We start from the raw sequence: 55,791 nt of genomic DNA, 5'->3' as shown, positions 1-55,791 counted from the left end.
GCTTCGACGGGTGGCGGGCTCATGCCGTCACCCCTTTCCGGTACGCCTCGCGCCTGCCCGGCCAGGGCCGTACACTTGGCGACTCCCGTCCGTACGGCTGCTGCTGCCTGGACGAAGGCTGTCCGTGCGGCGATTGTCCGTACGGTGGCGCGGCCATCGCGGCCGGTCGCGCGTGGCGTCCCCTGCCTGCGGGAGAACCGGCGAAGGGCCGGCTCGCCGGGCGCGTGACCACGGCGGCGGATGGATTCGGCGCGGCGGGCACCGGGTGTGCGGCCGGTACGGCCGAGGGCAGCCGACCGCAGAGCCCGAGGCGGCGCCGGGCCATCATGCGGGTGCGGACCTGGGCCGGAGTGGGCTGCTCCCACAGATGGCCGGGCCGATGCGGCAGGCTGGCGGCGTCGTGCGCGTACGGGGGATGGCCGCACCAGCGGCAGCCCAGGGGCGAGGGTGGCTGCTCGGCATGCCAGCGGACCCTGATGATCTTTGAGGTTCTATTAGGGTTGGACACAGGTCGCACCTCCAGTGTGCGGTTGAGGTTCTGCCAGACGACGCCATTCGTCTGGCAGAACCGTTTTCTGCAACGTCCTCGGCCCGGTGATGGCACCGAACGAGCCGAGCTCTCTCCTGGCCCGCATCGGGCCGCCATCTTTGAGTGGCTGCTTTCTGAGAGTTTCAAAAGGTGCGTTAGGTGAGAGTCACACCTAGATCACTCTGCGTGATGGATACTCTTCACATAGTGAGGGCAGGCCGCAGAATTTTCAAGGCCAAAATTTCATCGCCGGTATTGTCTAGTTTCGGCGGGCAGATTGCGTGATTCGCTTACTTAACACGTGAGAAGAGGGCAGATGACCGGTAGTCCGACCATCAAGCGGCGGCGTCTGAGCGCCGAGCTCATCCGACTACGCGAGCAGGCGGGTCTCACCCATGATGAGGTGGCCAGGCGCTTGGAATGGTCGCGCGGTCGCCTCACCCACATGGAGCAAAATAAGTGGGTTCTGCCGGATATCGGTAACGTTCGGCTCCTGCTCGACCTCTACAACGTCGTTGACCCCGCCGTACGTGAGGCAATACTTGATCTTGCTCGGCAGTCCCGAGAAAGAGGCTGGTGGGCCAAATACAAGGACGTGTTCGGTGGCAGTCTTCCCGGCTTCGAGGCAGAGGCCACCCAGATCCGTACCATCGAGCTCGTAACCATCCCTGGCCTGCTGCAAACGGCTGACTACGCCACGGCGATCTTCCAAGCGGGACAGGTCCTTGATCAAACTGCCGTCCAGCGTCGTGTTGAGGCGCGTCTGGCCAGGCAAGCAATCCTCAGTCGTGACAACCCGCCGCAGATCTGGGCCGTCATCGACGAGGCGGCGCTACGGAAGATGGTCGGTGGTCCCAAGGTCATGGCGGAACAACTCGGCCATCTTGCTCACATGGCGATGCGACCGAACATCGCTGTTCAGGTGCTACCTGACTCGATCGGTGCGCACGCGGCGATGGGAAGCGGGTTCGTCATCTTGGACTTCGCGGGCGATCTGGATCCGTCGATCGTCTACTTGGAGACACCGACAGACAATCTCTTCCTGGAGCGGCCGGAGGAGATTCAGGCGTATACGCTCACGTTTAACCGTGTAGTGGCGGCAGCCCTGACCGTCGAGGAGTCTGTACGTTATGTGGCTGCCCTGGCCGATCGGCTGCAGCAGGAATAGAGGCGACGACTGTGGACCAAATCCTCTCGGGGCTCATCTGGCGCAAGAGTAGTCAGAGTGCTCAGCAGGACAATTGTGTCGAAGTAGCGGATCTTCCGAACGGAGGGCGTGCTGTGCGAGACAGCAAGAAACCTAGCGGGCCGAAGCTGCTTTTTGCTGGTGGCGAGTGGAAAAAATTTATCGATAGTGTTAAAAGTGGCGCATTCGAGGATTTGAAATACTGAAGGATCAAGTTCAAGCTTGCTTCATGGATCAAGTTTGCTTGATGGATACTGTTAACAACCCTACAAAGCCAGCTGAGTGCTCAAAATTCGATCGAAGTAGTACAAGGCTCCAGGTTACCTACTACTGGAGTGAGGTTAAATTCATCTCTAATGCTTAGCTGGAACAGAATGCTTACGAAGGCTGTCCAGAATTAGAGGCTATGCGGGTAAATCCTGATCCCAATTCTTCGTATACGCAAGAAACTCCTACGCTGTGAAGGAAGTTGATTAGGTCATCGCTCGGGCGGTGAGGCAACAGAAGTGCCAGGCTGGGCTTAGGGGTGATGTGGCGTTGATAGTCGAGGAGCTGACCAACACTCCGCCGTATGGCATCGCGTGTTGCAGTCCCCTTGGCCTCGTATAGCTCGTTTCCCTCCTGGTCGTATAGATCCGTAAAAAGGGGGCGAGTCTCGCCGGCAGGCGTAATTTTCCAACGCTGAAAATCGCGGTCAAGGTAAGAAATATATCGAGCGCAGAGTTCGCTTTCTCGGCGAACGGCTGTTGTTGCTTCTGTTCCAGGGTTCTTGAAGGTCTGTGTCACGTGTGCTTCTAGCGGAATAAGCACAGCTTCAGTTATAACTTTGATGTCGCCGGTACTGCTTTGATCGGTTTCGCGATGAAAAGCTTCGCCCAGTAGGTGGAGGCGAAATACGAAGACTGTGCGCAGCTCATTTGCTTCGTCGGGAGCCTCTTCTAAAAAGAATGGCCGCTCTTCATCTATTTTAAATTCTCCGATATAGCGATGATTCTTCTGGCTCGTTCCCGGGATGAATCCCTCGGCCACGAATACGCGGAGAGCACGGCCTTTCGTTTGATGCTCAAGGATGGCTCGATTGCCGTCCCGCATTTGCTGGTCGCCGACACGTCCTTCGCCCGTGTAAAGGAAGACGGTGCGGTCTTCATTCCAGCCGTCAAAGTTATAGCCAAATGCTTCACCGCGGTCGGGGTCTGAGTAGATGAACACATTTGGAGTTGTTCCGGAGGGTTCGATACCTCCGTACTTGGCGCCCCCGTACTTCGCCATACGCTCCTCGCGCCCCAAAAGCGCGCCTACAGGGGTGTCCCATCCCACATCGATCATCTAGCTAAGATAGGGCATTGTGACTACAAAGTAGAGCTTGTCCGCTTACGTCCTAGCCAATCGTTCAGGGCAGGATCTGGCGATCACCGTGAGGACTGTCCTTGGCTAGGGATCTTTCGGTCACCACACGCACCTGAGCTGAAACCAGCCGGGGACGCCGGGCACTCAAACGGGGGTGCACTAGCCCTACGCTAGAAGGCGCTGATCAGCTCACTACGATGGTCAAGGCATGATCACGGGCCTACAGACTGTCATGCTCTGCTGGATGGCTTCATCTTCGGCTTAGCTTCTCTCGAACTGCTCCGGTTCCAACTTTCTAGATTCAGTTGATGGATCACATAGATGTGTGGCTGGCTGCTACATGCTCAACGTGGCGACAGCCGAGATGATCAGCGTCCGAAGTGCTGCGCCATGCACTGCTGGGTCATCGGCGCGATTCATGGCCCCACGGCCGCGACAGGGTCTACCGTCGAGGCGATGCGAGCCGCTGGTCTGCCCCTCGTCCCCAAGCTGTGGACACCTGCCAGCCAATGCAGCCAGTGCTACGCGGTCTGCGCCGACGACCGAAGGGAGAGCTGACCGTGAAACCTCAGTGGGACGACCTCCCCGACAACGTGCGTCGCACCGTTGAGCAGCGGATCGGCCAAGTCCTCAAGGCCGAACCGGTGACCAAGGGGCTCATGCCCGGCCTCGCTGCCCGGCTGCACACCGAGGACGGCGGGACTGTCTTCCTCAAGGCCGTCTCCACCGCCAGCCCGGCCGCGTCCCTGTACGAGCGGGAACGACGAGCCGGCACCGTGCTGCCGCCCGGCCTGCCCACTCCCCGCCTGCGGTGGAGCGGCGAGGTGGAGGGGTGGATCGTGCTGCTGCACGAGTACGTCGACGGGCGCGATGCCGATCTGTCGCCCGGCTCACCGGACGTTCCGCTCGTGCTGGACACCCTGGCCGTCCTGAACGAAGCGCTCACCCCATGTCCAGGCGATGTTCCGGATGTCGCCGCGAACATCGCGATGCTCCAGGCCAAGGCCGCGCGACTGCTCGCTCTTCCTCCCGAGGAGTTGCCGCACCGGGCCATGTACGAGACGGCGCTCGACAAGCTCAAACCCGACGCCCTGGACGGCGACACCCTTCTTCACTACGACCTGCACTCCGGGAACTTCCGGATCGACGATGGTCAGCCGTACGTCATCGACTGGGCGTTCGCGGCGCGCGGTGCGGCCTGGATAGATGCCGTCATGCTCGCTCCACGCTTCATCGAGGCGGGCCACACCCCCGAGCAGACCGAGGCACTCTTCGCCCAGGTGCCCGCCTGGCGGTCCGCACCCGCAGACGCCGTAACCGCTCTGGCCGCGCTGTGGACGCTGTTTCGCCTGTACAAGGGGCGGTTTGGCCCGGTGGAAGGACGCGATTTCCGTGCGCGGGCCGCCGAGGCAGGACGAGCCTGGGTGCGGCATCGCTCCCGCTGACCTGCTTCGGGGGACCGGCTTTTGGGGAAGTCGAGGGTGACCGCCTGTCCGCTGATCAGCCGGTGTTCTATCGTGAAACGGTGCTCACGGTTGGTGTTGACCTGGCGACAGCAGCGAGTGAGACGGTGCAGGCTGGGAGCTCGAAGTTCCGTGCCTCATTGTGTTCAGGTAAAAGCAGGGCGTGATGAGACTTCGACTCATAGCATCAACGCTATGAGCTGGGGTACCGTAGAGCTGGAACCAGAGGTTCGGAAGTGACTCGAAGATCTATCTGCGGCATCGTTCGCGAGAGTGGCCTTCTACGTCGATCTGCTTGCGGAAGAGGGAACTCTCCTGGGAGAGCCGTATACGAAGCAGCTCGACGGCAAGCTCCGTGAGCTCCGGTTTCATCTCGACGAATTCGCTGTACGCATCACTTACTGGATCGCACCTGGTCGCCGGATCGTGCTCTTGACCGTGTTCCACAAGACGCGGACGCGTGATGATCGTGAGGTTGAGCGGGCTCGCCGGGCCATGCGTCGCTGTGTCGAACTGGCGCACATCGTCGACGAGGAGGAAGAGGCGATATGAGTGAGCAGGAGAGTTGGCGGGGGCTCAGGGATCGTCGGATGGCCGAGCCGGGTGCGGCTGAGGCCTACGAAGCTACCCGCATCGCGTACGAGCTAGGCAGGACGGTCCGCGGTATGCGCGAGGAACGAGGGTGGAGTCAGAACGAGCTGGCTCGCGCGGCCGGCATGACCCAGTCGGCGGTGGCCCGGTTCGAGGCCGGAGGAACCGTCCCCACGCTGCCGGTTCTGGAGCGCCTGGCGGGTGCGCTGGACGCGGACGTCGAGGTTCGCCTGACGCCCAGGGCTCCTGCCGCCTGAATCCTGGATGGCCTCGTGGTCATGGCGCGTGAACACCTGTGGAGATGCCCTCTGTGTCAAGCTCACCTGCGAGGACCGGTGGCGTCAAGATTTCGGTGTGGGCAGGTAGAGATCCGGTCCGCGGCTCCGACTCCCTACCGAGCGGGTCCCATTCGGGGGGTCGCCGGAACAGGAGCGAAGCGACATGACAAAGGTGACGGCACAGATGTCGGTATCACTCGACGGCCACTACGCCGGCCCGCGACACAGCGGTGAGGCGAGGGACTGGCTGCAGTCGGCGGAGGCCGCGGGCTTCTTCCGGGTCACCCGGTGGGTGATCGACGCCGCGGCCTGGCGCGAGCGGCAGGGCTTCGCGGGCGGCGAACGGGACGTCAACTCCGACATCATGGCCGAGACGTTCGAGGCCGCCGGGGCCTACGTCATGGGTCGGAACATGGCGGACGGAGGCGAGGTCCCCTGGGGTGACGAGCCGCCGTTTCGCGCGCCGGTGTTCGTCGTGACCCACCGCCCCCGCGAGACCCTGGTGCGCAAGGGCGGGACGAGCTTCACGTACGTGACCGACGGCATCGCCAGTGCCGTGGAGCAGGCGCGCGCCGTCGCGGGGGGCAAGAACGTGGCGATCGCCGGAGGGGGCACCCTGCTGCGCCAGGTCATCCAGGCCGGTCTGCTGGACGAGCTGGAACTGCACATCGTCCCGACCGTGCTCGGCAGGGGGATGCGCCTGCTCGACGCCGACCTCGGCGCGGGCCTCGGCCTCGACCTCGCGGAGAAGGAGGCGATCGAGCTCACGCCCACCAGGGTGATCCACACCCCCGAGGTCACGCACATCCGCTACACCGTCAACGGGCGGGCCGCCCTCGTCCTCGACGACCGCGGCAGCGGAACGGACGCCTTCGGAACCGGCACCCCGTAGTCCTCCGAGATCGTCGCGAACGCCGGGATCCCGATGTGCTGACAGCGACACCTATTGGCGCCGGCGCGGGCTGTTCGGGCACCCGCGCCGGCGTCAGACTGTCGCGCGGGACAGAGGGAGACGCACAGCGAACAGACCGGCCACTCGAAAGCAGCTCAAGCTCATCTCTGAGCAGCTCATCCAGCAGCTCATCGTCATCCCCGAGCAGCAGCTCAAGCTCGTCCCGCAGCAGCGGTTCATCCGGCGGCTCAGGGCCATCTTCGAGCAGCGGCTCATCGTCCGAGGGGCCGGCTGGTCTACTCACTGGCTGCCGGCAGCCCGACGAACTACCTCAGCCGCAGCGTCCGAACACCTGTACGTAGGTCGCGGCCGGGGTGGTGGACCCGGCGGCCGGATCCGCGCTTCCCCAGGCAACAGCGGTGTACAGCTCGGTGAAAGCCGGGTTGAGGATGGTGTCGCGGTGTGGCTTGCTGTTCATCCACCAGGTGACGGCCGCCCGGGGCGTGACGGAGGAGGTCCCCCACCCCGCGTAGGTGTTCTCGCCGATGGAGAACGAGGCGCAGCGGCGACCGTAGCCCACGGCCTGGGCGCGGCTCAGCGGGGTCGAGCCGGTCTGCGGGTTGATGTGCGGGTCGCACCGGCCGGGGTCGCCCTGTACGGGGCGGCAGTTCTTACCCGGCTCCGCCTTTCCCCACCAGCGCAGTCTGACGGCGTCCGCGGCGTGCCTGGCGGCGGCGGCCCCGAGCGTGGGGCCACCTTTCTTGCCCAGCGAGAGGTATCTCTTCAGCGGTTTCAGACCGGTCCGTTCGGCGTTGACGAGACACAGAACCGCTTTCTGGACGGTGGTCGACTGCGCCCTGAAGTCGTAACGTCCCCGGCTGGTGTCGGGGAACGCGGACTGGGGCCGGATGACGAAGTCGATGTTCGCGCAGGTTCCGGCGCCTTTCAGCGGTGCGGCCGCGGCGGCTGCCGGCTGTGCCGCCGCGGCGATGCCGGTCAGGCTCAGCAGGAGGGTTCCGGTCACGGCGACGGCCGCCCGCCGGGGGCGTGATGAGGGGCTGCCGGGCACGGGTCGCCGCGGCTTGCGGGAGAGCTGTGGGAGGCTGCTCATGGGGGGACTCCTCGGCGTCGGTGTCCTTCAGTGATAAGCCGAGGGTCTTACAAATGTCTTGCGGTGCACTTAAAGACCTTTAGTGCTCCTATTGGGTAGATAAATGCCGATGGTGATGAGGCTGCCCTGGGGCGCGGTCACGCCGGTACGTTCGGGTCAATGGTGTACGTCTGGCGGAGTCGCCGCTGGAGCGCGAAGAAGTGGATCTGCCGGACCGCCGCACATCCCTCCCGGGCTCCGGCGAGCGGGCGCTGCGCCTGCCGGAACCGGTTGATCTCGCACGCCGTCTGGCGGGGTGAACGACCGGCGACGACCGTCAGTGACTTTCCCGGCCACCGGTTTCCGCCCGTACGCCGAAGGGGTTGTCGATGGCGTACCTCCAGTACCCGTCCTGCCCGCGTCGGGCGACGTCGGTGGCGGTGCCCTGGATGTGCACGGGCCGGCCGTCGCGGGCCGTGCCGTCGATGACCCAGTCGACGATCAGCAGGGCGAGGTCGCCTGTGGTGTAGACGTGCCGTGGCCGGACGGTGATCGGCAGGCCCAGGGCCAGGAACCGGCCGTTGGCGGCGTCGATCTGCTGCCCGGTCAGCGGTGAGCCCGGCTCCGGGACGAACACGGCTCCGCTTTCGTAGACCTCCGCCACCGCCTCCGCGTCACCGTGGTTGAAGCGCTCGGCGAAGACCGCGGGCACGTCCTCGGCGCGTTCGGCCAGCTGTCGCATCATCGACCCATTTCCTTCCGGTCGGGTAGAAATCGCGGTCAGGGAGAAATCAGTCAGACACGGCAACGCTAGGAGGCGCCTTCGTGGCTCACCAAACGGTTGGTCATCCGGGCCTGCCCGACGACCCTCGCGCGAACGTCACCGAACCCACCCCGTCATGCCCGGTGGAGATCACTCTGGCGGCCCTGCACGGGCGCTGGACGACCCTGCTCGTCCGTGAGCTGCTGCGGGGCGACCGTACGTTCAGCGAGCTTCGCCGGGCGCTGCCCGCGCTGTCGGACAAGGTGCTGTCCGATCGGCTGGCGCACCTGACCGCGGCAGGCGTGCTCGACCGCCACCGCCGGCCCGACTGGCCGCCCCGGGTGCGCTACAGCCTCACCTCCCGCGGGCGTGACCTCGGCCCCGTCCTCCAGGCGTTGTGGGACTGGGGTGCGGGGCGGCGACCGTGAGATACGTGAATCGCCAGGCTTCGGCCGGACGTCTTCGGCGGGGTCGGCCCGGGCTTGTGTCAATGGTGGTCGTTACGGTCGCCGAGCATCGTCGATCTTTTGCAGGGGGCTGCCGTGGCAGCAGGTCGGTCGCCCCTGCGGAACGGTGCGGCAGGCGTCAGGTGCGCGTCCCCGCCTCGGTGGTGTCGAGGAGGGCGAACCGCTGGGCGAACGCGGACAGCTCCTCGCGTTGCCGTTCCGGTTCGGTGGCGGTGGCACCCACGACGATGCGGGTCACGCCTTGCGCGGCGAACGCCTCGACCTGGTCGACGGTCATGTCGATCGCCCCCGATCGCGTGTACTCCAGCGTTTCCGGGCTGCGGCCGGCCTCGACGGCGGCGGCCCGGGCGAGGTCCATCTGGAGGGCGCGCTCGTCCGGGGTGAGCGCGCCACCCGGGAAGTAGCCGTCGCCGCGTCGTCCGGCGCGGCGTGCGGCCGCCCGGCTCGATCCGCCGACGTGGATCGGCAGGTGGGCGACCCCGTGGGGCTTCGGGAACTGGCACAGCTCGTCGAAGGCGAAGAACTCCCCGTCGAAGCTGACACCCTCCTCGCCACCGGCCCAGAGCAGCCGCATCACGTCGATCGCCTCGTCGGCGCGACGCCCACGGGTGCCGAAGTCGACCCCCACCGCCCTGGCCTCACCGGGCAGGGCGCCGAGCCCCACGGTCAGCAGCCGCATCCGCCCCTTGGACAGCACGTCGATGGTCGCCAGGCGCTTGGCGAGGATCACCGGATGGTGGTACGGCAACAGCAGCACACCCGTCCCGAGCAGGATCCGTCGCGTGGCCGCGGCGACGAAGCTCAGGCAGTCGAGCGGATCGAAGTACGGCAGCGACGGCGGGAGCTCGAAGCGCCCGACCGTCGCACCGGGATACAGCACGATGTGCTCGGGCAGATACAGCGCCTCGAAGCCGCATTCCTCGGCGTGCCGGGCGTAGGCCATGATCTTGTCGGGGTCGACGCCGTGGTAGGGCGTGCTGTAGCTGACTGCGAACTTCATCGTCGTTCCTCCGGTCGGCCGGCCGATGCGACGGATGGGCGGTCGCCGATCACCATGGCCGGTACCGCGGCGGCATCGTGGCCTCGCCATGTGTCGACGACCTCCCCACCCGTCTGTCGCGGCCACGCTAGAACCTTGTCACCGGCGTCAAGGCAACTCGCGCCCGGTCACGGCCGCGGAAAGCGGCCGATCCAGCCGCGCGACGCCGACCTTTCGCCCGGCTCATCGGGCTCCCGCCGCCTGAACCGGCACCATGCCCCCAGGGTTGCGATGGCGACCACGCCCTTTCTGGCACGACCTCTCAGAGAGATCATTCATAGGTTCGGAGAGGCCAAGGGCATCGGCCCGTCTGGCTGGGCGACCTGGACGGGCCGAGCCGGAACCCGCCGGTCCGAGTCGACGGCCGACGAGGAAGAAGGGTGATGTGAGTGAGCGGGAAGGGCGACGACGTGTTGGTGAAGGTGAACACCGAGAAGGTGCTGTGCTACGTCGTACGCGACGGGCGGCTGCTGGTGTTCCGGCATGTCGACGAGAGCTACGAGGAGGTCGGGATCCAGGTTCCCGCCGGGACCGTCAAACCCGGTGAGACGCCCGAGGCGGCGGCACTGCGCGAGGCGCGGGAGGAGACGGGCCTGCCCGGGTTCGGGATCGTGCGGAAACTCGGCACGACCGAGTACGACATCACCCCGTACCGGTTCGAGGTCCAGCGTCGCCATTTCTTCCACCTGGAGCTGACCGGGGACGCTCCGGAGCGGTGGAACAGCCAGGAGGACCACGATGGGGAGGGAGAACCGACCCGTTTCGAGTGCTTCTGGATCCCGCTGGAGACCGCCCACGTCCTCCAGGCCGGTCAGGGCGCCCTGGTGGGTCGCCTGTTCGACGTCGACCCACCGGCGAGGGAAACGGCGGAAGCCCAGGGATCGCCGGGTGGCCTGACCGGGGGCGGCTGAGGCTCGCGCGCCGGCACAGATGTCGGCACGGTCGGCGCGGTTTTGTGTCGGTGGTGGTCGTTACAGTCGCCGAGCACTGTTGATCTTTTGCTGAGGATTGTCGAGGAGACCGGATGACCGAGCCCGATGTGACGATGGCCAGGATCGGCCAAGGTGTCGAGCTGGGCCGACGAGGTGAGCGAGAGGCCGCTCGGAAGCTGTTCTCCGAGCTGTGGGAGGAGATCGGTGTGACGGGCGACCCCCTGCACCGCTGCGCTCTCGCCCACTCGATGGCCGATGTCCAGGACGAGGTGAAGGAGGAGCTGCTCTGGGACCTGCGCGCCCTGGAGGCGGCCGACCTGGTCACCGACGAGCGGGCTCGGCAGGCGGGGGTCGCCGGTCCCGTGAGCGGTTTCTACCCTTCCCTGCACCTCAACCTGGGCGACGCCTACCGCAGGCTCGGCGACCTCGACCGGGCGCGCGACCACCTCGAACGCGGGCGTGCCGCCGTTGGCGCGCTCGGTGACGACGGGTACGGGCAGATGATCAGGCAGGGCCTGGCGCGGCTCGCCGGGCGCCTGCCGACAGCCTGAGGACGTGATCTCCCGCTACATGTCTTTTCCATCCTGATCCAGGGACGCCCGGTCCGGACTCCGCGCTCCCCGGTAGGCCCACTCCGCGATGCGGCGCAGCAGGGTGGTGGCGACGGGAGGCGGGGAGGGGAGGAGGACGGTCGCGTGGAAGGCGTGGGGCATGCCCTCGTAGACGTCGAGCCGGACGTCTCCTCCGGCGGCGGAGACCGCTTCGGCGAAGCGCCGCGCGTCGTCGAGCATCACCTCTTTCGAGCCCACCGCCAGCAGCAGCGGGGGCAGCCCGCGAAGGTCGCCGTGCAGAGGAGACTGGGGCGCCCGATCCGGTCGCTCCCCGGCCAGATACTGGGTGCGGACGTGGTCGAGTACGGCCCGGTTGACGACGTCTTGGCCGTCGTTGGCGTCGATGGACGGGCTGGACAGGGTGAGATCGGTCTGCGGGGAGACGGCCAGCGCCGCCTCGGGGAGGGGATCGCCCGCCCGCTTGAGCACGAGCAGCGCCGACAGCACCAGCGTGCCCCCGGCGGACTCGCCCGCCAGGATGATCCGCGACGCGGGCACGCCCTGGCCGAGCAGGCTTCGGTAGACGGCCACCGCGTCGTCGAGGGCGGCCGGATACCGGTGGGCGGGCGCGAGCCGGTAGTCCACCGCCAGGACGGGGCGACCGGTCGCCTGAGACAGGCGGTGGGCCATGAGCTGCTCAAGGTGGGGGTTCTTGTACTCGAATCCGCCTCCGTGGAGATAGATCGTCACCCCCCTCTCGACCGTGGTCCGGCCCGCGGTGACCCAGGTGCCGGGAACGCCGCCGGTGTGCGGCAGGACGGGGGTGAGGTCGGCGTCGGCGGGCAGGGCGGGGGGATGGGAGTGCAGGGTCATGAGCTGCGACAGCGCCTCGGCGCTGTCGCCGGGCGTGCTGGGAATGCGTGTGACGTTCACGATGTGGTCCTAATCAGTTCTTTCACGGCAGAGCGGGCGGGCAGCCGACATCGGCGTGTTCGGCCTGCTCCGGGTATGGGTGAGGGCACCTGATGCGCGCGGCGATGGCGTCGGTGAGGGCGCCGGACGCGCGCGCGGTGGTGGCCGGTGGCTTGTGGCGCGGGCAGCGCGGAGCCGTCGCGCGCCGAGTTGGTCGCAGGCACGAAGGGCGTGATGGGCGTGGGTCTCGATGAGCACATGGGGACAGCGAGACGTCAGCCGGTCATCGACCCGTCGGATTCGAGCCCGTCAGGTTCGAGAAGGGCTCGCGGGCGCGGTGGTGCTCAGCACCACCGGGCGTGGGAACGGCGCGCGGGCGCTGTGCGGTCAGGCGCTGCCTGTGAAGTGTGAAGACACGACGTCATCCCTTGCTACGGCGCCTCCATGCCACCGCCGTCCTCCCGGCCGGTGGCACGCGACATGCATGTCATTACAGGACCTCGCGACGAACGCTGTCAAGGCGTGACGTTCTTCGTTGTTCCGTTCTCCTCGCCGGAGGAGGCCCGGCCGGGCCTCGATGATCGTACGGTCGGGCGTATGAGCGTCGAAGATCGGAAGACCGGCGGCGAGGGGAGGAGCGCCCGTCGTGCCGGGCGCCGGGCGCCGGGACGGGACGCGCCGGACGGAAGGTCCGGCGAGCCTTCGAAGCCACGGCCGCGCGGGTGGGTTCTCGCGTCGGCCGCCGTGCTGGTGGCGGGAGTTCTGGCGTTCCCCGCCGTGGTGCCCAACGCCGTGGGCAATCTCGGCAGCCTGCTGGAGACCTTCCTGCCCTGGGCGGGCCTGGCCGTTCCGGTGCTGCTGGGTCTGGCGCTGCTGCGCCGTTCGGCCCTCGCGGCGCTGTCCGTGGTGCTGCCCGCGGTGGTCTGGGTCGTGGTGTTCGGCGGGCGGGTGCTGCCCGCCGACCGGGCGGCGGGGGGCGACCTGACCGTGCTCCAGCACAACGTCGGCGAGGAGAACCCCGACCACGAGGGGACCGCGCTGGCCCTGGTACGGGCCGGGGCCGACCTCGTCGCCCTGGAGGAGCTGACGCCCGCCGTCCGGCCCGTCTACGAGAACGCCCTCGCGTCCGGCCACCCCCACCGCGCGGTCGCGGGCACCGTCGGCCTCTGGTCCAGGTATCCCCTGACGGACCCGAGGCCGGTGGACATCAGGCCCGCGGGCGTCGGGCCCGACTGGAACCGCGGGCTGCGGGTCACCGCGCGGACGCCGCACGGGGACGTGGCCGTGTACGTCGCCCACCTTCCCTCGATCCGCATCCGGCCGCCGGACGGTTTCGGGTCAGGCCGCAGGGACGAGAGCGCCGCCAAGCTGGGGGCGGCCGTCGCCTCGGAGACGCTGGACAGGGTCGTCCTGCTGGGCGACCTCAACGGCACCCTCGACGACCGCGGCCTGGCCCCGCTCACCTCCCGGATGGCCTCGACGCGGAGGGGGTTCGGTTTCAGCTGGCCCGCCGCCTTCCCTCTCGCCCGGATCGACCACGTCATGACCCGTGCGGCGGTCCCCGTCGCCGCCTGGACCCTGCCCGCCACCGGCAGCGACCACCTGCCGCTCATAGCCCGGGTCGACCTCTGACGCCCGCGTCGACCTCTGGCGGCCGTGGGCGGCCGTGTCGATGTCGTTCGCGCCGTTCATGCCGTTCGCTCCGTTCGCCTCGGGCTCCGGCCCCGCCGGTGACGGGATCCGCGCCCTTCCGGGAGGCCGGGCCGTCAAGCCCCGGCGATCCGGGCTTGGTTATGCTCGGGCGGTGAGCTCCCCGAGAACGCTCGTGCTGTGGGACATCGACCACACGCTGATCGACGCCGGCGGTGTCACCGCCGACACCTACGACCACGCGTTGCACGCCACCACCGGCCGCCGGATGGAGTACTCGGTGCAGGTGGCCGGGCGGACCGAGCGGGCGATCATCACCGAGATCCTCCAAACGCACGACGTCGAGGTGTCGGACCGGCTCCTCGACTCCTTCTACGTCGCCCTCGCCGAGGCGTTCGTCGTGCGCGAGGCCGTCATGCGGGAGCGCGGCCGGGCCCTGTCCGGAGCGCGCGAGGTGCTCGCGGCGCTGGCGGAACGCCGGGACGTGGTGCAGTCGGTGCTCACCGGCAACACCGAACCGGTCTCGATCGGCAAGCTCACCGTGTTCGGGCTGGAGGGCTTCGTGGACTTCGAGGTGGGCGCGTACGGCACCGACCACGAGGACCGCGCCGCGCTGGTGGCCCTCGCGCAGCGGCGCGCCGCCGGCAAGTACGGGGAGCCCTTCACCGCGCGCAACACCGTGCTGATCGGTGACACGCCGAACGACGTCCGCGCCGGTCATGAGGGCGGAGCGAGGGTGATCGCGGTGGCCACCGGCTTCAACGACGCGAGCGTCCTGGGCGAGGCCGGTCCGGAGCTGGTGCTGGAGGACCTCGCCGACACCGACGCCGTCGTACGGTCCGTGCTGGGCGTGCCGGACCGGGCGAGCGGCGACCGTTAGTCCGAGACTGCCGTAACGGCCCGCACCACCGACCACCGGCCTGCCTCCGAGGGGCCTGCGCGGCTCGGTTCCCCGGCCGGGGAACCGGTGGGGGAACCGGTCAGTCCTGTACGGGACGAGCCGGAGCTACGCAAGGTCGAGCCGGGGTCACGCGGGGATGAGCCGGGCGAGCCGCCCGCGCAGCACCGCCAGGGCGCTCTCCGCGTCGCGCTGCCCGGCCAGCACGGCGATGCCCAGTCCGGCGGCGGTGGCCAGCAGCACGATCGCCTCCGTACGGGGGTCGAGGTCCGCCGCCATGTCGCCGTCGTCCCGTGCCTGGGCGAGCCGACCGGCCACGAACGACTCCATCGCGTCCGGTGCGGCCAGGAAGGGGTGCGCGGCCAGCGCCTCGTCGGTGACGGCCAGCACCGCGTAGGACGTGTAGGCGAGGTGGAAGATCCGGCTGCGTTCGTCGGTCGGGATCGACTCGGTGAGGATGGCCTCCAGCACCTCGCGCGGCCGGCGCGTCCCGGCCAGCCTCGCCTTCAGCCGCTCCGCCATCTGCTCCGCGAGCCGCCGCAGCGCGAAGAGCGTGAGCTGCTCCTTGGTGTCGAAGTAGTGCTGCACCAGGTGGAGCGAGACGCCCGCCTCGGCGGCGACGGCGCGCATCGTGACGGCGTGCAGCCCGCGCGTGCCCATCACCCGCAGGAGCGCCTCGGCGATGTCGTTGCGTCGGCTCTCCCGGTTGTCGGCGCGGCTCATGCGACCTCTCCATGGACAGGGCCTCGATTAGTTGGTACAACCGTACCCTATACAGATGTACCAACTTAATAAGGGGACAGATCATGGACGGCGGCACCCGCGCTCAGGTCGGGCGCTTCACCAGCGAGGCGGCGGAACGGGAGTTCCGGGCCGCCTACGACACCGCGATGACACTGTGGCCGCCCCACGACACGATCGACGTGGAGACCGGGTTCGGAACCACCAGGGTCTACCGCCGCGGGCCGGTGTCGGGGGAGCCGATCGTGCTGCTCCACGGGCACGGTGCCAACGCCTCCACCTGGTACCACCAGGTGGCCGAGCTCGGACGGCACCGTCCGGTCTACGCGATCGACACGATCGACGACCCCGGCGGCAGCGTGCAGCGCAGGCCCGTGACCGGCTCCGGCGACGCCGCGGCCTGGCTGTCGGAGGTCCTCGCGGGTCTCGACCTGACCCGCGCGCATCTGGTCGGTCTCTCCTACGGCGGCTGGCTCGTGCTCAACCAGGCCGTCCACCGGCCGGAGCGGCTCGCCTCCGTCACGCTGCTCGACCCCGGTGGCCTGGAGAAGGTGCCCGCTCGGTTCCTCCTCGGCCTGTTCGCGGCGGTGTTCGCGATGCGGGCGCCCGCGTCCTGGCGACCCGCACTGGCCCGCCTTCTGGCCGTGCACGCCCTGGTCGAGCGCTCCGAGATCATGGATCCCGTTCTGCTCGGCGCCCACGCCTTCCGCCCGCACCGCAGTCCCGCGCGGCGGTTCACCGACGACGAGCTCCGTCGCGTGACCGTGCCCACGCAGCTCCTCCTCGCGGCGCGCACCACGTTGATGCGGCCCGCCCGGGCCCTCGCCCGTGCCCGGCGGCTCCTGCCGCTGCGCCACGCGGAGATCGTGCCCGGCATCGGCCACGCGATCCCGTTGGAGGCACCCGACCTGGTCACCGACCGCGTTCTCGGCTTCGTCGACCGTACGGCGGACCAGGTCTGAGCAGGCCCGAGCAGCTGAGCAGGGGACGGGGAGGAGAGACGGTGGCGGGCAGAGCACTGGTACTGGGCAGTGGCGGGATCGTCGGCATCGCGTGGGAGATCGGCGTCCTGGCCGGTCTGGCCGAGCACGGTGTCGACCTGGGCGAGGCCGATCTGGTGATCGGCACGTCCGCCGGGGCCGTGGTGGGCGCCCAGCTCGCCGCCGGTGTCGGTGTCGAGCACCTGTACGGCGGGCAGCTCGCGCCACCGGACGGTGAGCGTGCTCCCGGGACCTCGGCGTCCGGCCTGGTGCGCCTGATCTGGACGCTGAGCCGGTCGAGGACCATCGCCGAGTTCGGTGCCCGCATGGGCAGGATCGCGCTGGCGGCCAGGACCGCGCCGGAGGCCGAACGCCGGGCGGAGATCGCCCGCCGGCTCGGCGAGACACGCGAGTGGCCGGATCGGCCGCTGATGATCACCGCTGTGGACGCCGGGACCGGCGAGCGGGTCACGTTCGAGGCCGGAAGCGGGGCGGACCTGGTGGACTGCGTCGCGGCCAGTACCGCGGGACCGGGCACCCGCCCGCCGGCCACCGTCGGAGGACGGCGGTACATCGACGGCGGCATGTGCTCCCCGGGCAACGTCGACCTGGCCGCCGGCTACGACCGCGTCGTCGTGCTCGCGCCCGTGACACGCGGCGGCGGCGTCATGAAGGGGGTGGCGGAGCAGATCGCAGAGCTGGGTCCGGACTCCGAGGCGGCGCTGATCGAGCCCGAGCCCGAAGCGTGGAAGAAGATCGTCGGCAGAGGTCTCGGAGGCATGCTGGACCCGGCCCGCCGTGCCCCCGCCGCCCGGGCGGGCCGCGCCCAGGCCGCCCGGGCGGCACCCCGGATAGCCCGCCTCTGGAACCCCTGACCCCAAGGGCTCCCCGCGAGATCGTCGCCGCTCCCCGGACATCGTCGAGGACCGCCTACGGGGCCGAAAGGAGGTTCGCCTTCAGCGGGGCGGGAGGCTCGACGTGCCGGACGGAACGCGACCCCGGATCGGCCGCGCCGGTGCCGTCGTACGGGTCGCGCTCGTACCGGCGGATCAGTACGGCGAGCCGGTGGACACCGCTCCGGTGTCGATGAGGCGGACCAGTTCCGGAAGGACCGTGCCCAGAGGGGCGTCGACGGTGAGGGCCGCGTAGTCGTCGCCCCGGGTCGGGCCCTGGTTCACGATCGCCACGGGGATGCCGAGCTTCGCGGCGTGCAGCACGAACCGGCGGCCCGACATCACCGTCAGCGACGAGCCGAGGACCAGGAGCAGGCGCGCTCCCTCCACGAGCGCGTAGCACTCGCGCACCCGCTCCGCCGGGACGGTCTCCCCGAAGAAGACGACGTCGGGCTTGAGGATCCCCTCCTCGCACGCCCGGCACCCGACCACCTGGAACGCGTCGATCTCCTCGTCCCGCAGCTCGACGTCACCGTCCGGGTTGATCGCGGTGGGCCGGGCGCCGAACCCCGGGTTCGCCTGGGTCAGGCGGTGGTCCAGCTCCTCGCGCGGGCTGGTGTGGCCGCAGCCCAGGCAGACCACGTCCCGCAGGCTGCCGTGCAGCTCGATGACCGCCCCGGCGCCGCCCGCCTGGTGCAGGCCGTCGACGTTCTGCGTCACGATGCCGGACACCAGGCCCCGCCGCTGGAGGGACGCGACGGCGTGGTGGCCGCTGTTCGGCGCGGCCCGGGTCATCGCCCGCCAGCCGATGTAGCTGCGGGCCCAGTAGCGCCGCCTGGCCACCGGATCGCCGACGAACGCCTGGTAGGTCATGGGGGTGTGCCGGGTCAGGGTGCCGCCCGGTCCTCGATAGTCGGGGATCCCCGACTCCGTCGACATCCCGGCGCCGCTCAGCACCACAACGTCACCCTCGGCCAGCAGTCCCGCCAGCGTGCTCGTACCGTCGCTCACCCCTCCATGCTGCCCCACCCGCACGGGCGGGGCGGCCTCGGGTCCTGCCCGCCGCCCACCGCCCACCGCCCACCGTCCCGGCGGCCCCGTACGGGTGCCCGGTCCATGGACCCGGTGGTGGTGATCGCGCCGACCTCGCTTGACCGATCACCGTGCTAGGGGCTCCACCCCTCGTACCGCGCGGGAGGGAACGGCACGCGCGTCTTGGTGGGCATCCGTATCAAGGAGGTGAGAACCTTGCCGGAAACTGTCATTGGAACGAGTCAATGGCGTCATGGGCATTGTTCGCGGCCGGGATTACTGTGACGGCGTGATGGGATTCGAGATCGAACTGGACAGGCGCGTCACCAACGCCGACGGAGAGATGTTCGACGGCGACGAATTGCTCGCCGGCTTCAAGGAAGGCCGGTTCCGGCTCCTGACCGACGCCCGCGACGCGGACGAGGTGAAAGACAGTGGTGAATCCATCGACTACTCGAACGTCGAGTTCGTCACCGACCCGTTCGACCAGTTGGCGCCGGGTGACCCGGTCGGTCCCCTGCTGGCCGGACTCAGAGGGGTCGCCGACGTGCTGTACTCCCCGAAGGGGAGGACCTCCCTGGTAAAACTACTGTCGTTGCAGAAACTCGGTTTCTGGGTGACCCGAACCAATGGTGTCGGAGCTTTCGTCGAATCCGACCTCAGGATCGCTGGGCCCAAAAAGAAGGTCTACATGGTGTCCGACAAAGGGGTGGAAAACCTTTTCGTGCACTATACGGTCGGGGTTCCGATCGGCAGGCTCGACGAAGCCCTGCGTTGGATCGGGCAGAAGGCGCGCGCGGTGGGCAAACGCCCCTTCGCCAAGATCAGCTGTGTTCGCGCGGCACATGCCGGGACCGCGGCCGAGATCATGTTCACCCAGTGGGCCGGGCGAAGGCAGATCGCCGTGACGGAGGAGGAGCGCACCACGCTCCGCGGATTCGTCGCCCTGGTGTACACCCAGGTCGCCGCGATCATCGATCACTCGTACGTGGAGGGTGCGGGACAGATCAAGAACAAGGCCGTCGCGCTGTCGCGCGTCCCTTTGCGGGAGGTGGCGAAGACGCTTCCCGAACAGGTGCAGTGGTTCCTCAAGGAACAGGCGTTCGCCACCCTGCTCGCGGACACGGACGACGCGGAGCTGAAGGACCTGAACGCGTTCGTCGCCGTACAGGTCGCGAGCGCGCAGAGGCACAGGGAGCAGCGGTACGCCGACGCCGAGGCCGACCTCGCCACGATCCTGGCCGACATCGCGGCGGCCGAGGCCAAGAATTCCGATGACCCGGAGGACGCCTGGGATCTCTCGGAATTGAGGGCGAGCGCACGCGATATCACTCTCAATCGCGACTATGTCGACCAGGCTCTGAACGAATGGCAGAACCTGGCGGGATTCCTGCCCTCGTACAAGAAGGTCTACCAGGAACAGCAGGACCCGAAATTCGGATTCCCGTGGTCGATTCTGGATGACGCGCTCGTCCCGGCGCTTGAGGGCAGGGCGATCAGTGCCGCGCCGACCGGTAGGGAATCACCCGGGGACCTGTTCGAGGCCGGCGCGCCCGAGGGGAGCGAGAACGGTCCCGACGGCGGCCCGATACGTGACCTGGAAACCCTGACGACATGCAATCCCGAGGAAGATGAGAACACTGCGATATCGGAGGTGAACCGGCTGACGGTGGGCGCGTTCCTGAACAGCGCGCTGCTCCTTCCCGGCGTGCCCACCGTTTCCGTGGAGCGGGTATTCGGCGGGATGAAGGAGATCCACGAACCGGACCACTACCTGGCCGGCGGCGTGTCATACCGCCTCGTCCCCCTCGAACTCCGCGCCCACGGCGACGAGGAGGTGAACTGGAAGCAGCTGGAGGTCGATATCCGGGAGATCATCGGCTTCTCTCACACGCTGTTCCCGGCTCCTCCGCCAGTCCATGCCCCGGTTCACGCTCCGGTCCATCCCCCCGCGCAGCCCCCTGGTCAAGCCGGCGCCGGCAAGCGCCAGGCCACCGACCCCCCGGCGGGTGCCACACCACCGCCGACGAAGATCATCAGAATCAACCAGGACACGCCGATGGTGACGGAGAACGACCATCCGCAATAGCGGCGCCGGTGTCGTGGATCCTCCCGTGAATCCTCCGGGCCGCCCGGGGTGACGGGGAGGGCGGGCACCGGGCGATTCGCCCGGTGCCCGCCCTCCCCCGATCGGCCGGCTTCCGGTACGTGGCGCGGCCGTGATCTCGCGAAGTCCGTCACGTGCCCGTGTGGTCGCCGCCCCGGACGAGCAGCGTGCCGAACGCGACGGTGAAGAAGGAGTCGAAGGCGCTCGCCGAACGGTCGGCGCGGGCCACGACGAGGGTGCCCTCCCAGGCGCCGAGGAGGAAGCGGGCCGTCGCCTCCGGGTCGAGGTCGGGGCGCAGGGACCCGGCGCGCCGGGCCTCGGTGAGCGCCGCCGCGATCAGGGCGGTCCACTGCTGGAAACTCTGGTGCACGGCCGTGCGGATGACGTCGCTGCGATCGGCGATCTCGGCGCCGAAGTTACCGATGAGGCATCCCCGGGTGAATCCGTGCCGCACGGTCTCGTCGCGGAGGAACTCGAAGTGCCTGCGCAGGCGGGTGAGGGGTTCGACCTCGCCGTCGGCGAGATCCTCCATGCGGAGCCCCGCGCCGTAGTGTTCCAGGGCGACGACGGCGAGGGATTCCTTGCTGTCGAAGTGGTTGTAGAAGGACCCCTTCGGCGTGCCGGCCGCGTCGGTGATGTCCTTCACGCCGGCCGCGTTGTAGCCCCGGATGTGGAACTGCTCCAGCGCGGCCCCGACGATCTCCGCGCGCATGCTCTTCCTGGCCATGGTCGCCCCCTCGCCTCCAATATGTCCGGTCGTCTTAGGTGCCGTCAAGCCGGGGGCCGAGAGCGCCCGCCGCGACGTGACGCTGTTGACACTTTTAAGACGACCGGTCATATTGAAAACGCCCGGGGTACCTCCGGGACCGTTTCGCCGGTCGCCACGGTCGCGAAGCGGGTGCGAACCCCTGTGAGGAGAGCGATGTCCACCTACCGTGCCTTCGAAGTGACCGGATCGCGGAAGTTCGAGCTCGTGGTCCGCGAGCTCCGGCAGCCGCCCGTGGGCCAGGTCAGGATCCGGGTCGAGAGCTGCGGGATCTGTCACACCGACTTCCTCGCCGTCGAGGGAGTCCGGGCCGACCCGGAACGGCCCGTCGTCCCCGGCCACGAGATCGTCGGTGTCATCGACGCGGTGGGCGACGGCGTGACCGGCTGGAAGGTGGGGGACCGGGTGGGCGTCGGGTTCCTGGGCGGTCAGTGCGGCGAGTGCGACCCCTGCCGGAGGGGCGACTTCGTCAACTGCGCGAACCAGCACCAGATGGGAACCACCGTGGACGGTGGCTACGCCGAGGTCGTCTTCGCCAGGGGAAGCGGGCTCGTACGCATCCCGGAGGGCATGAGCTCCGTCGAGGCGGCGCCGCTGCTGTGCGCCGGTCTCACCACGTTCAAGGCGTTGCAGCAGGTGGACGGTCCTCCGGGAGCCCTGGTGGCCATCCAGGGGATCGGGGGGCTCGGTCACCTCGGCCTGCAGTACGCCGCCAGGCTCGGTTACCGCGTGGCCGCCGTCGCCCGGGGAACGGGCAAGGCCGCGCTGGCGAGGCAGCTGGGTGCGGACCACTACATCGACAGCTCTCGCGAGGACCCGGGTGCCGCTCTGCGGGAGCTCGGGGGTGCGGCCGCGATCATCGCGACGGCCGCGAACGGCGCCTCGATGACGGGACTGGTCTCCGGGCTCGCGCCTCGCGGCCGCATGGTGGTCGTCGGAGCCGCCCTCGACCCCATCTCCGTCAACACCGGGGACCTCATCTTCGGAACCCGCACGCTCAGCGGGAGCCTCACCGGCAGCTCGATCGAGAACGAGGACAACCTCGCCTTCAGCGGGCGGCACGGTATCCGCCCGATGATCGAGACCGTGCCGTGGGCGGAGGCGCCGAAGGCGTACGAGCGAATGATGAGCGGTGAGGCCCGGTTCCGCGTCGTCCTCGACGTGGCGGCGTGAGCCGGGAGGGCGGACGACTCGAAAGGCCCCCGCCCGGCTGCCCCTTGTCGGTGCACTTCCAGGGACCGTCGGCCGCAACGTTTCGGCGTAGTCGGGTGGCGTCCGATTTGCGCTCAAGCAAGACCGGCTCCGACAAGATCAAGATGGTTCGCGCGCACGCCATGCCGTGGGCGGGGACGACGGCGTCCCGCCACGGTGCGAAACCGCCATTGCCCTCCGCCCCCGCCCTTGCCTAACCTATCGAAACTCGATAGTTTCTCATCGTAAATCGATAGAAAGATGAGTCATGGGAAAGCTGACAATGCGTGCGCTTCGCGCCGTCCTCGTGGTGGTGCTCGCCGGCACCGTGTTCGTACAGGCATTGATGGTGTGGACGTTGGTCAGCGGGAGCGACCCCGAAGACGGGTCGCTCCCGCTGACCCCGCTGCGCGTGATCACGATCCTGGGCATGGTGTCGGCCCAAGTCGCCCTGGTCGGCGTGTGGCGGCTGGTGACGATGGTCCAACGCAAAACCGTGTTCTCCTCCGCCGCCTTCCGGTACGTGGACGCCGTGATCGGCGCGATCGTGGCGGCCGCTCTCCTGTGGTTCGCGGTCACGGCCCTCAACGCGCCGGGCCAGCGGGCCGACCCGGGCGTCACCGTCATCATGGGCGGGATCGGCCTGGCCATCTTGGGAGTCGCGCTCATCGTGCTCGTGCTGCGGATGCTGCTCGCCCAGGCCGTCGCGCGCGACGTCGAGGCGGCGCGGATGCAGGCCGAGCTGGACGAAGTGGTCTGATGCCGATCGTCGTCGACATCGACGTGATGCCGGCCAGGCGGAAGATGTCCGTCGGCGGCCTCGCGGACCGTGTCGGGATCACCTCCGCCAACCTGGCGGTACTCAAGAACGGCCGCGCCAAGGCGGTGCGCTTCGCGACACTCGCCGCGCTCCGCGAGGTGCTCAAGTGCCAGATAGACCTCCCCGCCGGGGTGCTCGTCCGCCGCCCACGCCAGCCTTCGCCGCAGCAGTTGGGTTCCGATGCCTGAACCGGTGCTCCCCGGCCGCACGTGGAGGTTGTCAAGGAGGATCCGCCCGCCGGGAGCCGGAAGCAGGTAGACGAAGCCGGCCAGCTCTCCATCGTCGTCGCGAGCGACGAACAGCCCCGATCCCCGTACGGGCGAAGTCAGCCGTTCCCGCCACAACACCAGCCGATCGTCGGCCAGGGGTCCGTTCAGGAAGCCGTCGGGCATGATCCCCGCGTACGCCGAACGCCGGCTGTCCACGTGCAGAGCAACGATGGGGAAAATATCATCAGCTGTGCCGCTTCTCATTTGCATGGCAGAGAGCGTCCCATATGGGAAGAAATGAGATATGTGATGCCCTGGCCGTAAAAGGTGACCGTCCAGCGGTGACCTGCCGAGCCGAATGGTCGGCGCCGAAGCGATCTCACGCTCTGAACCTCATGCGGGCCCTGGCTCGGGGTGCGTCAGCGGAAGTCGCCGGCGTGGTCGGCCGCCCACCGCCGGAACGGGGTGGCCGGCCGCCCGGTGAGCTCCTCCACCGTGGAGGTGACCGGCTCGGGGGAGGTCACCATCTGCGCGTACGCGTCGATCATTTCCTCCGCCGCCGCGGGCGGCCAGCCCTGGTCGAGCAGCCCGCGCAACGCGACCTCCGGAGAGAGCTCCTCCCAGCGGACCGGCCGGCCGACGGCCTCGCCGATGACGGTCACCTGCTCGACCTGGGTCAGGGTCTCGGGGCCGCTCAGCACGTACCTCGCCCCGGCGTGGCCGGTGCCGGTGCCGGTGCCGGTGAGCACGCTCACCCCGGCGGCGGCGATGTCACCCTCGTGGATCAGCGCCCTGGAGGCGGCTCCGTGGATCCAGCGGACGGTCCCGGTCTCCCGGATCTGCGAGGCCCACATCAGGGTGTTGGCGGCGAACCCGTCGGGCCGCAGGAACGTCCACTCCAGCCCGGACCGCTCGATCAGCCGCTCGACGAGGGCGTGGGAGCCGAGGATCGAGTGCGGGTCCTGCTCGGGCGCGCCCGGTACGGGGTCGGGGACGCCGCGTGCGGAGACGTAGACGATCCGGCGGGCGTGTCCGGCGATCGCCTCGATGGTCGCGGGCGCCGCGTGGTCGGCCGAGAGGGTGGGCCAGACGAGGAACACCGACTCGACCCCGTCCAGGGCGTCGTCCAGCGTGGCGGGGTCGGCCAGGTCGCCGCGTACGACCTCGGCGCCCTCCGGGAGGGTCACGGACGCGGGGTCGCGGGTCAGCGCGCGCACCGCGACGCCCGCGTCGAGGAACTGGGACACGGCCTGCCCGCCGACCTTGCCGGTCGCTCCGGTGACCAGGATCATGCGGATCTCCTTCGATGGTGGGGATGTCCAGGCCAGCCTGCGACCTCACCTTCGGTTGAGGTCAAGGGGACGCGGCGACGCCCGGCACCGCCCGCACGGTGTACGCGTGCGGGTGGTGCCGGGCGTGCGGCGGGGCTCAGCGTGCGGCGGCCTCCTCGTCGTCCGTGACCACGGCGCCGCTGAACTGCGCCGAGTACAGGCGGTGGTAGGCGCCCCTCGCGGTGAGCAGCTCGTCGTGGGTGCCGTGCTCGACGATGCGCCCCGCGTCCATCACCAGGATGAGGTCCGCGTCGCGGATGGTGGACAGCCGGTGGGCGATGACGAAGCTGGTGCGGTCCGAGCGGAGCGCGGCCATGGCGTGCTGCACCAGGACCTCGGTGCGGGTGTCGACCGAGCTGGTGGCCTCGTCCAGGATGAGCAGGGAAGGGTTGGCGAGGAAGGCGCGGGCGATGGTCAGCAGCTGCTTCTCCCCGGCGCTGACGTTGCTCCCCTCCTCGTCGATCACGGTGTCGTAGCCGTCGGGCAGCGTGCGGACGAACCGGTCGACGAACGTGGCGCGCGCGGCGGCCTGGAGTTGCTCCTCGGTGGCCCGCGGGTTGCCGTAGGCGATGTTCTCGCGGATGGTGCCGCCGAACAGCCAGGTGTCCTGGAGCACCATACCGATGTGCGAGCGCAGGTCGTCGCGGCGCATCGCGGTGATGTCGACGCCGTCGAGGGTGATCCGTCCCGAGTCCAGCTCGTAGAAGCGCATGACGAGGTTGACCAGGGTGGTCTTGCCCGCGCCGGTCGGGCCGACGATCGCGACCGTGTGCCCGGGCTCGGCCACCAGGGACAGGTCCTCGATGAGGGGCTGCTCCGGGTCGTAGCTGAAGGACACGTGCTCGAACTCGACGCGGCCCCGCCTGACGGTGGGAGGCACCGGGACCGCGGGGTCCGGGGCCTGCTCCTCGGCGTCGAGCAGCTCGAAGACGCGCTCGGCCGAGGCCACCCCCGACTGCAGCAGGTTGGCCATCGAGGCGACCTGGGTGAGCGGCTGGGTGAACTGCCGCGAGTACTGGATGAACGCCTGCACGTCGCCCAGGCTCATCGACCCGGTGGCGACCCGCAGGCCGCCGACGACGGCGATGGCGACGTAGTTGAGGTTCCCGATGAACATCATCGTCGGCATGATGATCCCGGAGACGAACTGGGCGCCGAAGCTGGCCTTGAACAGCTCCTCGTTCCGCTGCCTGAACACCTCCTCGACCTCGGGGCGGCGTCCGAACACCTTCACCAGCTCGTGACCGGTGAACGCCTCCTCGATGTGGGCGTTCAGGGTGCCGGTGTGGGCCCACTGCGCGACGAAGTGCTTCTGCGAGCGCTTCGCGATCTGCGCGGTGACGACCATCGACAGCGGGATGGTGATCAGGGCGATCAGCGCGAGCAGCGGCGAGATGAAGAACATCATCGCCAGTACGCCGATCACGGTCAGCAGTGAGGTCAGCAGCTGGCTCATCGTCTGCTGCAGGGTCTGGGACACGTTGTCGATGTCGTTGGTGACCCGGCTGAGCAGCTCGCCGCGCGGCTGGCCGTCGAAGAACCGCAGGGGGAGCCGGTTCAGCTTGTCCTCGACGTCCTCGCGCAGCCGGAACACGGTGCGCTGCACCACGTCGTTGAGCACGTAGCCCTGGATCCAGGCGAAGGCCGACGCCGCGACGTAGATGCCCAGGACCCACAGCAGGACCGTGCCCAGCGCGCCGAAGTCGATGCCCCGGCCCGGTACGAAGTCCAGCCCCGCGAGCAGGTTGGCGAAGTTGTCGTTGCCCGACGCGCGGGCGGCGGCGATCGCCTGCTCGGGGGTCGTGCCGGCGGGCAGCTGCTTGCCGATCACCCCGGTGAAGATCAGGTCCGTCGCGTGGCCGAGGATCTTCGGTCCGATGACGTTCAGCACCACGCTGGTCACGGCGAGGGCGATCACGATGACGAGTTTCGGGCGGTCGGGGTCCAGGCGCCGCATCAGCCGGCGCGCGGACGGCCCGAAGGTCATCGATTTCTCCGCGGGCATCCCGGCTCCCCCGAAGGGGCCGCGGCCGAAGCCGGGCCCCCCGGCCGGAGGGCCCGGGGGGCGCGGTCGCGTGGTCGTCGTGGGCCGGTCGCTCATGCTGCGGTCTCCGCGGCTAGTTGGGACTCGACGATCTCGAGGTACGTGGGGCAGGAATCCAGCAGCTCGTCGTGGGTGCCCAGGCCGACGATCACGCCGTCGTCCAGGACGATGATCTGGTCGGCGTCGGCGATGGTGGAGACCCGCTGGCCGACGATGACGACGGCGGCGTCGGCGGTGTGCGGGCGCAGGGCGGCCCGCAGCCGCGCGTCGGTGGCCAGGTCGAGGGCCGAGAACGAGTCGTCGAACAGGTAGATCTCGGGCTTGCTGACCAGCGCCCTGGCGATGGCGAGCCGCTGCCGCTGCCCGCCGGACACGTTCGTGCCGCCCTGCGCGACGGGCGCCTCCAGGCCCTCGGGCATCGCCTCGACGAAGTCGCGGGCCTGGGCGACCTCCAGCGCCTCCCACAGCTCCGCGTCGCTCGCGTCCGGGTTGCCGTACCGCAGGTTGCTCGCGACGGTGCCGCTGAACAGGTACGGCCTCTGCGGCACCAGGCCGATGCGCGTCCAGAGCGTCTGGGGGTCGAGGTCGCGGATGTCGACGCCGTCGACCGACACCGTGCCCGAGGTGGCGTCGAACAGCCGGGGTATCAGGGAGATCAGCGTCGTCTTGCCGGAGCCCGTGCTGCCGATGACGGCGGTGGTCTGTCCCGCCTCCGCGCGGAAGGAGATGCCGGACAGCACCGGTGCCGCCGCGCCCGGGTAGCGGAACTCGACGTCGCGCATCTCCAGCTCGGCGCGCCCGCTCACCTGCCGTACCGGGTCGCGGGGCGGCGTCACCGACGACTCGGTGTCGAGCACCTCGACGATGCGCTCGGCGCAGACCGCGGCGCGCGGGATCATCATCGAGATGAAGGTGGCCATCATCATCGACATGAGGATCTGCATCAGGTACATGAGGAACGCGGTGAGGGCGCCGACCTGCATCTCGCCGCTGTCGACCCGCGCGGCGCCGAACCAGAGCACGGCGATGCTGGAGACGTTGAGGATCAGCATCACGGTCGGGAAGATGAGCGCGGTCAGCCGTCCGACGCGCAGCGACGTGTCGGTCAGCGCCTGGTTGGCCTCGGCGAACCTGCGGGTCTCCTCGCGCTCGCGGACGAAGGCGCGCACCACGCGGATGCCGGTGAGCTGCTCGCGCAGCACCCGGTTGACCGTGTCGATGCGGTCCTGCATCGCGCGGAACTGGGGGACCATGCGGGTGATGATCAGGCCGATCGACACCAGCAGCGCGGGGACGCAGACCAGCATGAGCCAGGACAGGCCGAGATCCTGGCGCAGGGCCATGATGATGCCGCCGACGCCCATGATCGGAGCGGCGACCAGCATCGTGCAGGTCATCACGACGAGCATCTGGACCTGCTGCACGTCGTTGGTGCCGCGGGTGATCAGCGAGGGGGCCCCGAAGTGGGAGACCTCCCTGGCGGAGAACCCGCCGACCTGGTGGAAGACGGCCGAGCGGACGTCCCGCCCGAACCCCATGGCCGCCAGGGAACCGTAGTAGACCGCCGCGATCGCGCAGGCGATCTGCACGAGGGAGACGAGCAGCATCCAGCCGCCGGCGGACAGGATGTAGCCGGTGTCGCCGGTGGCGACGCCCCGGTCGATGATGTCGGCGTTCAGGCTGGGCAGGTACAGGGAGGCGATGGTGCCGACGAGTTGCAGCACCACCACGGCGGTCAGCACCCACGAGTAGGGGCGCAGGTACGTGCGGAGCAGGCGGGTCAGCATGAGGTCTCTTCACGTGGGGTGGCCGGGCGAGGGGCGTCGTGCCGGGGATCCGGCCGCCGGCCGGTCTCGCCCGTCACCCCGGTAACCGGGATCATGGGGATCTCCTCCAGGGAGTGTCGGGGATCAGCCTGCGATGTGAACCTCGGTTGAGGTCAAGGAGGACGTCGAGGCGAGGGATCGGGCCGAGGTGGGTCGAGGTGGGTCGAGGTGAGGGATCGGGTCGAGGCGGGGAGGCCGGGGGCGCCGGGGCCGTCGAGTCGTCGGGACGGTCGGGGCCGTCGGGGTCAGGGAAGCGGTTCGGGGGCGCCGGGGCGCAGGCGGACCCCGTCGAGCAGCATGGAGACGATCTCCGAGGCGGTCACCGGGTCGTTCTCGACGAGCCGGGGATGGGTGCATGCGACGGTCAGCAGTTGCAGCCGGCGCGCGGCCTCGCGCGGTTCGAGCCGCAGCCGGTCGCGGGCGGGCTCGATCAGGTCGGTGAGCGCCTGCCGGATGAGGGCGCTCTCCTCGGAGAGGTTCTGGTGGTCGCGGCCGGCCTCGAGGGCTTTCAGCCCGATCGCGTCCACCACGCGGAAGATGCGCGCGGTGCGCCGCTGCAGGATCTCGACCGCCGCGACGAGCCGGACGTCCAGGGGAGCCGTACGGTCGACGGCCTCCAGCTCGTCCAGCAGCGGGGAGGAGTCGAAGGCGCTGGCGACGGCCGCGTTCACGAGCTCGTCCTTGGTGGTGAAGACCCGGAAGATCGTCCCCTCGGCCACGCCCGCGGCCTGCGCGATCTGCCGGGTGCTCACGTCGGGGCCCTCGGCGAGCACGAGCGACAGGGTGGAGGCGATGAGCGCCGCGCGCCGCTCGTCGGGGGGGAGGGGGGTCGCCCGCTGTGAGGTCGAGATCACGCCGGACATCCTATCCGATGAGTGAGTGAGTTACTCACTCATTTAAAACGGTCCCGTCGTGCGGCTCTGGAGCGGTCCCGTCGTGCGGCCTTGAAGCGGTCCTGTCCCGAGGTCGCGGGGGTGCCGATCGGGGAGACTGAAGGTGCGTCTGGGTTCCCTGTGGAAGAAGTGATCTTTTTCCGACAAATGTAGGAAAAAGCAGCTAGAAAGCCCATCTTTCACCTGATGCGCCGGGCGTCGTCGGCGATCTAACGTCGTGTGGCAGACACCGTGACGTCATCGCGACAGCCGTCTGCCTGTCGGCCAGGAGATCACCCGATGCCCCGTGCCCTCGCCCACCGTCCCTGGGTGCCCGCCGCCACCGAGGATCGCGTCCAGTCCGTCCTGAAGGCCGTGACGGACCAGACCGCCTCCACGGTCCAGAGCGAGATCGAAAGACTGGTGGCCGACAACCACCGCATCCACGACGTGGAGTCGGTCAACCTGAACCCGGCCACGAACATCATGAACCCGCGGGCCGAGGCCCTGCTCTCGGCCAACCTCGGGTCGCGGCCGTCGCTGGGCTACCCGGGCGAGAAGTACGAGATGGGCCTGGAGGCGATCGAGCAGATCGAGATCGTCGCCGCCGAGCTGGTCGCGGAGGTCTTCGGCGCGCGCTACGCCGAGGTGCGCGTCGGCTCGGGGGCGCTCGCGAACCTCTACACGTTCATGGCCACCTGCGAACCCGGTGACACGATCATCGCCCCTCCGGCGAGCATCGGCGGCCACGTCACCCACCACCAGCCGGGCGCGGCCGGCCTGTACGGGCTGCGGATCGTTCCCGCCCCCGTCACGTCCGACGGCTACACGGTGGACGTCGACGCTTTGCGAGAGCTCGCCGGGCGGGTACGGCCGAAGCTGATCACCATCGGCGGCAGCCTCAACCTGTTCCACCACCCCGTGGCCCGGATCCGGGAGATCGCCGACTCGGTCGGCGCCCGCGTGCTCTTCGACGCCGCCCACCTGTGCGGGATGATCGCCGGGAAGGTCTGGCCGCAGCCGCTCGACGAGGGCGCCCACCTGATCACCATGAGCACGTACAAGAGCCTGGGTGGTCCCGCGGGCGGCCTCGTCGTGACCGACGACGCCGAGCTGGCCCAGCGGCTCGAAGCGATCGCCTACCCGGGACTGACCGCGAACTTCGACGCGGGCAAGACCGCGGCGCTCGCCATGACGATGCTCGACTGGAAGGCCGCGGGACCCGCCTACGCGCGGGAGATGGTCGCGACCGCGCGGCGGCTGGCGGACGAGCTGCTCGCCCTCGGGGTCCCGGTCTTCGCCGCCGAGCGCGGTTGTACCCGCTCCCACCAGTTCGCCGTCCTGGCCCACCGCTACGGCGGCGGCCAGCGGGCCGCCCGGCGGCTGCGCGAGGCCAACCTTCTCGCCTGCGGCATCGGCCTGCCGTCGGAGGCGGTCGAGGGGGACACGAACGGCCTGCGCGTCGGTACGCCGGAAATCGTCAGGCTCGGGATGACCGAGGCGGATATGCCGGAGCTGGCCGCGTTCGTCGCCCGGGGCCTGGACGAGAACGTCGACCCGGGCACCGTGGCGCCGGAGGTCACCGAGTGGCGGAGCCGCTTCTCCGGAGTGCGCTTCACCGTGGACAACCCTGCCTGAGGGGGCTTGACCGGTCAGGCCTTGTCTTTGGAGAGCCCTCGTCCTGGACGGGACGTTCCGAGGTGACGGCGCGCCCGAAGCCCGCCCCGGCCCGACCGGCCGCCTCTCCCGGACATCGCGAAACCGGCCACCGAACAGGACGAGGGTGTCGAGGCCCGGTCGTCACGGACCGGGCCTCGACACCCTCGTGACCACACCCCACGTGAGGACCGGCGACAGGATCGAAGGAACGCGGCGCCCCGGCCGGTCGCCCCCCGCTCGGCGCGTCCCGGCGATCCGGCGCGACGACGGGACCGGTGCGCCGATCACCCGGTCGCCGGTCGTCCGCGACCACCGACCCGCTTCGGGACCTCTCGTCTAGAAGGGCATGCCAGGCCAGTAGTGGTGGTGACCCGGCGAGGAGTGGTGCTGATGGTGGCCGAGCCCGGGTTGATGGTGGTGATGACCTGGCGAGGAGTGGTGGTTGCCGGGCCAGGAGTAGTGCTGGTGGTGACCGCCGGGGGACGGATCACCCAGCAGTACGGATGCCGAAGCGGCCTCCCGGGGTGTCGCGTTCGCCCCGGCGGGCTGAACCGACATCGTCATGGCGACGATGAAGCCGGAAGCCACCAATGTGCCGGTGGTGAGAGTGTGCTTGAACATGTCACTCCATCTCTGATGTTTCAGTCCGGCATGCCGCCTGGGCCTACAGGGCGCCAATCCGGTTTCCGGAAATATGCGGAATAGACGTCACACAAAACGCTAGTTCAGGGACATCCGGGTGTTCACCCCGCACAAGACAAAGCCTTGGTTCGGGATCGCCGCCGAAGAGAAATATCGAGGTCACGCCGGAGCGGAAATTGCCGGCCCGGCCCTGGCAGCAAATTTCGCCTCAAATACCGATATTTGGGAAAACGTGTGCTGAATGGCTTCGGCCGCATGGGGTCACTCTCCGGCGGGGCCACCATTCCCTCTTTGGGCGGCATTTTCCAGAAGGCATATCCGGGAGAGTTCTTTTCGGAGGGCCCGGCCGGTCGGCCGTTGGCGCTGTCCGGGCGGGGGCTCGCGCTCGGAGGGCGGTCCCGCCCGAGGGGACTCTCACCGGGCCATGTGGCTCCCTTTCCCCACCCGTGCCCCGGCTCCCGTGTTAGCGGCGTGCAAGCCGGGGTAGGGCGGGCCGTGCGCCCGCCACCGCGAGCACTCCCGCCGGTGGCCGGTTCGTGTCCGGGGCGTGGCCGTACCGGCCCGGCATGAGAGGAGAGCACGATGGCCGACGAATCTGATCTGATCCTCGACCTGGTGTGGCAGGAGTTCCACGAGGTCGTGAACATGACGTCGGAGGAGCTGAGGGCCTTCCTGCTCGCCTCGGCCTCGGCGTCGGCGGGCGGGGTCGACGCGGTGAGCCCCGAGGCGGCCATGCCGCCGCTCGGGCGCCAGGTGCTCCAGGTTCTCGGCAAGCGGAAGGCCGACCTCACCGCCGACGACGTCGAGACGATGCGGCAGGCCGTCGACCGGGTCGAGGACACGCTGGCCGAGGGGGCGGTCGACGATGACGACGACGATCGGCGGCGGGCGCTGCTGGAGGTCGGGCACAACCCGCTGCGGCCGTCACGGCTGGGGGGCTGACCCCGGGCCGTGATCGAAAGCCGCTGACCTCCGGTCGTCGGACGACGGCCCTCGTCCGACGACCGGTGGCCGGTGGCCGGAGTTCAGTTCCAGGCGCCGCGCGCGGACCAGCGGGACAGCAGCTCGGCCTCCCTGGCGGGGGTGACGGCGGCGTCCGTCGAGAAGGACGACTCCGCCTCGCGGATCTCGCGGATCGACTGCCCCAGGGGCCGTGGGTCGAGCCCCGCGGCGCGGGCGGCGGCGGGGTCGGCGGTGTTGACCGACATCCACGGGTCGCCCTCGGACCACAGGGGCAGCGACCGGCCGGTCTCTCCCTGGGCGAGCAGGAAGTCCTGCCCAACCCAGGTCAGGGTCGTTCCCGGCGGCCCGACCTCGGCCGCGATCGCCTCCAGCATGTCGCCGAAGGAGAACGGCGGGGGAGGGCTGACCGTGTGGAAGGCGCCCGAACGCGTCCCCTCGACCATGGAGACGATCCAGGCGGCCAGGTCGCGGGCGTCGATCACCTGGATGGGGTCGCCGGGGTCGCCGGGCGCGAGGACCTCGCCGCCCCGCGCGATCCGGTTGACCCAGTAGGTGAAGCGGCCGGTGTGGTCGTGCGGGCCGATGACGTACGTGGGCCGCACGATCAGCGTCGGGAAGCCGAACGCCTCCGCCGCGGCCCGCTCGCACAGCACCTTCAGCGCCCCGTACGTCTCGCTCGTCACCGTCTCGGGGACCGGCCCGTCGAGCTCCGCCAGCGGCGAGTCCTCGGTGAAGCCCCGCGCCTCGGGCGTCCGGTAGACCGCGGTGCTGGAGACGAAGGCGTACTGGCCGGTGGAGAGCGCGCCGGAGAGCGAGGTCACCTGCGAGGGGAAGTACGCGCTGACGTCGATCGTCGCGTCCCACTGCCGGTCGTGCAGCACGGACAGGTCGGCGTCGCGGTCGGCCGTCAGATGCTCGGCCTCGGGGAACAGCCCGGGGCCGGACCGGCCGCGGTGCAGCAGGGAGACCTCGTGTCCGGCCGCGAGCGCGGCCCCGGTGATGTGCCGGCCGACGAACCGGGTGCCGCCGACGATCAGGATTCGCATACCCGCCATTGTGTCCCCAGCCGGGCTGAGCGCCCGCGTCGCGGTACGCGCTCCCGAGAGCCGGGCTCTCCATCCGCCGCCGCCCGGATGAGGGAGGTTCCACCCGGTGACGTTCCCTTCGGTGAGGTCCCGCTCACCGGGCTCCCGTTCGGACGGAGTGCTTCGCGCGCCGGCCGCTCCCGTGAACGCTCAGTGAACGCTCAGTGGCCGCCGAACCAGCCGGGGACGTCCAGGCGGAAGACGTCCTGCGGGGTCACGGCGCGCAGGTCGGACTCCAGGGCGCGCAGACGGTCCTCGCCGAGGGTCCTCGCCCAGCCCGCGCGCAGGTCCTCGAAGATGCGCGCCGACCGGACGAGGCTGTCGACGCCCCGCTCGGTGAGCCGCACGATCTTGCGGCGGGCGTCGCCGGGGTCGGAGCCGCGCTCGACGTAGCCCAGCTGCTCCAGGGCGTCGACCGTCTTGCCCGCCGCCTGCTTGGAGACGCCCAGCCGCCGGCCGAGTTCCACGGCCGTGGTGCCCTCGGGGCCGATCGCCTGCAGGACGAAGCCGTGCATCGGCCGCATGTCAGGGTGCCCCTGGCGGGCGAGCTCCGCGTGGAGCTCGTCGATGAGCACCCGGAAGCCGAGGAAGAGCCGGAGCGGCAGCTCGAAGCCCGGAGGGTCCGCCGTCACGATCGCCTCCCGGCCCGCTGTCTCGACAATGGTGTTGTCGAGCTTAGGGACCGCCACCGTACCCTGTCATCCGTGGCGCGGCGGTCGCACGCCCGTCACGGATGACCGGGCGGTCGCCGCGCCCGCTCGTCGGCGGCGCGGAGCCCTCACCGTGCGCGGCCGTCGGGGCGGCGCTGGTCCTGGAGCCACTTGTCGGTCTGGCGGGTCGCGTTGGGCGCGGCGGGAGTGCCGGGCGAGCGGCGGGTGGCGCGGGTCTCGGTCACGGTGAAGTCGGCCACCACGTGCCGGTTGTGCAGCAGGAAGCCGACGACGCCCGCGATCGCCTGCACGCTGTCGCCCGCGCGGGCGCGGCCGGTCAGCAGGTAGACCAGCGGCGTGGACGGCTGGTCGAGGGCGAAATGGCGGCCGTGGTGGTGCGCGTCCTGGAGCGTCCTGATCGGGATCGGCCGCGAGGTGGTGAACCACGCGGCGACCTCCCAGAAGGGATTCGACGTGTCGGGGTCGCTCGACTCCTCGTAGCAGGTCGTGCAACCCCGGCGAGCGTCCTGCCCGTGGGGGCACGCCCAGGCGGCGAGGTCATGCGGCATGCTGCGCTCGGACATGAACCGACCGTACCTTCCCGTACCGGGAGACCGGTGCTTCCCCCGCTCCCACGCGCCGGGCGCCGTGTTTTCCCCGGCGTTTCCCCGGCACTTCTCCGGCGGCTCCCCGTGTTTTCCCCGGCGCCTCCCCGGTGGTTCCGCCGGTTCGCGGTGAGGACCGCCACCCCTTTCCTGCTGCCGAAAGTGGCCAGTGGACCTTGATGGAGTCGCGGATCTTTTTAGGATACCTTCTTTCCTATTCCGCGCACACCGGGGTGCGCATCCGATGGTTTCCGTGGATTCATCGTGAGCGCGCCGCGCCCCCCGCACCCAGGCGCCGCGCTGTTCCGGCGTACCCGTGGAGACGTCGTCACAGGGGGATGAGGCCATGTCCGTCGCCGATCTGTCCGATGCCAGGCGGGATCTGCTCAGGCGCAGGCTCCGGGGCGGGGCCGTCGACACCGAACGCCCCGAGATCCCGCGCAGGCCCGAGGGCACGCCTCCCCCGCTCTCCCCGGCCCAGGAGCCCCTATGGTTCATGGAGCACTTCACCCCGGGCACCTCCACGTACACCCTCCCGGTCGCGGTGCGGCTGCGCGGCCCGCTCGACGTCGACCGGCTGCGCGACCTGCTGGCCACGCTGACGGACCGGCACGAGAGCCTGCGCCACCGCTTCCCCGCGACGGAGGACGGGCGGCCCGCGGTCCACGTCGTTCCCACCGCGCCGGTGCCGCTGCGCCTGGCCGAGGCCGCCACGGACGCGGAGGCCGCCGAGCTGATCGGCGCGGAGAGCGCCGAGCCGCTGGACCTGGCCGAGGGGCCGCTGCTGCGCGCCACCCTGATCAGGATCGCCGACGACGAGCACGTCCTGGCGTTGTTCGTCCACCACATCGCCGCCGACGGGCAGTCGACCCAGCTGCTCTTCGCCGACCTCCTCGCGCTGTACCGGGGAGACGCCCCCGCCGCGCCCGCCGTCCGGTACGGGGACTTCGCGCTCTGGCAGCGCGAGCGGTCGTTCGAGCGGGAGCTGGCGTTCTGGCGCGGGGAACTGGCCGGGCTGCCTCGCGCCGAGCTGCCCTCGGACCGGCCGCGCCCGCCCCGGCTGACCTTCGACGGCGCCTCCCACGTCCACCGGCTCGACCCCGAGCTGGTCACCGCCCTGACCGGGCTGGGCGCGGAGCGCGGCGCGACCCGCTTCATGACCCTGCTCGCCGCCTTCCAGGTGCTGCTCGCCCGCTACAGCGGCCGGGACGACCTCGCCGTCGGCACGCCGGTCGCCGGGCGGACCAGGGACGGGCTGGACGACGTGGTCGGCATGTTCGTCAACACCCTCGTGCTCCGCGCCCGCCTCGACGGCGACCCCGGCTTCGCCGAGCTCGTCACCCGCACCCGCGACGTGGTCATCGACGCCCTCGACCACCAGGAACTGCCCTTCACGCGGCTGGTCGACGCGCTCGACGTGCCCCGCGACCCGAGCAGGCAGCCGCTGGCCGACGCGCTCTTCTCCATGCACGACTTCGCCGTCGCCGCGGGCGCCGCCGGTGACCTGGCGGCCGAGGACTTCGCGATGGCGCCGGGCTCGGCGCGCTACGACGTCGAGCTCTACCTGGTCCCCACCGCCGACGGCGGCATGACCGCCACCTTCACCTACCGGACCGCGCTGTTCGACGCCGCGACCGTCGAGCGGATGGCCGGGCACCTGGAGAACCTCCTGCGGGACGCCGTCGCCCGCCCCGGCGTCCCGGTGAGCGAGCTGGAGCTGCTCGGGAAGGCCGAGCACCGTCTCCTCACCGAGGAGTGGAACGCCACGGCGGCCGACTTCCCCGCCGACGCGACGCTGCACGGCCTCGTCGAGGCCCAGGTGGCGCGGAGCCCCGACGCTCCCGCGGTCACCTTCGGGGGCGAGTCGCTGACCTACCGGGAGCTCGACGAGCGGGCCGCCGGGGTGGCCCGCGTGCTGCGCGGCTCGGGGGCGGGGCCGGGATCGCTGGTCGCGGTCTGCGCGGAGCGGTCGGCGGAGCTGGTCACCGGGCTGCTGGGCGTGCTCAAGACGGGGGCGGCCTACGTGCCGCTCGACCCCGACTACCCCGCCGACCGGCTCGCCTTCATGCTCTCCGACGCGGGCGCCGCCGTGGTGCTGACCCAGCGGCACCTGGCGGACCGGCTGGCCGGGCACGGCGCCGCCGTCCTCGCCCTGGACGATCCCGCCGTCTGGGCCGCCACCGATGATGCCGGGGATGCCGGGTACGCCGAAGACGCCGGGGCCGCTCCGGGTGGTGCGGGCGAACCGGGCGCGGGAGACGCGGCAGACGCGGTGGAGCCGGGCGCGGCGGCGTACATGATCTACACCTCCGGCTCGACGGGCAGGCCGAAGGGCGTGCCGAACAGCCACCGCGGCATCGTCAACCGTCTCGACTGGATGCAGAGGCGCTACGGCCTGACGCCGGACGACGTCGTCCTGCAGAAGACGCCCGCCGGCTTCGACGTGTCGGTCTGGGAGTTCTTCTGGCCGCTCATGACGGGCGCCAGGATGGTGCTGGCCGAGCCGGGCGGGCACCGCGACCCGGCCTACCTGCGCGAGCTGGTGGCCTCGGAGGGCGTCACCACGACGCACTTCGTCCCCTCGATGCTCGGGATCTTCCTGTCGGAGGACGGCGTACGGGACCTGACCTCGCTGCGGCGCGTCATCTGCAGCGGGGAGGAACTCCCGGTCGACCTGGCCCTGCGCTGCCTCGCGACCCTGCCGGGCGCCGAGCTGCACAACCTCTACGGTCCCACCGAGGCCGCCATCGACGTCTCCTCCTGGCACTGCACCGCGGAGGCGCTCGCGGGCAGGACGAGCGTGCCGATCGGCGCGCCGATCCAGAACATCGCGCTGCACGTGCTGGACCCGCACCGCCGCCCGGTGCCGGTGGGGGTGCCCGGCGAGCTGCACATCGGCGGGGTCGGCGTCGCCCTCGGCTACCACCGGCGGCCCGAGCTCACCGCCGAGCGGTTCTTCCCCCTCGGCCACGACCGCGTCTACCGGACCGGCGACGCGGCCCGGTGGCTGCCCGACGGCACGATCGAGTTCCTCGGCCGCCTCGACGACCAGGTAAAGCTGCACGGCCTGCGGATCGAGCTGGGGGAGATCGAGGCGGCGCTGCGGGAGCGCGCGGGGGTGCGCGACGCCGCGGTGATCGTGAGGGAGGACGTGCCGGGGGACCGGCGGCTCGTCGCCTACCTCGTCGCGGACGAGCCGCCGGAGACCGCCCGGGTGCGGGTCGCCCTCGGCGGCACCCTGCCCGACTACATGGTCCCCTCGATGTTCGTCACCCTGGACGCGCTGCCGCTGACGCCGAACGGCAAGCTGGACCGCAAGGCCCTGCCCGCCCCGGAGAAGCCCGGGGCCGCCGAGTACGTCGAGCCGGAGAACGACGCCGAGCGGGCGATCGCCGCCGTCTGGGAGCAGGTGCTCTCGGTGGAGCGCGTCGGCGCGAACGACGACTTCTTCGACCTGGGCGGCAACTCCCTGCTGGCCATCCAGGTCGTGGCCAAGCTGCGCAGGGCCCTGCCCGAGGGCAGCCTGCAGGTCGGACTGGTGGACCTGTTCTCCTTCCGCACCGTGCGGGAGCTGGCCGGGTTCGTCGGCGGCCCCGGCGGCGGAGGGGTCCGCCCGCTGCTCCAGCGGCTCACTCCCCGCCGTACCGTGACGCGCAGCTACGTCTGCGTCCCGTACGGCTCGGGCAGCGCGATCGTCTACCAGCCGCTCGCCGACGCGCTCCCCGAGGACCAGGCGCTCTACGCCGTCGCCATCCCGGGCAACGACGTCGGGCTGGACGAGGAGCCAGAGGAGTTCGACGAGGTCGCCAGGCGCTGCACCGAGGAGATCCTGCGGACCGTCGAGGGGCCGGTCGTGATCTACGGTCACTGCGGGGTCGGCGCGGGCCTCGCCACCGAGCTGGCCAGGCGCGTGGAGGCGGCCGGACGCGAGGTCGAGGCCGTCTACATCGGGGCGATCTTCCCCTTCGCCCGTCCCCGGGGCCTGATGCGGACCCTGTCGCGCATCGGGGAGTTCGAGAGCCTGCGCCGCAGCCAGGGCGACATCAACTGGCTCAAGGCGCGGGGTGTCGACCTGGAGGAGCTCGATCCGGGGGTGGCCGACCGGATCGTCCGCACGATGCGCCACGACGGCAGGGCGGCCGAGAAGTACTTCACCGACCTGTTCGACACCCCCGACCGCGTCCGGCTGCGCGCCCCGGTCGTCTCGGTGATCGGCGAGCGCGACCCGGCGACCGACTTCTACGAGGAGCGGTTCAGGGAGTGGCACTTCATCGCCGACACCGCGGCCCTGGTCGTCCTCGACGAGGGAGGGCACTTCTTCCTGCGCTACCGGGCCGAGGAGCTGGCCGGGATCCTGCAGATCCACGACCGGCTGGACGCGCCGCCGGAACGCGGTCCCGACGACACCTGGTGGGTCCACGGGGTCGCCAGGACCTCGGACCCGAAGGCCTCGGACGGCGGGAAGGACGCCGTGCGGCCCAGCATGGCGCGCTTCCTCACCTTCTCCGCGGGCCAGCAGATATCCATGATCGGTTCCGCGCTCGTCGGGTGGGCGCTGCCGCTCACGGTGCTGGTCGACTCGGGTTCGGTGACGCAGTTCTCGATCCTGGCCGTGCTCAACCTCGCGGGGCTGCTGATCTCGCCGCTGGCCGGTGCGATCGTGGACCGGGGCGACCGGCGCCGGGTGATCCTGCTGGCCGACTGCGCCTCGGCCGCCATCCAGGCGGTACTCGCCGGGATCATCCTGTTCGGCGACCTCCAGCTCTGGCACATCTACCTGCTGATCATCTCGTTGTCGGTCGCGAGCAGCTTCCAGCGGCTGGCCTACAACTCCGCGGTCCCGCAGCTGGTCCCCAAGCACTACCTCGGCCACGCGATCGGGGTCACCCAGATGGCGGGCGGCGTGGCGCAGCTGGTCGTACCGCTGATCGCCGCCGGTCTGCTGGCCTGGATCGGGCTGGGCGGCATCGTCGCCATCGACGTGGCCAGCTACGTCTTCGCGATCGTCGTCGTCCTCCTCGTCCGCTTCCCCGACACGCTGCCGTGGCGGCCGAGGGAGCCGCTGACCACCGAGATCGCCAAGGGGTTCGGCTACACCTGGAACGAGCGGGGCCTGCGCTCGATGCTCGCCTTCTTCGCGGTGCTCAACATCTTCCTGTCGCCGCTCATGCTGCTGGTGTCCCCGCTGGTGCTCTCCTTCGCGACCCTCGCCGACGTCAGCCGCATCTCGGTGGTGAGCGGCCTCGGCGTGCTGCTCGGCGGGCTCACCATGGCGCTGTGGGGCGGGCCGCCCAAGCGGCGCTTCCGCGGTGTCCTGGCCGCCACGCTGGCGATGGCCGCGGGAAGCGTGATCGTCGGCCTCAGCCCGTCGCTGGTGACGATCGGGATCGGCGCGTTCGCGCTGACCTTCTTCCTCACCGTGATGAACTCGATCTACACCACGATCGTCCAGATCAAGGTGCCGTACCGCTACCACGGCCGGGTCTTCGCGCTGAACACCCTGGTCGCCTGGTCGACCCTGCCGATCGGCATGGGGCTGGTGGCCCCGCTGGGCGCCGCCCTGCTCGACCCGCTGCTCGTCCCAGGCGGTCCTCTCGCCTCGACGGTCGGCGCGGTGATCGGGGTGGGACCCGGCCGGGGCATCGGGCTGCTCTACCTGCTCTGCGCTCTCGGGATGGTGCTGGTCGTCGCCGGGTCGCTGCGGGTCAGGAGGCTGGTGGGGCTCGACACCGAGATGCCCGACGCCCTCCCCGACGACCAGGTGGGACTGGAGGCGATCGAGGCCCGCCGCGCGAGGGTGAACGCCTGACCGCCCTCCTCGGCGACCCGCCTGACCGCTTCCTCGACGGCCCGCGCCTGCCGAGCGGTTCCTTCAAGGTCTGACGAGCGGTTCCTTCAAGGCCCGCGCCTGACGCGCCGGTTGTCCCAAGGCCCGCGCCCGAGCGCGCTCCCGGGACGATCCGGCCACCGAGTGGTCAGGTCACCCGGGAGCGTGGCCGAGGTCGCCGGAAGCGTCACCGGAAGCGTCGCCGGGCGGGTCAGGGGCGGTCGAGGTAGGCGTTCAGGCCACCGAGGTCCTTGTTGGCGATGAACACCGCGGCCACGAAGAGGGCCTCCTCCGCGTGCGCGGTGCAGGCCCACGCCGAGTCGCCCCAACCGTCGGCGATCTTGAGCTCGGCGGGTTCCGCGCACTGCCGTCCCGAGCCGCCGAGCTGGCACAGCGCGGGGCGGCCCGTCTCGCGTTCCTCGGCGGCGACCTGGCGCAGCCGCTCGGCGAGCGCGGCGGTCACGGCGCCGCGCTCGTCGGCCTCCTCGCGCAGCAGCCGCTCGGCGCGTACGGCGTGGACGGCCGCCAGGCGCAGGTCCAGATGCCGGGCGACCAGCGCGGCGAGCCCGGTCAGCACCGCCGTCTGCGTGGCGGTGACCTCCCGCGGGCGCCGGTCGATGACGTTCACGGTGCCCAGCCGATGCCCCTCGGCGGTGACGATCGGGGCGGCCGCGTAGAACCGCAGCCCCAGCTCCCCGCGGACCAGCGGGTGATCGAGGGTACGCGGGTCGACCGCCGCGTCGTTCACGACGTACGGGCCGTCCGCCAGCACCGCCGAGGCGCACAGGCCGGGCTCGACGCCGACCTGTTCCATCCCGTCCAGCCCGTGGGCGGCGGCGAACCACACCCGGTCGGTGTCGACGACGCCGACCGTGGCGATGGGGGCGTCGAACACGGTCGCGGCCAGCTCGGCGATCTGGTCGAAGGTTCCGTCCGGGGAGGCGCCGAGGATCTCGTACCGCCGCAGCGCGGCCAGCCGCCCGGTTTCGGCGTCGTCACCGGGAGCCGGCCGCCCGGTTTCGGCGTCACCGTGAGCGGGGCGTGCGGTTCCGGTGCCGTCCGTATGGGCCGGGCGCGCGGTTCCGGTGTCACCCGCGGGAGCCGGTCGCGCGGTCTCCACTTCGTCTCCGGAGGCGGGCACGGCCGGGGGCGGTCCGCCGTTCGCGACGGCGGACGGGTCGGCGGACGCCGACGCGGATGGAGAGGCAGACACCAGGACCGCTTCCGGTAGGGGGACGGGCGGGAACCGCGGGATGTCGAGGTTCTCCATGGGATGACCGTAAACGGTCATGCCAAACATCCCGAATCGATACCGCGTCTCGCCGGACGCCGGGCGCGGGCCCGTCCCGAGGAAAGCGAGGAACGCGGTACCGGACCGATCTGGACGGCCGAAGTGCCGCCCGACCTACCGGAGTACCCGCATATTTCGTTGTTTCTGCAGTTCATCGGATGGAAGCAGCGATCTTGGGAGCGTTTCGCGGGCTCCGGGGCGGGCATCGGACCGGTCTGGGGGTCATCGAACGGGGGGACGCATGGCGCGCGGGTTCGACGCGTCCGCTCACCATGGGCGGCGTATCGCCGACGTCCAGGACGACGGCACCACGGTGAAGGATCCCCCCGGGGCCGCGAGCGGACCCCTGACGGCTCCCGGTCTCCCCGCGCCCCCGAGCCTCCCGGCCCCCTCGGAGTCTCCGTTACGGCCGCGCACGCGGGGGCGCTCCGAGTCCTCCGGATCGTCGCGCCTCCCGGCTCCCCCGGAGTCTCCGATCCGGTCGCGCACGCCGGGGCTCCCGAGGTCCTCCGGCCCGTCACGTTCTCCGGAGCCCTCGACGTTCCCGCCGGCCCCGCCGACCCCGCCGTCGCTGTCCCCGTCGCCTTCGCCGCGCTCGAAGCGGAACCTCCCGAACCCGCGGGATCCGGGGGTTCCCGGCCAGGCTCCTGCGCTGCCCGCCGTGCGAGGCCCGATCACCTCCCTGCTCTTCGAACGGCTGGCACGCCCGCCGCACCGCTTCGGTCTCCTCTCGCTCCCGCTCCTGTCGTTCCCGGCGCGTTTCGCGGGCCCGGTCCTCGTGGACGAGGACGTGCAGCTGGCCCTCTTCGTCTGCTACGAGCTGCACTACCAGGGCTTCGAGGGTGTGGACGACCGATGGGAGTGGAATCCCTCCCTGCTGGAGGTGCGGGAGATCCTGGAGGCGCGGTTCGAGGAGGGGCTGGCGCGGGCCGTACAGTACCCGCCAGGCTCGCGGCCCGAGCAGACGCGCCAGGCCCTGGCCGAGCTGGTGGCCGCCGCCGTCGACGGGCCCGACCTGGCGGGGTTCCTCCAGCGGCAGGCGGACCTGGAGCAGTTCCGCGAGTTCGTCACGCACCGGTCGGTCCACCATCTCAGGGAGGCCGATCCGCACACCCTGGCGATTCCCCGGCTGAGCGGCCGTCCCAAGGCCGCGCTGGTGGAGATCCAGGCGGACGCGTACGGCGGCGGGAGGGCCGAGCGGATGCGCTCGGAGCTGTTCCGGGCCACCATGCGCGGGCTGGACCTGGACGACTCCTACGGCGCCCACCTCGACCGGGTCCCGGCGATCACGCTGGCCGTCTCCAACGCCATGTCGCTGTTCGGGCTGCACCGGCGCCACCTCGGAGCGTTGCTGGGCCACCTGGCGGCGTTCGAGATGACCTCCTCGGCGCTCAACCACCGCTACTCCATGGGCCTGCGCAGGCTGGGCGGTGACGAGGCTGCGCGGCGTTTCTACGACGAGCACGTGCGCGCCGACGCCGCCCACGAGCAGATCGCCGCCGGCGACATGTGCGGCGGGTTCGCGACGCGGTGCCCCTCGCGGGCCGGCGACGTCCTGTACGGCGCGGCCTGCGCCCTGACCCTGGACCGGCTCTTCGCCGAGCACGTCATGAGCCACTGGCGTCGCGGCACCTCCTCGCTGCGGGAGGCGGGCGCGGCGAGGTCGTGACCGGCCTCGCCCCCCGCCCCGGCCTTGCCCCGCCACCCGGCCTCGCCTCCTGCCACCGGCCTCACCCGGGACCCCGTGACCCCGTGACCCCGTGACAGGCGACCACCGATGAGAGCGGCGTACCTCAGCCGCCGTGCCCCCGCATGGCCTGGCGGATCACGTCGCGCGTCCGGTCCACGATCGCCAGAGGCGGCCCGAACAGCAGGTTCATGACCATCGACTCCGTACCCGGGTGCGGGTGGGTCGGGGCCAGCGCCTCGGCCGCCTTCACCCCGGCCGCCATCGCCCGGCGCTCGGCCACGCTCGTCCGGGCGCGCAACCGGGCGAACTCGTAGCGTTCCTCGGCCTCGGCGTGGGCCAGCACCGCCGCCCGCAGCACCTGGAGACGCCCGGAGAAGTCGGGATGGCCGGTGCCCAGCCTCTCCAGGTCGACGAGCAGCTGCTTCGCCTCCCTCTCCTCCGCGAGGCGGTCGCCGACCACCTCGTCCCCATCCTCGATCTTGAGACGCGCGTAGGGGTGCACGATCTCCTCCTCGGCGGTCTCGTGCACCGCCAGCATCCGCACGAGGCGCTCGAAGGCCTCGGTCCGCCGTGCCCCCGCGGGGGATTCCTCGACCTCGTCGAACAGATCCCTGATCATCGCGTGCTGGCGCACCAGCAGGTCCACGACGTCGTTCTCGCCCATCAACTCGGGCACGGTCCGGCGGTCACTCATGGGTCCCCCTGTGTCGTCTACCAGGTCGATTACCCCCACCTGGGCACCGAAACCCGGGGGCCGCCGCGGGACGCGGACGGGCGCGGGCCGGAAGCCGCGCCCACCGCGCGGGCCGCCGTCAGACGGTGATCCACTCGGTGACGACCGTCGCGTCCCCGAGACGGCAGCGGAGGCTGAACGGCCCGGCGGGAACGTCGTCGTAGATGAACCTGCCCAGGTCGTCGGCCGTCAGGGTGACCGGCCGGCCTCCGAGGACCTCGACCTCCACGCGCCGCGGCGGCATCAGCTGGCCCACCACCCGCCCGCCGGTGGCGGTCACGGTGACCTCCAGGTCGACGGTGAGCCCCGCGCCCTGGAAGGTCAGCACGCGCGGCTGCCGCGCACCCCGCACCTGCGAGGACCCGCTCAGCGAGTCGAAGACCAGCTCGGCCAGCTCCGCGTCGAGCGTGCGCAGCGTGTACGCCTCGACCGCGATCTGCAGGAGATGCGAGGGAACGGGATCGAACAGCTCGATGGCGTGGCGCAGCTCCGCCTCCAGCTCGTCGTCGCTCATCGGAAACCCCGCGCTCATCGGAACCCCCGCCTGCCCAGGAGGACGCGCAGCCGTCGCAGGCAGCGCTGCCTGATCGGCCCGATGCTCCCGACGGCGATGCCGAGCGTCGCCGACACCTCCTGGTAGCTGGACGGCGGTGACGCCGTGAGCAGGCGCAGCAACCGCTGGCAGCTCTCACCGAGCTCCTGGAAGGCCTGCCAGGTCGCCCGCGCCCGCTCCCGCTCCCTCGCGGCGTCCTCCGAGTCGATCACCGCCTGCTCCGGAGTGCGGTCGTCGGCGGCGCGGTCGAACACCGCAGGGTCGCCGCTCGGCGAGACCCGCCGGGCGGTCCTGATCACCTTGATGCACTCGTTGCGCGCCGTGCTGGCCAGCCACGCGCCGACCCTGTCCGGCTCACGGATCCGCGTGAGGTTCTGCGCGAGCCGGAACCAGGTCGTCTGGTAGACCTCCTGCGCGTCCGCGTCCCTCAGCCCGTGAGCGCGCACGACGGACCACACGAGGGGGCTGAGACCTTCGACCAGGGATTTCCACGCCGCGGCGTCGTCGGTGTCCACCGCGGCGCGGAAGAGGATGCCGATCGAGTCTCGATCCACGGTGAGGTCCCCTTGCTTTCGGGACTGTCATCGTACGCCGGAGGGCCGATCCGCCCGCAGTGGTTTTCAGTGCCCGGCCGGAACACTTCGCACGCTCGCCGATTTCCAGGTGGAGGGGATGAGAGCCGGGACGGGGATGCTCTGCAGGATGCCGGCGGGGGTCTCGTCCAGGAGCTTTCCGGCGGCCTCCCGGGAACCGGTCCCCTCGTGCCGCATCATGTAGTCGGCGATCATGCCCACCACCAGGGGGGTGGAGAAGGAGGTGCCGCTCCACTCCGCCAGGCCGTCGAACACGACGCGCTCGGGAAGCGCGCTCGGCGACGCCTTCGTGTTCTCGCTGAGCTCGCCCCGGTGCGGGGGGAACTGGCAGGTGCAGTCGTACCGGTGGCCGTACCGGCACTGGGGGAAGGTGGAGTGCTGATAGTCGTACACCGCGGGGGTGGGGTCCACCGCGGTGAAGGCGCTCACCAGGCGCTCACCGGGCGCGTACGCCGTCACCCACGGCCCGTGGTTGCTGAAGCAGGCGCGGTCCGCGCCGTCCTTCCTCAGCGCCCCCACCGACACGACGGCACCGGCGTAGCCGGGGTGGTCGGCGTAGGCGGCGGGCCAGAACCTCACGGTGTTGCCGTTGTTCCCCGCGGCCGCCACGAGCAGCGTCTCGGGGTGGTCCATCAGCGCGTCCATGAAGCGTTCGAGCCCGAGGAGCGTTTCCGAGCACGTGCTCGGCGTCCCCGCGGACAGGTTGATGATGTCGGGCCACCTCCCCTCGGGAAGCATCCCGCCGAGCAGCCTGTCGCCCAGGACCTTCTCGCTGATGGCGCCCGCGTTGACGAGCGTCCCGTGCACCGTGACGTCGGTGCCGGGCGCGACGGCGCTGACCAGCCCGGCGATGAAGGTGCCGTGCCCGACGTACTGCTTGAGGATGCCCTCCTTGTCGAGCTCGACCTCCTTGCCCACGCCCTCGACGCGGTGCATCCACGGGTGCGACTTGTAGTTCTCCACCAGCCCGGTGTCGACCACGAGGACGGACACCGGCACGTCCCCCCGGCCGGAGGACTCGGCCACCGCCGGGTTGGGCGGCTGGGACCGGGGCACCGGCACCGGCTCGTCGCCGGGGCAGCAGTTCACCGCGATGGACACGATGTGGTTCCTGGACGCCATACGACGGCTGTTGTCACGCTCCAGGCCCTCGACGGCCCTCAGCGCGTCCGACACGTCCCGGTCGCTGGAACGTTCGCTCCTGTCCGGTTCCCCGACCCGGATCCTGAGCACGCCGCCCGGGCTGTCGTCCCGTTCCACCCGCACGTTCTCGGCCTGGTCACCGCCGCGATCCCGGACGAACGCGTCCCTGACCACCGAGGCGACCTCGTCGGCGTCGTCGGCGCGGGCGAGGACGTAGCCCTTCTCGTAGAGGAACATGCGCTCCGGGCCCTCGAAACCCGCCGCGAGCACGATCTCGTCGCCCATGGCGTCCTGGATCTGGTCGAACTGTTCCTGGAACCTGTCTGGTACCGCACTCGCCGCACTCGCCATATTCGCCGTCCTCGTCTCGGAGATGTCCTGACGTCGCCACGGGTTAAGAGCCGCCGGTCGTCTCGTTGATACACCCCCCGAGCGGATTCCCGGGCGCGAACGGGAGTCCGAAGCCGGACGGGGGCGTCCTCGGAGGGCTCCGCGGCATGGACGCCCTGAACACACCACGTCTAACATCGATCCGTGACCGGGGGAAGCTCGCGGATCCCGCCGCCCGTGGGAGACCCGCTCTCCCTGCTGCCCCTGGTCTTCGCCCGCCCGGCGGACGCGCTGGCCGGAGCGCGGGCCGTGCTGTCGGGGCTGTCGGGCGCCCCCTCGCCGCACGACGCCTCCGTCGCCCACCAGGTGATCGGCATCTGGCACCGCGACTTCGGCGACCTCATGGTGGCGATCGGCCACCTCCGGCAGGCCCGCGCCCTCGCCGCCAGGTCCGGTTCCCCGAACCGCGAGGCCGACGTGCTGGCGACCCTGGGCGCCGCCCTCATCCACGCGGGCCGTACCCGCCAGGGGATGGCGGCGCTGGAGACGGCCGTCGAGAGGGGCAGCGGGATCACCGGGGCCCGCGTGCTGTTCCGCCGCGGCTACGCCTGGTGGGTCCTCGGCGGGCACCGCGAGGCGCTCGACGACCTGCGGCGGGCCATTCCCACCCTGCGCCGCGCCCAGGACACGATCTGGACCGCGCGTGCGCTCACGCTCAGGGCGACCGTCCACCTGGCCATGGGGTCCGTCGAGCGGGCCGAGGCCGACTTCGTCGCCGCCGAGCGGCTGTGGGAAACCACCGACCAGGAGCACGACAAGGCCGACGCCGTGGAGAGCCGCGGGCTGGCGGCGTTCAGGTCCGGCGACCTCCCGGCGGCGCTGCGTCTCTTCGACGAGGCCGCGAGCCGCTACGAGGCCCTCGGCACGCCCATGTTCGTGCTGCACATCCGGCGGTGCGGGGTGCTCCTGGCGGCCGGGCTGGCGCGCGAGGCGCTGGAGGAGGCCGACGCAGCCACGGAACAGCTGAACCGCATGGGAGGGCAGACGACCCGCAGCGCCGAGCTCCTCCTGATCGCCGCGCGGGCCGCGATCGCGGCGGGTGAGCCGCACGCGGCGATCGCCCGCGCGAGCACGGCCATCCGGCTGTTCTCCAGCCAGCGCCGCGACTGGTGGCAGGCCCACGCCCGGCTGGTGCTGGTCCAGGCCAGGTTCGCGGCGGGAAAGGTCTCCGGCCGCTCGGTGCGCGACGCCGCCGAGGTCGCCGTACGGCTGGCGGAGCTGCGTTCCCCCGAGGCGGTCCAGGCCTCGCTGCTGGCCGGCCGTACCGCCCTCGCCCTCGGCTGGGAGGCCGACGCGGAACGGCACCTGGCCGCCGCGGCCAGGACCAGGGGGCGCGGGCCCGCCTTCGCCCGGGTGGACGGCTGGGTGGCGCAGGCGCTCAGGGCGGCCGCGGCGGGACGCACGCGCGGCGTGCTGGACGCCTGCCGCCGGGGGCTCGACCTGCTGGACGAGTACAGGATGACCCTGGGCGCCTCGGAGCTGCGGGCGCGGGCCAGCGCGCAGGGGGCGGAACTGGCCCTGCTCGCGCAGCGGGCGACCCTCGCCGGGGGGAGCCCGCGCCGGTTCCTCGGCTGGAGCGAGCGCTGGCGGGCCACCGTGCTCGCGGTCCCGCCGACCCGGCCCCCGGACGACCCCGAGCTGCTGCGCGACGTGACGGCCTTCCGCGAGATCAGCAGCCGGGTCGACACGGCGAGGCCGGGGGGCGTGCCGGTCCCCGCGCTGGAGCGCGAGCAGCGGCGGCTGGAGAAGGAGATCCGCGCCCGCACGCTCCGCACCCGCAGCGCGGGCGGCTTCGACGGGCACCGCTTCGACGCGGGCCCCCTGCTCGACGGGCTCGGCGACGGGTGGCTGATCGAGATCGTCGCCGTCGACGGCGAGCTGTACGTCCTGCTCTGCGGCCGGGGCCGGGTGCGCAGGTTCGCCGCGGGACGGCTGGCCGACGCGGCGATCGACGCCGACCACGCCCGCGCGGGCCTCGCGCGGATCGCGTACGGGGGCTCGGAGGGCAGGTTGCCCGTCCTCGAAGCGGGCGGGCGCCGCCTCCAGGAGTCGCTGCTCGGCCCCGCCGTGCGCCACCTCGGGGACGGTCCCGTGGTCGTCGTCCCGCCGGGCAGGCTGCACGGGGTGCCCTGGGCGCTGCTGCCGGCGCTGGGCGAGCGGGTGCTGAGCGTGTCGCCGTCCGCCAGCGCCTGGCTCCGCGCCCGGCGGATCGAGCCGTCGCCGGCGAAGGAGCGGGTCGTGCTGGTCAGGGGGCCGGGGCTGGCGACGGGCGGTGCCGAGATCCCGCTCCTGGCCGCGCGGTACGGGGAGGCGACCGTGCTGGGGTCGGGCACCGCGGTCGCCCCGGCCGTGCTCGCGGCGCTCGACGGCAGCAGGCTCGCCCACATCGCCGCGCACGGCACCTTCCGCTCCGACAGCCCGATGTTCTCCTCCCTGAGGATGGACGACGGCCCGCTCACGGTGCACGACCTCGAACGGCTGCACAGCGCCCCGTACCGGATCGTCCTGTCCAGCTGCGACTCCGGCAGGCTGCAGCCGGTCGGCGCGAACGAGCTGCTCGGCCTCGCCGCGGCGCTGCTGCCGCTGGGCACGGCCGGGATCGTGGCGAGTTCGGTGCCCGTCGACGACCAGGCCGTGGTGCCGCTGATGCTCGCCCTGCACGAGGGGCTGAGACGCGGCCTGAGCATGGCCGAGGCCCTGCGCGACGCCAGGCTGGCGATGCCCGGCGACGCCCTCAACCGGGCGACCGGCTGGTCCTTCTCCGCCATCGGCGGGGCCTGACGCCTCCGGCCGGGGGACGTCCGGAACCCGGCCGGGCGGGCCGCCCGGCGTGCCCGGCCGGACCGCCGCGTCAGCCGACGGTGAAGAGCCTTCCCAGGCCGGCGCGGTCGCTGCTGCCGAGCCGCGCGTAGGCGTCGCACAGGTGGTTGGCCACCGTACGGATCGACACGGTGAGCTGTTCGGCGATCTGCCGGTTGGTCAGGCCCGCCGCGGCCAGGCTGACGATCTGCCGCTGGCGTGCGGTCAGCCTGGGCAGCGCGAGGTTGACCAGGGCGGAGCTGCGCGCCCCCTGGCAGGTGCCCGCCAGCGCGGAGGCCCGGTTCCTGGAGGACTGCGAGGCTCGCCGGTCCTCGTGGACGAGGGCCGCGTGCGCGAACGCCTCCGCCGCGTGCAGCGTCAGGCCGAGGCCGGCGAGACCACGCCCCACCTTGTCCAGGGCCTCACCGTCGCGCCCGGCCAGCGCTCGGGCGTGCCGCGCCAGCAGGGGGGCGAGGTCTCCCCGCGCGCGGCCGGCCAGCTCCCCGAGCCGGTCGACGACCAGCTCGGGGGTCCCGAGCCGCACCACGTCGTGCAGGGCGAACAGGTCGTCGTCGAGCGGGTCGTCTCCGGCGGCACGCAGCGCGGAGCGCAGGGCCCCGTCGAGGTCTCCCTCGGCGGCGAGCGTCCAGGTCCGCGCCCGCTCGGTGGCGAGCGCCCACGACAGCGCGTCACCCGCGAGTTCCGGTGTCGCCGGGGACATCGGGGATCCCGGGGATCTCGGGGACATCGAGGACCGGTCCTGGGCGGCGGGCCGCACGCGCGCTCGCGCGTCCCCGCCGGGGGCCGGACCGCGCGACAGGGCCTGCCGTGCCGTCGTCAGGTCGCCGAGGTAGGCGGAGGCGTGCGCGAGTTCGGCCAGGCAGGCGCGGTGGTGGGGGGAACGGCGCAGTCCCTCGCGGCTCCAGGCGACGGCTTCGCGGGTCTCCCCGCGAAGCCGGGCCACCCGGGCGCGCCGCGCGCAGAACTCCGGCATCGCGGGCTCGTCCCAGCCGGTGTCGTCCTCGGCCATCCGCTCGCCGGTGCCGCGCGGTATCCCCGAGAGCCGTCCCGCGTACGCGCGTGCGGTCAGGTCCTCGCACTCGCCCGCCAGCGCCGTGGCCGTGGCCGTGGCCGAGGTCCGCGGGAGCCGTGGCGAGCCGGAAGGACCGCCCGTCCCCGGGCGCCTCGCGGCGGCACGGAGCACCGGGCCGTGCAGCGGGTGGGCGAGCCGGACCGACAACCGGTCGTCCACGGTGACCAGCCCCTTCGTCCGCAGGCGTTCGAGGACGCCGAAGGCGGTTCCGGCGCCCGCCGCGCCCGGGACCGGGGGCTCACCGGACGCGAGGAGCTCCGGGAGCGTGCCGGACGCGGTGGGTTCCGAGCGTGCGCCGGACGCGGCGGATGTCAGGGGCGCGGACGCGGTGGTGGGTTCCCGCGGCTCGCCGGACATGACCAGCCTCAGCGGCCTGCCGGACGCGATGAGCTCCAGCGCCTCCCGTTCCTCCCCGTCGATGTCGCGGATCGTGTCCTCGACCAGCTCCCTGACGCGCGCCGTCATCGGGGGAGTGCCCCGCCAGGTCCAGGTGCCCGACACGTTGCTCAGGTCCCCTCCGGCGTGGACGGCGACGACCAGCTCGCGCAGGAGGCGGAGGTCCCCGCGGCTCGCCCGGTGCAGGCGCCGGACGGTGAGGGTGTCCACGTAGCCGCCCACCGCCCGGGACAGCAGTTCGCCGCACTCGCGCTCCGTCATGGGGGCCAGCGCCACGCGCGGCAGGAGGTTGTCCTTCCAGAGCCTGGAGACGTCCTCCGGCACGGGCACGCCCTCCCGGACCGTGACGAGCAGGCGGGTACGCCCCCTGAGCGCCAGGCGGTGGACGAGCGCGGCCGAGGAGTCGTCGAGGAGGTGGGCGTCGTCCACGACGAGCACGCGCACCCCGTCCAGCGCCTCCACCGGGTCCGGCGGGCAGAGAAGCCCCGCGGGGCGCGGGGAGGATCCCGTGAGGGACCGGGAGGTGGGAAGCCCGGCGCGGCGCGGGGAGCGGGAGAGGAGATGGGCGAAGGCGGCGAGCGGGCTGTCCAGGGTGTCCGGCGTTCCCGTGACCCGCGCGTGCACCGGCTCGGTCACGGCTTCGGGCACGGCCTCGGGCACGGGTACGGCCTCGGGCACGGGTACGGCCTCGGCGGCCAGGCGGCTCCTGCCGCTCCCCGCCGCGCCGGTCACGACGACGCCCCGGCGGCCGGCCGCCAGGTTCCGCCGTACGAGATCGAGTTCCTCCGTCCTGGCCGTGAACGGCCAGGGGGACCGTGGGTTTCTCACAGCGATATGAGCCGGGCCGCCCGTCCGTGATACACGTGGAATTGAGTAGGCCCTACTCATGCGCGTCCGGGATTCCGTCCCCAGTCTCGTGGCATGTGGACACGGTTTCCTTGATCTCTCCATCCTGCCCGCGGGCGAGGGCCGGCACATCGCGGGGACGTCGATGAGGGCGGGCGACGGCGAGCGCGTCCGGCACTGCTCGCTCCCGCCGTACCCCGCCTACGCGCCGCCGGACGGGCTTGAGGGACGGCGGCGCGCGGCTCTGCTCTCGGGGCGGCGGGCGTGGCTGAACGGCACGGTCCTGCACTACTGCTTCCTGGGCGGGCGGCATGACGGCGAGCACGGCGACGGCGGGCAGCGCGACGCCGTGCGCCGGGGGTTCCAGGAGTGGAAGGACCTCGGCATCGGGCTGGAGTTCGCCGAGGTCGCCGACCGTACCGAGGCGGAGGTGCGCATCGGGTTCCGGCGGGACGCCGGATCGTGGTCGGCCGTGGGACGCGACGCGCTCCGCGTCGGGACCGCCTCCCGCACGGTGAACTTCGGCTGGGACCTCACCGGGGCGTCCGGCCGGGGCACCGTGCTGCACCAGATCGGCCACGTCATCGGCATGGTCCACGAGCACCAGAGCCCGTACTCGGGCATCCTCTGGGACGAGGAGGCCGTCTACGAGGACTTCGCGGGACCGCCGAATCTCTGGCCGAGGTCGCGGACGTTCCACAACGTCATCCGCAGGCTCGACGAGAGCGAGGCGAACGGCCCCGTATGGGATCCGCTGTCCGTCATGGGATACCGGCTCGGTCCGGGGCTCATCCTGGAACCGTCGTGCCACCGGGCGGGGATCGTGCCGCCGGGCACCGTCTCCGAGCCCGACGCCGCGTTCGCCCGCCGCTGGTACCCGCCCTCGGGAGCCGAGCCGCCCACCGAGCTGCGGCCGTTCTGTTCCGCCCCGCTCGGCACCGGGGCGGGGGAGCAGCGCGACTTCGTGATCACACCTCGCGCCACCCGTGACTACACCGTCGGTGTCTTCGGCGAGTGCGACACGGTGCTGGTGCTGTTCGAGGAGGTCGGTGGCGAACCGCGCTATCTGGCGGGCGACGACGACGGCGGGCGCCCTCGTAACGTGTCCCTCCGAGTCCACCTGCTCAGGGGCCGCCGCTACGTCCTGCGCGCGCGTGTCCACTCCTGCTGGGGACCAGGCCAGGCCGCCGTCATGTGCTGGTGAGCGCCGGGTGCCGGGTGCCGGGAAATGTCGTACGGGTGGTGCAGGATCGTCGGCGCCGGTGACGTGCCGGTGAGGTGGCGACACGACGGCGACACGACGGCGACACGGAGGCGATCATGGCGATCAGGTTTCAGGTGACCTTCGACTGCGCCGACCCCGACCGGCTGGCACGGTTCTGGGCCGAGGCGCTGCACTACCGGCTGGAGGAGGCCCCCGAGGGGTTCGAGAGCTGGAGCGACTACTGGCGCGACGCCGGGCTGCCGGGGGAGGAGCTCTTCGACGGCTACGACTCCGTCGTCGACCCCGACGGCGTCGGGCCCCGGCTGTGGTTCCAGAAGGTGCCCGAGGGCAAGGTGGTCAAGAACCGCCTCCACCTCGACCTGCGCGCCAACGAGGACCGCACCGCGCCCGTGGCGGTCCGCAGGGGGCGGGTCGACGCCGAGGTCGCCCGGCTGACGGCGCTGGGCGCCACTGTGGCGAACGTGCTGACGGTGGAGGGAAACGACGACTACTACGGGGTGACGATGCTCGACCCCGAGGAGAACGAGTTCTGCGTCAGCTAGATCTCCGATAGATGTCCGGCGTTTCCGCAATTCATCTTTGGAGCGGGGAAAGGCGGGCCGAATTCGCGTGCCGTCGTTCGAATGAAGGGTTTTCCTCGCATATCACGGGGCAGGTGGCCGACGGTCGGAAAAGACGGGTTCCATCCATAGACGACGGGGATGGGGGACGATCCTGATGAGCGGCAACACAATTTTAACGGTGATCAACTGGGTCATTGTGGTCTTCGGATGCCTGATGATCGCACAGAGCGTCTACACGCTGGCGACAGGCCGGTTCCCTCCCCTGTACTCCAAGGGCGACCGGGCGTTGCCGGTGCGGCCGTACGCGTGGTACCTGCTGCTCTTCTGGTTGGCCCTGGTCGCGTTGGCGTTGCCGCAGGTGCTGGACTGGCCGAGCGAATGGCGGATCGTCTCCCTCGTGTTCGTCGTCGCCTTCGTGGCGGGAGCGGTCGTCGTGAGGATGAAGATGAAGAAGGCGGAGCGCTCCATGGAATCGAGTGACACTCACCGGACCCCGTGACATTCACGAGGTCGTGTGACGGGGATGACGGAGGGGCGGGATCGGCGGCATGCCGCCGATCCCGCCCCTCGTGGTCAGCCGCTCACCTCTGTCTGCTCCGGCGAGCCCGGAATGCTCGCGTCGAGCCAGATCGGACGCCAGTCGCTCAGCTCGTGGAAGCGGCGCAGCTCGGCGATGCCGCTGAGCCAGCCCATCCACCCGGCGTACGGGGGGTTCTTCTCGTCGAAGCCGCTCTCCACGAAGGTGAGCCACGTCGCGCCGCCCGAGCCCTCCAGCTCCCAGCTGGAGACGCCGCGGCCCGGCCACTCCAGGGAGAGGCCGCGGCCGGGCTCCAGCTCGACGACCTTCGCGGGCGTGTCGTTGACCTCGAAGCCGCCCATCGCGAACCGCCCGCCGACGTACGGCTCGAGGTCGACCTTGTAGCCGAACCACCGGCTGAACTTCTCCGGGTCGACGAGCGAGTCGAACACCGCCTCCGGCGAGCCGCCGATGACGACCCGCTCCCGCAAGATCGGGGAGGTGAAGTCGGCCTTCGGGGTGAGCTCGCGGCCCTCCAGATGGTCGACCAGGTTCGCGATCGACAGGCACCAGAACGTCTGCAGCGTCCCCAGGACGCCGCCCTCGGTCATCGCGGACTCCTGGTCGAAGTGGGTCTGCGTCAGCGTCACGATGGTCGACTCCGCGCTCTCCTCCTCCAGGCCGATCTCGACGGTCGTCTCCTCGCCGCCGAGCTGCCAAGAAAAGCGCAGCGTGTGGTCGTCGACGTGCAGCGGCCGCTGGTGGGGCGCCGCTCCGCCGGGGGTGTGGCGCCCCCAGAACGCGTACCGATGCGGCAGCTCGACCTCGGCGTGCTCGGCCAGCCAGACGCGCAGCTCGCCCGGGTCGGTCAGGGCGTGGTGGACTGCCTTGAGCGGTGCGGTCACGCGAGCGCTCAGCTTCATCGGCTCACTCACGGGGTCCTCCCTTGGGGTAGCAGGCGACGGCGAGCTTGAAGGCGTCCCCTTCGGCGCCGCCGTAACGGGTGAAAAGGTCTTGGAGCGCCGCCTGGAGGTCGTTCAGGAACTCCTGACGCCGCTCGGGGAGCATGCGGATCTCGCCGGACACGCCGATGGACGGCAGCTCCGGCGCGGTCCTGTCGAGCGCGCC

General features: G+C 70.8%; 50 protein-coding genes and 2 pseudogenes (2 of these 52 running past the window's edge). 26 read left to right on the top strand and 26 right to left on the bottom strand.

Annotated features, from left to right (window positions below; translation table 11 throughout):
* A protein-coding gene (locus ACTOQ1_RS18860; protein WP_440068800.1) for a hypothetical protein crosses the window boundary here: on the bottom strand, window positions 1-23 show its 5' portion. Its footprint begins 466 nt before the window's first position; 23 of the gene's 489 nt are visible here — the first part of the coding sequence; the start codon lies at window positions 21-23; its stop codon lies beyond the left edge, outside the window.
* Window positions 24-845: 822 nt separating this feature from the next.
* Between ACTOQ1_RS18860 and ACTOQ1_RS18855 the strand changes: the two genes are divergently transcribed.
* Complete coding sequence (locus tag ACTOQ1_RS18855; RefSeq protein WP_440068798.1) at window positions 846-1,697, top strand: helix-turn-helix domain-containing protein; 852 nt, start codon at window positions 846-848, stop codon at window positions 1,695-1,697.
* Window positions 1,698-1,708: 11 nt separating this feature from the next.
* Complete coding sequence (locus tag ACTOQ1_RS18850) at window positions 1,709-1,921, top strand: DUF397 domain-containing protein (protein ID WP_440068796.1); 213 nt, start codon at window positions 1,709-1,711, stop codon at window positions 1,919-1,921.
* A gap of 172 nt (window positions 1,922-2,093) precedes the next feature.
* On the opposite strand, the gene ACTOQ1_RS18845 is transcribed toward ACTOQ1_RS18850, so the two are convergent.
* On the bottom strand, window positions 2,094-3,041 hold the full coding sequence (locus ACTOQ1_RS18845) for a hypothetical protein (protein WP_440068795.1): 948 nt from the start codon (window positions 3,039-3,041) through the stop codon (window positions 2,094-2,096).
* 581 nt (window positions 3,042-3,622) lie between these two features.
* Here ACTOQ1_RS18845 and ACTOQ1_RS18840 point away from each other — a divergent pair.
* The 4 genes and pseudogenes from ACTOQ1_RS18840 (at window position 3,623) to ACTOQ1_RS18825 (ending at window position 6,286) form a co-directional block, all read left to right on the top strand.
* Window positions 3,623-4,507 (top strand): phosphotransferase family protein, encoded by an 885-nt coding sequence (locus ACTOQ1_RS18840; protein ID WP_440068793.1) that lies wholly within the window; start codon window positions 3,623-3,625, stop codon window positions 4,505-4,507.
* A 270-nt stretch (window positions 4,508-4,777) separates the two neighbouring features.
* Window positions 4,778-5,077, top strand: a pseudogene (locus tag ACTOQ1_RS18835) (type II toxin-antitoxin system RelE/ParE family toxin); the annotation flags it as partial.
* Complete coding sequence (locus ACTOQ1_RS18830) at window positions 5,074-5,373, top strand: helix-turn-helix domain-containing protein (RefSeq protein ID WP_440068792.1); 300 nt, start codon at window positions 5,074-5,076, stop codon at window positions 5,371-5,373. The pseudogene ACTOQ1_RS18835 and the gene ACTOQ1_RS18830, both read left to right, overlap by 4 nt.
* A gap of 184 nt (window positions 5,374-5,557) precedes the next feature.
* Entirely contained in the window at window positions 5,558-6,286 is a 729-nt protein-coding gene (locus tag ACTOQ1_RS18825; protein WP_440068789.1) for a dihydrofolate reductase family protein, read from the top strand.
* Between the two features lie 331 nt (window positions 6,287-6,617).
* Here the strand turns inward: ACTOQ1_RS18825 and ACTOQ1_RS18820 are convergent, their stop codons facing one another.
* Window positions 6,618-7,397, bottom strand: a complete 780-nt coding sequence (locus ACTOQ1_RS18820) for a CAP domain-containing protein (RefSeq protein ID WP_440068788.1) — start codon at window positions 7,395-7,397, stop codon at window positions 6,618-6,620.
* A 316-nt stretch (window positions 7,398-7,713) separates the two neighbouring features.
* A complete protein-coding gene (locus ACTOQ1_RS18815) occupies window positions 7,714-8,121 on the bottom strand; it encodes a YybH family protein (protein ID WP_440068786.1) in 408 nt (135 codons plus the stop codon).
* 80 nt (window positions 8,122-8,201) lie between these two features.
* Here ACTOQ1_RS18815 and ACTOQ1_RS18810 point away from each other — a divergent pair, with 80 nt between their 5' ends.
* Window positions 8,202-8,567, top strand: coding sequence for a winged helix-turn-helix transcriptional regulator (locus ACTOQ1_RS18810; RefSeq protein WP_440068785.1), 366 nt, complete (start codon window positions 8,202-8,204; stop codon window positions 8,565-8,567).
* Window positions 8,568-8,724: 157 nt separating this feature from the next.
* Here the strand turns inward: ACTOQ1_RS18810 and ACTOQ1_RS18805 are convergent, their stop codons facing one another.
* Window positions 8,725-9,606 carry a TIGR03619 family F420-dependent LLM class oxidoreductase gene (locus ACTOQ1_RS18805; protein WP_440068783.1) on the bottom strand — a complete coding sequence of 294 codons (882 nt, stop codon included), beginning with the start codon at window positions 9,604-9,606 and terminating at the stop codon, window positions 8,725-8,727.
* 428 nt (window positions 9,607-10,034) lie between these two features.
* On the opposite strand from ACTOQ1_RS18805, the gene ACTOQ1_RS18800 reads away from it, so the two are divergent.
* A complete protein-coding gene (locus ACTOQ1_RS18800) occupies window positions 10,035-10,556 on the top strand; it encodes an NUDIX hydrolase (RefSeq protein WP_440068781.1) in 522 nt (173 codons plus the stop codon).
* A gap of 113 nt (window positions 10,557-10,669) precedes the next feature.
* The gene (locus ACTOQ1_RS18795) at window positions 10,670-11,128 is read left to right on the top strand and encodes a hypothetical protein (protein WP_440068779.1); all 459 of its coding nucleotides are present in this window, start codon (window positions 10,670-10,672) and stop codon (window positions 11,126-11,128) included.
* Between the two features lie 15 nt (window positions 11,129-11,143).
* On the opposite strand, the gene ACTOQ1_RS18790 is transcribed toward ACTOQ1_RS18795, so the two are convergent.
* The gene (locus ACTOQ1_RS18790; protein WP_440068777.1) at window positions 11,144-12,061 is read right to left on the bottom strand and encodes an alpha/beta hydrolase; all 918 of its coding nucleotides are present in this window, start codon (window positions 12,059-12,061) and stop codon (window positions 11,144-11,146) included.
* A 576-nt stretch (window positions 12,062-12,637) separates the two neighbouring features.
* On the opposite strand from ACTOQ1_RS18790, the gene ACTOQ1_RS18785 reads away from it, so the two are divergent.
* Together ACTOQ1_RS18785 and ACTOQ1_RS18780 are read left to right on the top strand one after the other, a co-directional pair.
* On the top strand, window positions 12,638-13,672 hold the full coding sequence (locus ACTOQ1_RS18785; RefSeq protein ID WP_440068775.1) for an endonuclease/exonuclease/phosphatase family protein: 1,035 nt from the start codon (window positions 12,638-12,640) through the stop codon (window positions 13,670-13,672).
* A gap of 172 nt (window positions 13,673-13,844) precedes the next feature.
* The gene (locus ACTOQ1_RS18780; RefSeq protein WP_440068773.1) at window positions 13,845-14,570 is read left to right on the top strand and encodes an HAD family hydrolase; all 726 of its coding nucleotides are present in this window, start codon (window positions 13,845-13,847) and stop codon (window positions 14,568-14,570) included.
* 147 nt (window positions 14,571-14,717) lie between these two features.
* On the opposite strand, the gene ACTOQ1_RS18775 is transcribed toward ACTOQ1_RS18780, so the two are convergent.
* Entirely contained in the window at window positions 14,718-15,311 is a 594-nt protein-coding gene (locus ACTOQ1_RS18775) for a TetR/AcrR family transcriptional regulator (RefSeq protein ID WP_440068771.1), read from the bottom strand.
* A gap of 83 nt (window positions 15,312-15,394) precedes the next feature.
* Here ACTOQ1_RS18775 and ACTOQ1_RS18770 point away from each other — a divergent pair, with 83 nt between their 5' ends.
* Together ACTOQ1_RS18770 and ACTOQ1_RS18765 are read left to right on the top strand one after the other, a co-directional pair.
* Window positions 15,395-16,291: an alpha/beta fold hydrolase gene (locus tag ACTOQ1_RS18770; RefSeq protein ID WP_440068769.1), complete on the top strand. Its 897-nt coding sequence runs from the start codon at window positions 15,395-15,397 to the stop codon at window positions 16,289-16,291.
* Between the two features lie 41 nt (window positions 16,292-16,332).
* Window positions 16,333-17,184 carry a patatin-like phospholipase family protein gene (locus tag ACTOQ1_RS18765; protein ID WP_440068767.1) on the top strand — a complete coding sequence of 284 codons (852 nt, stop codon included), beginning with the start codon at window positions 16,333-16,335 and terminating at the stop codon, window positions 17,182-17,184.
* A 174-nt stretch (window positions 17,185-17,358) separates the two neighbouring features.
* Here ACTOQ1_RS18765 and ACTOQ1_RS18760 read toward each other — a convergent pair whose 3' ends face one another.
* Window positions 17,359-18,213: an NAD-dependent protein deacetylase gene (locus ACTOQ1_RS18760; protein ID WP_440068765.1), complete on the bottom strand. Its 855-nt coding sequence runs from the start codon at window positions 18,211-18,213 to the stop codon at window positions 17,359-17,361.
* A 274-nt stretch (window positions 18,214-18,487) separates the two neighbouring features.
* Between ACTOQ1_RS18760 and ACTOQ1_RS18755 the strand changes: the two genes are divergently transcribed.
* On the top strand, window positions 18,488-20,323 hold the full coding sequence (locus ACTOQ1_RS18755) for a hypothetical protein (protein WP_440068763.1): 1,836 nt from the start codon (window positions 18,488-18,490) through the stop codon (window positions 20,321-20,323).
* 148 nt (window positions 20,324-20,471) lie between these two features.
* Here ACTOQ1_RS18755 and ACTOQ1_RS18750 read toward each other — a convergent pair whose 3' ends face one another.
* A complete protein-coding gene (locus ACTOQ1_RS18750) occupies window positions 20,472-21,068 on the bottom strand; it encodes a TetR family transcriptional regulator C-terminal domain-containing protein (RefSeq protein ID WP_440068762.1) in 597 nt (198 codons plus the stop codon).
* 195 nt (window positions 21,069-21,263) lie between these two features.
* Here ACTOQ1_RS18750 and ACTOQ1_RS18745 point away from each other — a divergent pair, with 195 nt between their 5' ends.
* From ACTOQ1_RS18745 to ACTOQ1_RS18735, 3 genes are all read left to right on the top strand, one after another.
* Window positions 21,264-22,280, top strand: coding sequence for an alcohol dehydrogenase catalytic domain-containing protein (locus ACTOQ1_RS18745; protein ID WP_440068760.1), 1,017 nt, complete (start codon window positions 21,264-21,266; stop codon window positions 22,278-22,280).
* Between the two features lie 286 nt (window positions 22,281-22,566).
* Window positions 22,567-23,058, top strand: a complete 492-nt coding sequence (locus ACTOQ1_RS18740; RefSeq protein ID WP_440068758.1) for a DUF2975 domain-containing protein — start codon at window positions 22,567-22,569, stop codon at window positions 23,056-23,058.
* Complete coding sequence (locus ACTOQ1_RS18735) at window positions 23,058-23,306, top strand: helix-turn-helix domain-containing protein (protein WP_440068757.1); 249 nt, start codon at window positions 23,058-23,060, stop codon at window positions 23,304-23,306. Before ACTOQ1_RS18740 ends, ACTOQ1_RS18735 begins: the two co-directional genes overlap by 1 nt.
* Here the strand turns inward: ACTOQ1_RS18735 and ACTOQ1_RS18730 are convergent.
* The 5 genes and pseudogenes from ACTOQ1_RS18730 to ACTOQ1_RS18710 all read right to left on the bottom strand — a co-directional run.
* A pseudogene (locus tag ACTOQ1_RS18730) lies at window positions 23,289-23,510 on the bottom strand (GNAT family N-acetyltransferase); the annotation flags it as partial. The gene ACTOQ1_RS18735 and the pseudogene ACTOQ1_RS18730 overlap by 18 nt on opposite strands.
* Window positions 23,511-23,746: 236 nt before the next feature.
* Entirely contained in the window at window positions 23,747-24,619 is an 873-nt protein-coding gene (locus ACTOQ1_RS18725) for an NAD(P)H-binding protein (protein WP_440068755.1), read from the bottom strand.
* A gap of 136 nt (window positions 24,620-24,755) precedes the next feature.
* A complete protein-coding gene (locus ACTOQ1_RS18720; RefSeq protein ID WP_440068753.1) occupies window positions 24,756-26,663 on the bottom strand; it encodes an ABC transporter ATP-binding protein in 1,908 nt (635 codons plus the stop codon).
* A gap of 92 nt (window positions 26,664-26,755) precedes the next feature.
* On the bottom strand, window positions 26,756-28,489 hold the full coding sequence (locus ACTOQ1_RS18715; RefSeq protein ID WP_440068751.1) for an ABC transporter ATP-binding protein: 1,734 nt from the start codon (window positions 28,487-28,489) through the stop codon (window positions 26,756-26,758).
* Window positions 28,490-28,773: 284 nt separating this feature from the next.
* A complete protein-coding gene (locus ACTOQ1_RS18710) occupies window positions 28,774-29,382 on the bottom strand; it encodes a TetR/AcrR family transcriptional regulator (protein ID WP_440068749.1) in 609 nt (202 codons plus the stop codon).
* A gap of 318 nt (window positions 29,383-29,700) precedes the next feature.
* Here ACTOQ1_RS18710 and glyA point away from each other — a divergent pair, with 318 nt between their 5' ends.
* Complete coding sequence (gene glyA / locus ACTOQ1_RS18705) at window positions 29,701-31,038, top strand: serine hydroxymethyltransferase (protein WP_440068747.1); 1,338 nt, start codon at window positions 29,701-29,703, stop codon at window positions 31,036-31,038.
* 357 nt (window positions 31,039-31,395) lie between these two features.
* On the opposite strand, the gene ACTOQ1_RS18700 is transcribed toward glyA, so the two are convergent.
* On the bottom strand, window positions 31,396-31,680 hold the full coding sequence (locus tag ACTOQ1_RS18700; protein WP_440068745.1) for a hypothetical protein: 285 nt from the start codon (window positions 31,678-31,680) through the stop codon (window positions 31,396-31,398).
* Between the two features lie 118 nt (window positions 31,681-31,798).
* Here ACTOQ1_RS18700 and ACTOQ1_RS18695 point away from each other — a divergent pair, with 118 nt between their 5' ends.
* Together ACTOQ1_RS18695 and ACTOQ1_RS18690 are read left to right on the top strand one after the other, a co-directional pair.
* Complete coding sequence (locus ACTOQ1_RS18695; RefSeq protein ID WP_440068744.1) at window positions 31,799-31,942, top strand: hypothetical protein; 144 nt, start codon at window positions 31,799-31,801, stop codon at window positions 31,940-31,942.
* A gap of 341 nt (window positions 31,943-32,283) precedes the next feature.
* Complete coding sequence (locus tag ACTOQ1_RS18690; protein ID WP_440068742.1) at window positions 32,284-32,643, top strand: DUF3140 domain-containing protein; 360 nt, start codon at window positions 32,284-32,286, stop codon at window positions 32,641-32,643.
* Window positions 32,644-32,726: 83 nt separating this feature from the next.
* Here ACTOQ1_RS18690 and ACTOQ1_RS18685 read toward each other — a convergent pair whose 3' ends face one another.
* From ACTOQ1_RS18685 to ACTOQ1_RS18675, 3 genes are all read right to left on the bottom strand, one after another.
* Window positions 32,727-33,710: an NAD-dependent epimerase/dehydratase family protein gene (locus ACTOQ1_RS18685; RefSeq protein WP_440068740.1), complete on the bottom strand. Its 984-nt coding sequence runs from the start codon at window positions 33,708-33,710 to the stop codon at window positions 32,727-32,729.
* 200 nt (window positions 33,711-33,910) lie between these two features.
* Window positions 33,911-34,438, bottom strand: coding sequence for a MarR family winged helix-turn-helix transcriptional regulator (locus tag ACTOQ1_RS18680; RefSeq protein WP_440068739.1), 528 nt, complete (start codon window positions 34,436-34,438; stop codon window positions 33,911-33,913).
* An 89-nt stretch (window positions 34,439-34,527) separates the two neighbouring features.
* Window positions 34,528-34,983: a hypothetical protein gene (locus tag ACTOQ1_RS18675; protein ID WP_362845950.1), complete on the bottom strand. Its 456-nt coding sequence runs from the start codon at window positions 34,981-34,983 to the stop codon at window positions 34,528-34,530.
* Between the two features lie 367 nt (window positions 34,984-35,350).
* On the opposite strand from ACTOQ1_RS18675, the gene ACTOQ1_RS18670 reads away from it, so the two are divergent.
* The gene (locus ACTOQ1_RS18670) at window positions 35,351-40,813 is read left to right on the top strand and encodes an amino acid adenylation domain-containing protein (protein WP_440068738.1); all 5,463 of its coding nucleotides are present in this window, start codon (window positions 35,351-35,353) and stop codon (window positions 40,811-40,813) included.
* Between the two features lie 229 nt (window positions 40,814-41,042).
* Here the strand turns inward: ACTOQ1_RS18670 and ACTOQ1_RS18665 are convergent, their stop codons facing one another.
* Entirely contained in the window at window positions 41,043-42,101 is a 1,059-nt protein-coding gene (locus tag ACTOQ1_RS18665; protein ID WP_440068737.1) for a GAF domain-containing protein, read from the bottom strand.
* Between the two features lie 682 nt (window positions 42,102-42,783).
* On the opposite strand from ACTOQ1_RS18665, the gene ACTOQ1_RS18660 reads away from it, so the two are divergent.
* Entirely contained in the window at window positions 42,784-43,791 is a 1,008-nt protein-coding gene (locus tag ACTOQ1_RS18660; RefSeq protein ID WP_440068735.1) for an iron-containing redox enzyme family protein, read from the top strand.
* A 124-nt stretch (window positions 43,792-43,915) separates the two neighbouring features.
* On the opposite strand, the gene ACTOQ1_RS18655 is transcribed toward ACTOQ1_RS18660, so the two are convergent.
* From ACTOQ1_RS18655 to ACTOQ1_RS18640, 4 genes are all read right to left on the bottom strand, one after another.
* The gene (locus ACTOQ1_RS18655) at window positions 43,916-44,506 is read right to left on the bottom strand and encodes a hemerythrin domain-containing protein (protein WP_440068733.1); all 591 of its coding nucleotides are present in this window, start codon (window positions 44,504-44,506) and stop codon (window positions 43,916-43,918) included.
* A 118-nt stretch (window positions 44,507-44,624) separates the two neighbouring features.
* Entirely contained in the window at window positions 44,625-45,059 is a 435-nt protein-coding gene (locus ACTOQ1_RS18650; protein WP_440068731.1) for a hypothetical protein, read from the bottom strand.
* A 14-nt stretch (window positions 45,060-45,073) separates the two neighbouring features.
* Window positions 45,074-45,652, bottom strand: coding sequence for an RNA polymerase sigma factor (locus tag ACTOQ1_RS18645; RefSeq protein WP_440068729.1), 579 nt, complete (start codon window positions 45,650-45,652; stop codon window positions 45,074-45,076).
* A 66-nt stretch (window positions 45,653-45,718) separates the two neighbouring features.
* The gene (locus ACTOQ1_RS18640; protein ID WP_440068727.1) at window positions 45,719-47,185 is read right to left on the bottom strand and encodes a S8/S53 family peptidase; all 1,467 of its coding nucleotides are present in this window, start codon (window positions 47,183-47,185) and stop codon (window positions 45,719-45,721) included.
* 183 nt (window positions 47,186-47,368) lie between these two features.
* Between ACTOQ1_RS18640 and ACTOQ1_RS18635 the strand changes: the two genes are divergently transcribed.
* Complete coding sequence (locus ACTOQ1_RS18635) at window positions 47,369-50,005, top strand: CHAT domain-containing protein (RefSeq protein ID WP_440068725.1); 2,637 nt, start codon at window positions 47,369-47,371, stop codon at window positions 50,003-50,005.
* Between the two features lie 70 nt (window positions 50,006-50,075).
* Here the strand turns inward: ACTOQ1_RS18635 and ACTOQ1_RS18630 are convergent, their stop codons facing one another.
* A complete protein-coding gene (locus ACTOQ1_RS18630) occupies window positions 50,076-52,340 on the bottom strand; it encodes a helix-turn-helix transcriptional regulator (protein WP_440068723.1) in 2,265 nt (754 codons plus the stop codon).
* Between the two features lie 58 nt (window positions 52,341-52,398).
* On the opposite strand from ACTOQ1_RS18630, the gene ACTOQ1_RS18625 reads away from it, so the two are divergent.
* The 3 genes from ACTOQ1_RS18625 (at window position 52,399) to ACTOQ1_RS18615 (ending at window position 54,645) form a co-directional block, all read left to right on the top strand.
* Window positions 52,399-53,562, top strand: coding sequence for a M12 family metallopeptidase (locus ACTOQ1_RS18625; RefSeq protein ID WP_440068722.1), 1,164 nt, complete (start codon window positions 52,399-52,401; stop codon window positions 53,560-53,562).
* Between the two features lie 116 nt (window positions 53,563-53,678).
* Window positions 53,679-54,125: a VOC family protein gene (locus tag ACTOQ1_RS18620; RefSeq protein WP_440068720.1), complete on the top strand. Its 447-nt coding sequence runs from the start codon at window positions 53,679-53,681 to the stop codon at window positions 54,123-54,125.
* Between the two features lie 199 nt (window positions 54,126-54,324).
* On the top strand, window positions 54,325-54,645 hold the full coding sequence (locus tag ACTOQ1_RS18615) for a hypothetical protein (RefSeq protein ID WP_440068718.1): 321 nt from the start codon (window positions 54,325-54,327) through the stop codon (window positions 54,643-54,645).
* 74 nt (window positions 54,646-54,719) lie between these two features.
* Here the strand turns inward: ACTOQ1_RS18615 and ACTOQ1_RS18610 are convergent, their stop codons facing one another.
* Both ACTOQ1_RS18610 and ACTOQ1_RS18605 read right to left on the bottom strand, forming a co-directional pair.
* Entirely contained in the window at window positions 54,720-55,598 is an 879-nt protein-coding gene (locus ACTOQ1_RS18610) for an SRPBCC family protein (RefSeq protein WP_440068716.1), read from the bottom strand.
* Window positions 55,591-55,791, bottom strand: partial view of a helix-turn-helix domain-containing protein gene (locus tag ACTOQ1_RS18605; protein WP_440068715.1) — the final stretch only. Its footprint extends 357 nt past the window's final position; 201 of the gene's 558 nt are visible here — the last part of the coding sequence; the start codon falls outside the window, past its right edge — the gene reads right to left on this strand; its stop codon occupies window positions 55,591-55,593. The genes ACTOQ1_RS18610 and ACTOQ1_RS18605 overlap by 8 nt, the downstream gene beginning before the upstream one ends.

Source organism: Streptosporangium sp. OZ121 (assembly GCF_051918885.1).
Lineage (GTDB): Bacteria > Actinomycetota > Actinomycetes > Streptosporangiales > Streptosporangiaceae > Streptosporangium.
The sequence above is the reverse complement of the archived record's forward strand: the minus strand, read 5'-3'. Positions and strand labels throughout refer to the sequence as shown.

What these genes read in the sequence shown, in the direction of transcription:
- ACTOQ1_RS18855 (WP_440068798.1), top strand. Translation starts at nt 846, where the DNA reads ATGACCGGTAGTCCGACCATCAAGCGGCGGCGTCTGAGCGCCGAGCTC.
- ACTOQ1_RS18845 (WP_440068795.1), bottom strand. Translation starts at nt 3,041, where the DNA reads ATGATCGATGTGGGATGGGACACCCCTGTAGGCGCGCTTTTGGGGCGC.
- ACTOQ1_RS18830 (WP_440068792.1), top strand. Translation starts at nt 5,074, where the DNA reads ATGAGTGAGCAGGAGAGTTGGCGGGGGCTCAGGGATCGTCGGATGGCC.
- ACTOQ1_RS18825 (WP_440068789.1), top strand. Translation starts at nt 5,558, where the DNA reads ATGACAAAGGTGACGGCACAGATGTCGGTATCACTCGACGGCCACTAC.
- ACTOQ1_RS18820 (WP_440068788.1), bottom strand. Translation starts at nt 7,397, where the DNA reads ATGAGCAGCCTCCCACAGCTCTCCCGCAAGCCGCGGCGACCCGTGCCC.
- ACTOQ1_RS18815 (WP_440068786.1), bottom strand. Translation starts at nt 8,121, where the DNA reads ATGATGCGACAGCTGGCCGAACGCGCCGAGGACGTGCCCGCGGTCTTC.
- ACTOQ1_RS18805 (WP_440068783.1), bottom strand. Translation starts at nt 9,606, where the DNA reads ATGAAGTTCGCAGTCAGCTACAGCACGCCCTACCACGGCGTCGACCCC.
- ACTOQ1_RS18795 (WP_440068779.1), top strand. Translation starts at nt 10,670, where the DNA reads ATGACCGAGCCCGATGTGACGATGGCCAGGATCGGCCAAGGTGTCGAG.
- ACTOQ1_RS18785 (WP_440068775.1), top strand. Translation starts at nt 12,638, where the DNA reads ATGAGCGTCGAAGATCGGAAGACCGGCGGCGAGGGGAGGAGCGCCCGT.
- ACTOQ1_RS18775 (WP_440068771.1), bottom strand. Translation starts at nt 15,311, where the DNA reads ATGAGCCGCGCCGACAACCGGGAGAGCCGACGCAACGACATCGCCGAG.
- ACTOQ1_RS18770 (WP_440068769.1), top strand. Translation starts at nt 15,395, where the DNA reads ATGGACGGCGGCACCCGCGCTCAGGTCGGGCGCTTCACCAGCGAGGCG.
- ACTOQ1_RS18755 (WP_440068763.1), top strand. Translation starts at nt 18,488, where the DNA reads ATGGGCATTGTTCGCGGCCGGGATTACTGTGACGGCGTGATGGGATTC.
- ACTOQ1_RS18750 (WP_440068762.1), bottom strand. Translation starts at nt 21,068, where the DNA reads ATGGCCAGGAAGAGCATGCGCGCGGAGATCGTCGGGGCCGCGCTGGAG.
- ACTOQ1_RS18745 (WP_440068760.1), top strand. Translation starts at nt 21,264, where the DNA reads ATGTCCACCTACCGTGCCTTCGAAGTGACCGGATCGCGGAAGTTCGAG.
- ACTOQ1_RS18740 (WP_440068758.1), top strand. Translation starts at nt 22,567, where the DNA reads ATGGGAAAGCTGACAATGCGTGCGCTTCGCGCCGTCCTCGTGGTGGTG.
- ACTOQ1_RS18735 (WP_440068757.1), top strand. Translation starts at nt 23,058, where the DNA reads ATGCCGATCGTCGTCGACATCGACGTGATGCCGGCCAGGCGGAAGATG.
- ACTOQ1_RS18725 (WP_440068755.1), bottom strand. Translation starts at nt 24,619, where the DNA reads ATGATCCTGGTCACCGGAGCGACCGGCAAGGTCGGCGGGCAGGCCGTG.
- ACTOQ1_RS18720 (WP_440068753.1), bottom strand. Translation starts at nt 26,663, where the DNA reads ATGCCCGCGGAGAAATCGATGACCTTCGGGCCGTCCGCGCGCCGGCTG.
- ACTOQ1_RS18715 (WP_440068751.1), bottom strand. Translation starts at nt 28,489, where the DNA reads ATGCTGACCCGCCTGCTCCGCACGTACCTGCGCCCCTACTCGTGGGTG.
- glyA (WP_440068747.1), top strand. Translation starts at nt 29,701, where the DNA reads ATGCCCCGTGCCCTCGCCCACCGTCCCTGGGTGCCCGCCGCCACCGAG.
- ACTOQ1_RS18700 (WP_440068745.1), bottom strand. Translation starts at nt 31,680, where the DNA reads ATGTTCAAGCACACTCTCACCACCGGCACATTGGTGGCTTCCGGCTTC.
- ACTOQ1_RS18690 (WP_440068742.1), top strand. Translation starts at nt 32,284, where the DNA reads ATGGCCGACGAATCTGATCTGATCCTCGACCTGGTGTGGCAGGAGTTC.
- ACTOQ1_RS18685 (WP_440068740.1), bottom strand. Translation starts at nt 33,710, where the DNA reads ATGCGAATCCTGATCGTCGGCGGCACCCGGTTCGTCGGCCGGCACATC.
- ACTOQ1_RS18675 (WP_362845950.1), bottom strand. Translation starts at nt 34,983, where the DNA reads ATGTCCGAGCGCAGCATGCCGCATGACCTCGCCGCCTGGGCGTGCCCC.
- ACTOQ1_RS18670 (WP_440068738.1), top strand. Translation starts at nt 35,351, where the DNA reads ATGTCCGTCGCCGATCTGTCCGATGCCAGGCGGGATCTGCTCAGGCGC.
- ACTOQ1_RS18665 (WP_440068737.1), bottom strand. Translation starts at nt 42,101, where the DNA reads ATGGAGAACCTCGACATCCCGCGGTTCCCGCCCGTCCCCCTACCGGAA.
- ACTOQ1_RS18655 (WP_440068733.1), bottom strand. Translation starts at nt 44,506, where the DNA reads ATGAGTGACCGCCGGACCGTGCCCGAGTTGATGGGCGAGAACGACGTC.
- ACTOQ1_RS18650 (WP_440068731.1), bottom strand. Translation starts at nt 45,059, where the DNA reads ATGAGCGACGACGAGCTGGAGGCGGAGCTGCGCCACGCCATCGAGCTG.
- ACTOQ1_RS18640 (WP_440068727.1), bottom strand. Translation starts at nt 47,185, where the DNA reads ATGGCGAGTGCGGCGAGTGCGGTACCAGACAGGTTCCAGGAACAGTTC.
- ACTOQ1_RS18625 (WP_440068722.1), top strand. Translation starts at nt 52,399, where the DNA reads ATGCGCGTCCGGGATTCCGTCCCCAGTCTCGTGGCATGTGGACACGGT.
- ACTOQ1_RS18620 (WP_440068720.1), top strand. Translation starts at nt 53,679, where the DNA reads ATGGCGATCAGGTTTCAGGTGACCTTCGACTGCGCCGACCCCGACCGG.